The 57671-nt window shown below is 54.6% G+C and carries 44 protein-coding genes, 1 tRNA gene and 4 pseudogenes (2 of these 49 cut by a window edge); 17 read left to right on the forward strand and 32 right to left on the reverse strand.

The window, feature by feature from the left end; translation table 11 throughout:
* The 8 genes from aroB to DW821_RS00590 all read left to right on the forward strand — a co-directional run.
* On the forward strand, positions 1 to 451 hold the 3' end of the coding sequence (gene aroB, locus DW821_RS00555; protein WP_118064978.1) for a 3-dehydroquinate synthase. 656 nt of this gene lie to the left of the window's left edge; 451 of the gene's 1107 nt are visible here — the last part of the coding sequence; the start codon falls outside the window, past its left edge; it ends in the stop codon at positions 449 to 451.
* Positions 445 to 1764, forward strand: coding sequence for a 3-phosphoshikimate 1-carboxyvinyltransferase (aroA, locus tag DW821_RS00560; protein ID WP_118064980.1), 1320 nt, complete (start codon positions 445 to 447; stop codon positions 1762 to 1764). Before aroB ends, aroA begins: the two co-directional genes overlap by 7 nt.
* Position 1765: 1 nt before the next feature.
* Positions 1766 to 2863 carry a chorismate synthase gene (aroC, locus tag DW821_RS00565; protein ID WP_118064982.1) on the forward strand — a complete coding sequence of 366 codons (1098 nt, stop codon included), beginning with the start codon at positions 1766 to 1768 and terminating at the stop codon, positions 2861 to 2863.
* Positions 2864 to 2906: 43 nt separating this feature from the next.
* On the forward strand, positions 2907 to 4052 hold the full coding sequence (gene pheA, locus DW821_RS00570) for a prephenate dehydratase (protein WP_118064984.1): 1146 nt from the start codon (positions 2907 to 2909) through the stop codon (positions 4050 to 4052).
* Positions 4053 to 5303, forward strand: a complete 1251-nt coding sequence (locus tag DW821_RS00575; protein ID WP_118064986.1) for a shikimate kinase — start codon at positions 4053 to 4055, stop codon at positions 5301 to 5303.
* 85 nt (positions 5304 to 5388) lie between these two features.
* The gene (gene aroQ / locus DW821_RS00580; protein WP_118064988.1) at positions 5389 to 5826 is read left to right on the forward strand and encodes a type II 3-dehydroquinate dehydratase; all 438 of its coding nucleotides are present in this window, start codon (positions 5389 to 5391) and stop codon (positions 5824 to 5826) included.
* Positions 5827 to 5957: 131 nt separating this feature from the next.
* Positions 5958 to 6407 carry a DUF4869 domain-containing protein gene (locus DW821_RS00585; protein ID WP_117766687.1) on the forward strand — a complete coding sequence of 150 codons (450 nt, stop codon included), beginning with the start codon at positions 5958 to 5960 and terminating at the stop codon, positions 6405 to 6407.
* A complete protein-coding gene (locus tag DW821_RS00590; RefSeq protein WP_117766689.1) occupies positions 6407 to 7405 on the forward strand; it encodes a translation initiation factor 2 in 999 nt (332 codons plus the stop codon). Before DW821_RS00585 ends, DW821_RS00590 begins: the two co-directional genes overlap by 1 nt.
* Before the next feature lie 357 nt (positions 7406 to 7762).
* Here DW821_RS00590 and DW821_RS00595 read toward each other — a convergent pair.
* The 3 genes from DW821_RS00595 to DW821_RS00605 form a co-directional block, all read right to left on the reverse strand.
* Positions 7763 to 7839: transfer RNA gene (locus DW821_RS00595), tRNA-Arg, on the reverse strand.
* 54 nt (positions 7840 to 7893) lie between these two features.
* On the reverse strand, positions 7894 to 8661 hold the full coding sequence (locus DW821_RS00600; RefSeq protein ID WP_117766691.1) for an ABC transporter ATP-binding protein: 768 nt from the start codon (positions 8659 to 8661) through the stop codon (positions 7894 to 7896).
* Between the two features lie 11 nt (positions 8662 to 8672).
* The gene (locus DW821_RS00605) at positions 8673 to 9518 is read right to left on the reverse strand and encodes an ABC transporter permease (RefSeq protein WP_233502550.1); all 846 of its coding nucleotides are present in this window, start codon (positions 9516 to 9518) and stop codon (positions 8673 to 8675) included.
* A 160-nt stretch (positions 9519 to 9678) separates the two neighbouring features.
* On the opposite strand from DW821_RS00605, the gene DW821_RS00610 reads away from it, so the two are divergent.
* Genes DW821_RS00610 through DW821_RS00620 form a run of 3 tightly spaced genes read left to right on the forward strand, consistent with a single transcriptional unit; the run spans position 9679 to position 14020 of the window.
* Positions 9679 to 10650 (forward strand): glycosyltransferase family 2 protein, encoded by a 972-nt coding sequence (locus DW821_RS00610; RefSeq protein ID WP_117766693.1) that lies wholly within the window; start codon positions 9679 to 9681, stop codon positions 10648 to 10650.
* 6 nt (positions 10651 to 10656) lie between these two features.
* Positions 10657 to 11625, forward strand: a complete 969-nt coding sequence (locus tag DW821_RS00615) for a glycosyltransferase family 2 protein (RefSeq protein ID WP_117766695.1) — start codon at positions 10657 to 10659, stop codon at positions 11623 to 11625.
* Positions 11609 to 14020, forward strand: a complete 2412-nt coding sequence (locus tag DW821_RS00620; RefSeq protein WP_118064990.1) for a YfhO family protein — start codon at positions 11609 to 11611, stop codon at positions 14018 to 14020. Before DW821_RS00615 ends, DW821_RS00620 begins: the two co-directional genes overlap by 17 nt.
* Before the next feature lie 37 nt (positions 14021 to 14057).
* On the opposite strand, the gene DW821_RS00625 is transcribed toward DW821_RS00620, so the two are convergent.
* The 5 genes from DW821_RS00625 to rfbA form a co-directional block, all read right to left on the reverse strand.
* Positions 14058 to 15512 carry a sugar nucleotide-binding protein gene (locus DW821_RS00625; RefSeq protein WP_118064992.1) on the reverse strand — a complete coding sequence of 485 codons (1455 nt, stop codon included), beginning with the start codon at positions 15510 to 15512 and terminating at the stop codon, positions 14058 to 14060.
* A gap of 112 nt (positions 15513 to 15624) precedes the next feature.
* A complete protein-coding gene (gene rfbB, locus DW821_RS00630; protein ID WP_118064994.1) occupies positions 15625 to 16644 on the reverse strand; it encodes a dTDP-glucose 4,6-dehydratase in 1020 nt (339 codons plus the stop codon).
* A gap of 185 nt (positions 16645 to 16829) precedes the next feature.
* Complete coding sequence (locus DW821_RS00635) at positions 16830 to 17327, reverse strand: Fis family transcriptional regulator (RefSeq protein ID WP_187362399.1); 498 nt, start codon at positions 17325 to 17327, stop codon at positions 16830 to 16832.
* A gap of 9 nt (positions 17328 to 17336) precedes the next feature.
* A complete protein-coding gene (locus DW821_RS00640; protein WP_117767274.1) occupies positions 17337 to 17774 on the reverse strand; it encodes a DUF4869 domain-containing protein in 438 nt (145 codons plus the stop codon).
* A gap of 95 nt (positions 17775 to 17869) precedes the next feature.
* Positions 17870 to 18769 (reverse strand): glucose-1-phosphate thymidylyltransferase RfbA, encoded by a 900-nt coding sequence (gene rfbA, locus DW821_RS00645; protein ID WP_118064996.1) that lies wholly within the window; start codon positions 18767 to 18769, stop codon positions 17870 to 17872.
* Positions 18770 to 18873: 104 nt separating this feature from the next.
* On the opposite strand from rfbA, the gene DW821_RS00650 reads away from it, so the two are divergent.
* Entirely contained in the window at positions 18874 to 19902 is a 1029-nt protein-coding gene (locus DW821_RS00650; RefSeq protein WP_118064998.1) for an acyltransferase, read from the forward strand.
* Between the two features lie 25 nt (positions 19903 to 19927).
* Here DW821_RS00650 and DW821_RS00655 read toward each other — a convergent pair whose 3' ends face one another.
* The 7 genes from DW821_RS00655 to DW821_RS00690 all read right to left on the reverse strand — a co-directional run bounded on the left by DW821_RS00655 (position 19928) and on the right by DW821_RS00690 (position 29913).
* Positions 19928 to 20959 (reverse strand): polysaccharide pyruvyl transferase family protein, encoded by a 1032-nt coding sequence (locus DW821_RS00655; RefSeq protein ID WP_117758307.1) that lies wholly within the window; start codon positions 20957 to 20959, stop codon positions 19928 to 19930.
* The gene (locus tag DW821_RS00660) at positions 20959 to 22524 is read right to left on the reverse strand and encodes a hypothetical protein (protein ID WP_147487013.1); all 1566 of its coding nucleotides are present in this window, start codon (positions 22522 to 22524) and stop codon (positions 20959 to 20961) included. Before DW821_RS00660 ends, DW821_RS00655 begins: the two co-directional genes overlap by 1 nt.
* Before the next feature lie 9 nt (positions 22525 to 22533).
* Positions 22534 to 24915, reverse strand: a complete 2382-nt coding sequence (locus DW821_RS00665; protein ID WP_118065002.1) for a glycosyltransferase — start codon at positions 24913 to 24915, stop codon at positions 22534 to 22536.
* Between the two features lies 1 nt (position 24916).
* A complete protein-coding gene (locus tag DW821_RS00670; protein WP_118065004.1) occupies positions 24917 to 26917 on the reverse strand; it encodes a DUF2142 domain-containing protein in 2001 nt (666 codons plus the stop codon).
* 202 nt (positions 26918 to 27119) lie between these two features.
* Positions 27120 to 27455, reverse strand: coding sequence for a DUF2304 domain-containing protein (locus tag DW821_RS00675; RefSeq protein WP_117758311.1), 336 nt, complete (start codon positions 27453 to 27455; stop codon positions 27120 to 27122).
* 5 nt (positions 27456 to 27460) lie between these two features.
* On the reverse strand, positions 27461 to 28147 hold the full coding sequence (locus DW821_RS00680) for a glycosyltransferase family 2 protein (protein ID WP_117758312.1): 687 nt from the start codon (positions 28145 to 28147) through the stop codon (positions 27461 to 27463).
* Positions 28148 to 28968: 821 nt separating this feature from the next.
* On the reverse strand, positions 28969 to 29913 hold the full coding sequence (locus DW821_RS00690) for a glycosyltransferase (protein ID WP_117758313.1): 945 nt from the start codon (positions 29911 to 29913) through the stop codon (positions 28969 to 28971).
* Between the two features lie 36 nt (positions 29914 to 29949).
* On the opposite strand from DW821_RS00690, the gene DW821_RS00695 reads away from it, so the two are divergent.
* Positions 29950 to 31047, forward strand: coding sequence for a glycosyltransferase (locus DW821_RS00695; RefSeq protein WP_117767286.1), 1098 nt, complete (start codon positions 29950 to 29952; stop codon positions 31045 to 31047).
* A 33-nt stretch (positions 31048 to 31080) separates the two neighbouring features.
* Positions 31081 to 32097 (forward strand): glycosyltransferase family 2 protein, encoded by a 1017-nt coding sequence (locus DW821_RS00700; protein ID WP_118065006.1) that lies wholly within the window; start codon positions 31081 to 31083, stop codon positions 32095 to 32097.
* A 146-nt stretch (positions 32098 to 32243) separates the two neighbouring features.
* Here the strand turns inward: DW821_RS00700 and DW821_RS00705 are convergent, their stop codons facing one another.
* From DW821_RS00705 to DW821_RS00735, 7 genes and pseudogenes are all read right to left on the reverse strand, one after another.
* A complete protein-coding gene (locus tag DW821_RS00705) occupies positions 32244 to 33794 on the reverse strand; it encodes an oligosaccharide flippase family protein (RefSeq protein ID WP_117758316.1) in 1551 nt (516 codons plus the stop codon).
* A 15-nt stretch (positions 33795 to 33809) separates the two neighbouring features.
* A complete protein-coding gene (locus tag DW821_RS00710) occupies positions 33810 to 36239 on the reverse strand; it encodes an NlpC/P60 family protein (RefSeq protein ID WP_117758317.1) in 2430 nt (809 codons plus the stop codon).
* Positions 36240 to 36366: 127 nt separating this feature from the next.
* The gene (locus DW821_RS00715) at positions 36367 to 39573 is read right to left on the reverse strand and encodes an N-acetylmuramoyl-L-alanine amidase (protein ID WP_118065008.1); all 3207 of its coding nucleotides are present in this window, start codon (positions 39571 to 39573) and stop codon (positions 36367 to 36369) included.
* A gap of 726 nt (positions 39574 to 40299) precedes the next feature.
* Positions 40300 to 40560: an IS3 family transposase gene (locus DW821_RS00720; protein ID WP_233508905.1), complete on the reverse strand. Its 261-nt coding sequence runs from the start codon at positions 40558 to 40560 to the stop codon at positions 40300 to 40302.
* Positions 40560 to 41576, reverse strand: coding sequence for an IS3 family transposase (locus DW821_RS00725; protein ID WP_233552973.1), 1017 nt, complete (start codon positions 41574 to 41576; stop codon positions 40560 to 40562). Before DW821_RS00725 ends, DW821_RS00720 begins: the two co-directional genes overlap by 1 nt.
* Positions 41477 to 41704, reverse strand: a pseudogene (locus DW821_RS10275) (transposase); the annotation flags it as partial. The pseudogene DW821_RS10275 and the gene DW821_RS00725, both read right to left, overlap by 100 nt.
* A 670-nt stretch (positions 41705 to 42374) precedes the next feature.
* Positions 42375 to 43376 (reverse strand): Abi family protein, encoded by a 1002-nt coding sequence (locus tag DW821_RS00735; protein ID WP_118065010.1) that lies wholly within the window; start codon positions 43374 to 43376, stop codon positions 42375 to 42377.
* A gap of 286 nt (positions 43377 to 43662) precedes the next feature.
* Here DW821_RS00735 and DW821_RS10400 point away from each other — a divergent pair.
* Positions 43663 to 43851 (forward strand): annotated as a pseudogene (locus DW821_RS10400) (ATP-binding protein); the annotation flags it as partial.
* Positions 43852 to 43949: 98 nt separating this feature from the next.
* Here DW821_RS10400 and DW821_RS10405 read toward each other — a convergent pair.
* From DW821_RS10405 to DW821_RS00775, 8 genes and pseudogenes are all read right to left on the reverse strand, one after another.
* Positions 43950 to 44006: pseudogene (locus DW821_RS10405) on the reverse strand (hypothetical protein); the annotation flags it as partial.
* A gap of 71 nt (positions 44007 to 44077) precedes the next feature.
* Positions 44078 to 44212 (reverse strand): annotated as a pseudogene (locus tag DW821_RS10385) (ATP-binding protein); the annotation flags it as partial.
* 181 nt (positions 44213 to 44393) lie between these two features.
* Positions 44394 to 44714 carry a hypothetical protein gene (locus DW821_RS00750; protein WP_187361856.1) on the reverse strand — a complete coding sequence of 107 codons (321 nt, stop codon included), beginning with the start codon at positions 44712 to 44714 and terminating at the stop codon, positions 44394 to 44396.
* A 120-nt stretch (positions 44715 to 44834) separates the two neighbouring features.
* The gene (locus DW821_RS00755) at positions 44835 to 47321 is read right to left on the reverse strand and encodes a glycosyltransferase (protein WP_118065012.1); all 2487 of its coding nucleotides are present in this window, start codon (positions 47319 to 47321) and stop codon (positions 44835 to 44837) included.
* Positions 47322 to 48389: a glycosyltransferase family 2 protein gene (locus tag DW821_RS00760; protein WP_118065014.1), complete on the reverse strand. Its 1068-nt coding sequence runs from the start codon at positions 48387 to 48389 to the stop codon at positions 47322 to 47324.
* A gap of 12 nt (positions 48390 to 48401) precedes the next feature.
* Positions 48402 to 49520 (reverse strand): glycosyltransferase, encoded by a 1119-nt coding sequence (locus tag DW821_RS00765; protein WP_158567519.1) that lies wholly within the window; start codon positions 49518 to 49520, stop codon positions 48402 to 48404.
* 74 nt (positions 49521 to 49594) lie between these two features.
* On the reverse strand, positions 49595 to 50635 hold the full coding sequence (locus tag DW821_RS00770) for a glycosyltransferase family 2 protein (RefSeq protein ID WP_118065018.1): 1041 nt from the start codon (positions 50633 to 50635) through the stop codon (positions 49595 to 49597).
* Positions 50636 to 50641: 6 nt separating this feature from the next.
* Entirely contained in the window at positions 50642 to 51745 is a 1104-nt protein-coding gene (locus DW821_RS00775) for a glycosyltransferase (protein ID WP_118065020.1), read from the reverse strand.
* Between the two features lie 112 nt (positions 51746 to 51857).
* Here DW821_RS00775 and DW821_RS00780 point away from each other — a divergent pair, with 112 nt between their 5' ends.
* Entirely contained in the window at positions 51858 to 52823 is a 966-nt protein-coding gene (locus DW821_RS00780; protein ID WP_118065022.1) for an acyltransferase, read from the forward strand.
* 335 nt (positions 52824 to 53158) lie between these two features.
* Entirely contained in the window at positions 53159 to 54178 is a 1020-nt protein-coding gene (locus DW821_RS00785) for a glycosyltransferase (RefSeq protein WP_118065024.1), read from the forward strand.
* A 20-nt stretch (positions 54179 to 54198) separates the two neighbouring features.
* Here DW821_RS00785 and DW821_RS00790 read toward each other — a convergent pair whose 3' ends face one another.
* Positions 54199 to 56076, reverse strand: coding sequence for an AAA family ATPase (locus DW821_RS00790; RefSeq protein ID WP_255415091.1), 1878 nt, complete (start codon positions 56074 to 56076; stop codon positions 54199 to 54201).
* Positions 56077 to 56198: 122 nt separating this feature from the next.
* On the reverse strand, positions 56199 to 57671 hold the 3' portion of the coding sequence (locus tag DW821_RS00795; RefSeq protein WP_118065027.1) for a hypothetical protein. 342 nt of this gene lie beyond the right edge of the window; the window shows 1473 of its 1815 coding nt (coding positions 343-1815); its start codon lies off the right edge, out of view; it ends in the stop codon at positions 56199 to 56201.

Consider the following 57671-nt stretch of genomic DNA (forward strand, 5'->3'; position numbering starts at 1 on the left):
GCTCATCATCGCCCGCAATATCGACATTAAGCGCGCCGTGGTCGTTGCCGACGAGCGCGAAACCAATCAGCGCAAGCTCCTCAACTTTGGCCACAGCGCCGGGCACGCCGTCGAAGCCTGCGAGCACTTTGAGCTCGGCCACGGCAACTGCGTGTCGATCGGCATGGGCATCATCACGCGTGCCGCAGCCCTGCATGGCATCTGCGATGCCGAGCTGCCCGATCGTATTGAGGAGCTCTGCGCCCGCCACGGTCTCAAGACCCGCTGCGACCTAGATGCCGATGCCGTCTTTGCCGAGGCGCTCCACGACAAAAAGCGCGCAGGCGACACCATCGACCTGGTAATTCCGCACGACATTGGCCGTTGCAGCATCGACCGCACGCCGCTTTCCACCTTCCACGATTTGATTGCCGAGGGCCTCGGCCAGAAGGGAGACGCATCCGCATGCTAGCCCGCATCACCCCGTCCCCGCTCAAGGGCACCGTTCCCGCCATCGCGTCCAAGTCGATGGCGCATCGCCTCATCATCTGCGCCGCGCTTGCCAACGGCGAGACGCACGTTACCTGCAACACGACCTGCGCCGATATCGAGGCCACGGTGCGCTGCCTCACGGCGCTCGGCGCCCGCATCGAGACCGTCGAGGACGGCTTCCAGGTCCACCCCACCATGAAGAGCATTGAATTTGGCCTGCTCAAGGCTCTTGCCGGCGGCACGCTCGACTGCGATGAGAGTGGCTCCACGCTGCGCTTCATGCTGCCTGTCGCCTGTGCGCTGGGCGCGGAGGCCACCTTCGTGGGCCAGGGCCGCCTGGGCACCCGCCCGCTCTCACCGCTCTCGGACGAGATCATCGCCGCCGGTTGCGACCTGCAGGGCCTGGGCGGTTTTCCGCTCAAGACGAGCGGCCGCATGCGCCCGGGTACCTTTGTGCTTCCGGGCAACGTGAGCTCGCAGTATATCTCCGGCCTGTTGCTGGCGGCCCCGCTTTTGGCCCAGCCCTCCTGCGTGCAGGTAACCGGCCTCATTGAGAGCCGTCCCTACATCAACCTGACGATACAGGCCATGAAGGCCTTTGGCGTCGAGGTCAACGTCGAGCGTATTCCGGCCAAGGACGGCCAGCCCGAGGTCACGAACTTCCGCGTGAGCAGCGGCTCGTACCGCACGCCCGGCAGCGTAGCCGTCGAGGGCGACTGGTCCAACGCCGCCTTTTGGCTGTGCGCCGGCGCTATCGGCGCCGACCCCATCACCGTGGAGGGCGTATCCCTGAGCTCCGCGCAGGGCGACCGAAACGTGCTCGCCGCGCTTTCGCGCTTTGGCGCCCGCATCGTGCGCTCCACCAACGCCGCCACCGTGCAGTCCGACAAGCTCGCCGGCTTTGAGATGAGCGCCCACGACATTCCCGACCTGGTACCCGTCATCTCGGCCGTAGCCTCGCTGGCGCAGGGCCGCACCTTTATCCGCGATTGCGCCCGTCTGCGCATCAAGGAATCCGACCGCCTGGTCACGACCACCCGCGAGCTCACCGCGCTGGGCGCGCAGGTGCGCATTGCCGGCGATGACCTCATCATCAAGGGTGTCGATGCCTTCACCGGCGGCGAGGTCGATTCGCACAACGACCATCGCATCGCCATGATGGTCGCTATCGCCGCGAGCCGCGCCACCGGCGAGGTCGTGATCCACGGCGCCGAGGCCGTCAACAAGTCCTATCCCGATTTCTTCGACCACTACCGCCTGCTGGGCGGCAAGGTCACACTCGAGGAGGAATAGCATGTCCTCGACCTTTGGCAACGTCTTGCACCTAAGCATCTTCGGCCAGTCGCACTCCCCCGCCATCGGCTGCTCGCTCGATGGCGTCCCCGCCGGCATCGCCGTTGACCAAGAAGCGCTGCAGGCCTTTTTGAACCGTCGCGCCCCCGGTCGCGACGAGACCGCGACCAAGCGCCGCGAGGCCGACGCCGTGCACATCATCGCCGGTGTGGTCGATGGGCACACCACCGGCGCGCCCATTGCCGCGATTATCGAGAACACCAACACGCGCTCCAAGGATTACTCCGAGCTGCGCCGCAAGCCCCGTCCGGGACATGCGGACTTCCCTGCGCGCATGAAGTATCACAACATGCACGATGTCGCCGGCGGCGGGCACTTTTCCGGCCGCCTAACAGCACCCTTATGCATCGCGGGCGGCATCGCGCTGCAGGCACTCGAGGCCCGCGGCATTAAAGTGATGGCGCATGTGGCGCAGATCGGCGGCATCTCCGATCTGCCGATGGACGACATAGTCTATCGCGAGGCCGACCGCAAGGCGATCCTTACGAACGATCTGCCGTGCATTGACGCCGCCGCAGCCGGCCGCATGCGCGAGGAAATCCTAGCCGCGCGTGACGAACTCGACAGCATCGGCGGCATCGTGGAGTGCGGCATTTACGGGCTTCCCGCAGGCATCGGCGACCCCATGTTCGACGGCATCGAGAACCGCATCGCGCAGATCGCGTTTGGCATTCCCGCCGTAAAGGGCGTGGAGTTTGGCATGGGCTTTGCCGTGGCCGCCATGCGCGGCAGCGAGAACAATGATCCGTATCGCATCGATGCCGAGACCGGCGAGATCGAGGTCGAGTCCAACAACGCCGGCGGCATCCTGGGCGGTATTTCGACCGGCGCGCCCGTCATGTGGCGCATGGCCGTAAAGCCGACGCCCTCCATTGGCCGCGAGCAGCAGACGGTGGACATGGACGCTATGGAAAATGCCGAGCTCTCGGTCCACGGCCGCCACGATCCCTGCATCGTCCCCCGAGCTGTCCCCGTAGCCGAGGCAGCCGCCGCCCTTGCCATCTGGGACGCCCTCCTCGAAGACGCCGCCCAGCGCTAACTACCCGCCCCTCAACATCCCCCGACACGTGAAAGGGGTCTCCATGGACCTTGCTGACATCCGCCAGGCCATCGATGGCATCGACACCACGCTCCTCAACAGGTTTGTCGAGCGCATGGACATTGCCACCGAGGTCGCCAAGTCAAAAATCGAGATGGGCAAGGCCGTCTTCGACCCCGCCCGTGAGCGCTCCAAGCTCAACAACCTCGCCAGCCGCGCGCCCGAGCGCTACGAGGCGCAGACCATCACCCTGTTCCGTCTCCTCATGAGCATGAGCAAGGCCGAGCAGCAGCGCTACATCAACGAACTCAAGGGCATTACCGTCTCGCAAAAGGCCCACGCCACTGCCGAGGCCTTCGACACGCCCTTTCCCCAGACTGCCAGCGTCGCCTGCCAGGGCGTCGAAGGCGCCTACAGCCAGATCGCCGCATGCAAGCTCTTTGACGTGCCCGACATCGCGTTCTTCGAGACCTTCGAGGGCGTCATGCGCGCCGTGCGCGACGGCTTCTGCGAGTTTGGCGTGCTGCCCATCGAGAACTCCACCGCCGGCTCGGTTAACGCCGTCTACGACCTGCTCGCCCAGTTCGATTTCCATATCGTGCGCTCGCTGCGTCTCAAGATCGACCACAATCTGCTCGTCAAACCCGGCACCAAGCTCGCCGACGTGCACGAGGTCTATAGCCACGGCCAGGCTATCGCCCAGTGCGCCGGCTTTATCGAAGCCCACGACCTGCACGCCACCAAATACCCCAACACGGCCATGTCGGCCGAGATGGTCGCCAGCTCCGAGCGCACCGATGTTGCCGCCATCGCATCGCGCAGCTGCGCGGCACTCTACGGCCTGGAGGTGCTGGAGCCCAACATCCAGGACTCGGACAACAACTACACGCGCTTTGTCGTCATCAGCCGCGAGCCACGCGTCTACCCCGGCGCCAACCGCACCTCGCTCATGATTACCACGGCCAACGAGCCGGGCGCACTCTATCGCGTACTCGAGCGCTTCTACGCGCTCAATATCAACCTCATCAAGCTCGAGAGCCGCCCCATCCCCGGGCACGACTTTGAGTTTATGTTCTACTTTGACCTGGACTGCCCCTTTGGCAGCAAGGCCCTCGATGACCTGCTCGATTCCATCGACGACGTGTGCGAGAGCTTCACCTACTTTGGCAGTTACACGGAGGTGCTCTAGATGACCGATGTCGCCGCAACCCGCCCCTACGGCGTGCTGGGCCGCGTGCTGGGCCACAGCTACACCCCGACCATCTACAAGGAGCTCGCGGGGCTCGAGTACGTACGATTTGAGCGCGAGCCCGAGGACCTCCAGGCTTTTATGACGGGTGACGAATGGGAGGGCACCAACGTGACCATCCCCTACAAGCGCGCCGTCATGGAATACCTGGACGAGCTGAGTCCACTCGCCGAGCGTATGGGAAACGTCAACACCATCACGCGCCTGCCCGACGGCCGCCTGCGCGGCGACAACACCGACTACTTCGGCTTTCAGTGCCTAGTCGAGGAGCTGGGCGTTGAGGTCGCCGGCAAGAAGGCCCTCGTGCTCGGTGCCACCGGTGGCGCCGGCACCACTGCCAGCATGGTGCTCGGCGACCTGGGCGCCATCGTCGTGCCGGTCGGCCGCACGAGCGAAGTCAACTACGACAACATCGCGCAGCAGTCCGACGCCGCACTGCTCGTCAACTGCACGCCCGCCGGCATGTTCCCCCACTGTCCCGACGCCCCCTGCACACTCGAGGGGCTCAATGCGCTCGAGGGCGTTATCGACATTGTCTACAACCCCGCTCGCACGGGACTCATGCTCGAGGCCGAGCGCCGCGACATCCCCTGCATCGGCGGTCTGCTCATGCTCGTGGCCCAGGCGGCGCAAGCCGTCGAGCGCTATACCGGCCAGGTCACCCCGCGCGGGCGCATCCTGGACGTGACGGAGCGCCTGTCTCACCGCGAGCAGAACATCGCCCTGATCGGCATGCCGGGCTCGGGCAAAACCCGCGTGGGTGAGCAGATCGCCCTGCTCACCGGCCGCGAGCACATCGACCTGGACCGCGCCCTCGAGGAGCGCCTGGGCATGCCCTGCGCCGACTTTATCGTCGAGCGCGGCGAGGCGGCGTTCCGCGAACAGGAGACGGCGGCGCTGGCCGACATCTCCAAGCGCAGCGGCCTGGTGCTTTCCACCGGCGGCGGCGTGGTCACGCGCGACGAGAACTACCCGCTACTGCACCAGAACAGCCAGATCGTGATGCTCAACCGTAAGCTCGACGAACTCGCCCACAAGGGTCGCCCCATCACCGCCCGCGATGGCATCGACAAGCTGGCCGAGCAGCGCATGCCGCGCTACCGCGCCTGGGCCGACTACATCATCGACTCGCGCGATTGCGCCGCCAACACCGCCCAAGCCCTCCTCGACGCCCTCCCACCCGCTCTCTAACCAAAACCACCACAAAGGGGACAGGAACCTATGTGGTGGTTTTTCATTCCGCCGCACCGCCCGCCCAACCGCAAAGGAAGCAACCATGAAAGCACTCGTCATCAACGGCCCCAATCTCAACATGCTCGGCATTCGCGAGCCGGGCATCTATGGCAGCGACAACTACGACCGCTTAGTGCAGATTTGCCAGGAAGCGGGCGCTGCACAGGGCTTCGACGACGTCGAGGTCTTCCAGTCCAACCACGAGGGCAGCATCGTCGACAAGATCCAGGAGGCCTACGGCAAGGTCGACGGCATCGTCATCAACCCGGCGGCATACACGCATACGAGCGTGGCAATCCTCGACGCCCTCAAGGCCGTCGCCATCCCTGCCGTCGAGGTCCACATCAGTGCCGTCGAGACCCGCGAGGACTTCCGCCAGGTGAGCTATGCACGCCTGGCCTGCTTCGCCACCATCACCGGTGAGGGCCTCCAGGGGTATGCGCACGCTCTGGAGCTGCTGAGGGAGTATCTCGAAAAGTAGCCTCGCGGATCAATTCATTAACACCGATTCACACGAACAAAACTCCGGCGCCGGCAGCAGCGACCTCGCTGCTGCCGGCATTTTATTACTGGCATATAATCGTTGCAGTCACACAACGTCTGGAGACGCGCATGTTAAGCATCCATCTGGGAGATTATCCCGGTTCCATCTACGATACCGAAACCTATTTTAGGAACTCATACTTGGACTCATGGTTCGAAGACCCTATGGCCGCACAAATCATTAAAAGCGTGGACGGATCAGAGCTCATCGGTCCCCACAACATCGTAAGCAAACAACTAGGCTCAATCACTCCACTCGAACTGTCCGGCGGCGTCAAGACGCTGCTGTTAGTACGCAATCTCCCAAATATGGTGTTCAACGCATCTACCTGCGGAGACAACTGTGCCCGCTGGCTACTCAAAATCGGCAAAGAGCAGGATGTGCTGGTGACCCTTTACCACATCATGAAGTTCCCCTGGAAGAACTTTGAAATCCGCATTGAAAACGATGACCGCATCGTCAGAAACATGCAGGAGTTTGTCGGCGCCACGAATGACTTTTTGGATGTTGATGAGTAATGAAGGGAACGCATACCGTTGTCGTAGAGCGTGCAAAGGTCAAATACACACTCACCTTTAAACGCAACATTTCCTTCATTCGCGGTAACAGCGGCACGGGCAAAACGACGCTCATCTCGATGATTCGCGACTACAACGACCGAGGACCGGAAAGCGGCGTTACACTCAGCTGCGACGCGCCATGCGAAACGCTTTCCGGCAGACGCTGGGAGCGCGAGCTGTCGATCATCGAAGATTCGATCGTCTTTCTAGATGAGGGCAACGAGTTTATCTACTCAAAGGACTTCGCCAAAGCCATCAACGGATCGTCCAACTATTTTGTTCTGATATCTCGTCGCGACGCCAACGAACTCCCCTACAGCGTCGACGAGATCCTAAAGCTAGTCAACACCACAAGCAAGACAATTAATGGCCGCAAGAGCGACAGACGCTTCTACTCGGTGACTAAACCGCTATATGACCACACGGCAAGCATGCTGTATCAGGACCTTAACGTAGGGTTCGACAATCCTGACGCCGTAATTGTCGAGGATAGCAAGTCTGGCTATCAATTCTATAGCACCCTTTGCAACCGACTGGGAATCCCCTGCTATACCGCCACCGGCGTAGCGAACCTAAAACGAACGATTCACGAATGTCCCGAGCAAAACATCCTTGCCATAGGAGACGGCGCAGCGTTTGGTCCCTACATCGAAAAGGTGCTCGGACAGCGCGTTTACAAGAACGTTCGCTTGTTCCTCCCTGAATCATTTGAGTGGACGCTTTTGCGATCTGGCCTCATCCCCAACAACGACATTCCAAAAATCCTCAAGGACCCTTCGAGCTATATCGAAAGCCGCGACTACCTGAGCTGGGAGCGGTTCTTCACCGACGTATTGATCAAGTACTCTGCAGACACTCGCTACGTCTACAGAAAGGCACGGCTCAACGAGCAGTACCTAAAGCCGCAGGCGATGGATGCAGTTGCGAGCGTCTTGCCCGAGTGTCTGAAGGCATAATGGCAGTGGGGAGGACCAACTTGGTCCTCCCCACTGCCATGGAAACCCAGCACACGCAATAGCTGCCGGCAAGAGCGGCAACTGTCGCAACCACAAACCCATCCACGCGGCGGCTCGAAAGCTCAAGCCCACTCAGCGCGGCAAGGACAAGCCAAGTGACACCGGCTCCAATAAACAGCAGGGGCTTGCTCACGCTCGGCTCGAGCCCCCCTTGGCGCGCCGTATAGCCAATCCACATCAGCAGCACAACAGCAGCTCGCGCCACGGCTTCGGCCTAAACGTATACCCGGCAAGAATAAAGAACACCTGCATGTGAAAAAAGCCCAGACCACCAAGCGGCCCGGGCTTAATAAACGATGGTGCTCCATGGCGGATTCGAACCGTCGACCTTGGGATTAGAAGTCCCCTGCTCTATCCAACTGAGCTAATGGAGCAAATTACAGCACGCCCAAGCAAGCGCAAGCCTGTCAGGCGCAAGTAATTATAACCTAGTTGAACTGCTCACGGTACGCCTTGCAGACCTTATCGACCGGGCCGTCCATGCGAAGGTCACCCTTCTCAATCCAAACGGCACGCTGGCAGATGCGCTCAACCTGCTCCATGGAGTGCGAAACAAACAGAACCGTCACGTCGCCGCTCTGGATAAAGTGCTGGATACGGGCCTCGCACTTCTGCTGGAAGAACACATCACCGACGGAAAGTGTCTCGTCAACGATCAGGATGTCAGGCTCAGTGATCGTTGCGATTGCAAAGGCAATGCGCGCAACCATGCCCGAGGAGAAATTCTTAAGCGGCATGTCGACAAAGTTCTGAAGCTCAGCGAACTCAATAATGCCGTCAAAGTTGGCATCGATGAACTCCTTGGTATAGCCGAGCAGGGCACCGTTCAGATAGATGTTCTCGCGGGCGGTCAACTCGGGGTCAAAGCCGGCACCAAGCTCAATCAGCGGCGCGATGTTACCGTGCACCTTAACGCTGCCTTCGCTAGGCTCAAGCACGCCAGCGATAATCTTGAGCATCGTGGACTTGCCGGAGCCATTGGTGCCGACCAGGCCCACGACCTCGCCACGATGAATATCGAACGAGATATGCTTGAGCGCCCTAAACTCCTCAAAGAACAGCTCGTGCTTGGCAAGCTTGATGAAGTACTCCTTGAGGTTGGTCAGCGACTCGGACGCCATGTTAAAGATCATGGTGACGTCGTCGACCTCGACAGCCAGAGGCTGCTCGCTGTAATCAACAACAGATTCAGTCATCACAGCACTCCTTAGATGTAGAGGATAAACTTGCGCTCGGACTTATGGAACACGGTGTAGCCAATGACAAGCGCAAGGACCGCCCAAGCGACGCACATACCAAACGTCAAAAGCGAGGGCGTGGTCTGGAACAAGAAGATATCGCGCATAAACTGCAGGTAGTTATACATGGGGTTCGCATACATCAAGATACGCACGAGATGCGGCATTTGCGCAATATAGTCAGTCGTCCAGAAGATGGGCGTAATATAAGTCCACGCCGTAATGACGACGCTCCACAGATGCATAACGTCGCGGAAAAAGACCGTAAGGGCAGAGAGCATCATGCCCAGGCCCATGCAGAAGCACATAAGCAGCAGCAGGCAAACCGGCAGCAGAATCAAATGCCAAGAAGGCATAACGCGGAACCACAGCATAACGATGGCGACGGCGACCAGCGAGAAGGTAAAGTTGACCAGCGAGAAGAGCACCTTCTGCACCGGGAAGACCCAGCGGTGCACCTTAACCTTCTTGAGCAGAGGGGCAGCACCCACGATCGACGTCAGGGCCTGGTTCGTAGACTCGGACATGACGGCAAAGGTAACGTTACCCACGATCAAGTACAGCGGGTACATCTCGGGCGTCATTGAGCCATTGCGGCCCTGGCCAAAAATCGTCGAGAACACGATGGCCATGACGATCATCATCAGCAGCGGGTTGAGCACCGACCATGCGACGCCCAGAACGCTACGGCGATACTTGATCTTAAAATCCTTGGTAACCAGCTGACGAAGGATAAACGCGTCCTTCTCAAATTCGTTCTTAGCAAACGTCGCAGGCAGACTGCGAGCTTCTTGTTGCTTTGTCTGATCCGACACGGATGCAACTCCTTTACTCGTAATCGTTGACAAACGAACAGTATAGACCCGACGGCCATGCAAACGATTCGCGCAACAAAACTGGAGAACTAACCCACATCTTAGGATGCCAAGCCCAAACGGCTATACTTTCAAGGATTGAATGTATAAGGAGCATTGAGTGAATTCTGAATCCATCGCCGTCATCATCCCCTGCTACAACGAAGCCCTCACGATCGGCAAAGTCATCGACGACTTTCACCGCGAGCTTCCGCAAGCGACGGTCTATGTCTATGACAACAACTCGTCGGACGACACCTCACGCATCGCCACCGAGCACGGCGCCACGGTCCGCTTTGAACCCCGTCAGGGAAAGGGCAACGTGTGCCGTCAGATGTTTCGCGACATCGACGCCGATTGCTACCTGATGGTCGACGGAGACGACACCTACCCCGCCGAGGCGGCCAAAGCCCTCTGCGAGCCCATCCTTAACGGCACAGCCGACATGACCGTAGGCGACCGCCTTTCCAACGGCACCTACGCCGAGGAAAACAAGCGTGCTTTCCACGGCTTTGGCAACAATCTGGTCCGCGCCATGATCAAGTGGATCTATGGCTACAGCTTCGATGATGTCATGACCGGCTACCGCGCCATGAGCCGCCCGTTCGTCAAAACCTTCCCCGTGCTTTCCGAGGGCTTCCAGATCGAAACCGAGCTCTCGATCCACGCCGTCGACCACCGCTGGCGCATCAAAGATGTACCCATCGAGTACCGCGACCGTCCGGAAGGCTCCGAGTCCAAGCTTAATACCGTCAGCGACGGCATTAAGGTCGTTGCGATGATCGGCACGCTGTTCAAGGACTACCGCCCTCTGAAGTTCTTCAGCCTGGTTGCGCTTCTGTTTGCGGTGATCGGCCTCGCCCTGGGCATGCCCATCGTTGTCGAGTATTTCCAGACCGGCCTCGTTCCGCGCTTCCCCACCGCCATGCTCGCCGCGTCGTTTATGTTCCTGTGCGGTCTGAGCCTTGCAACCGGATTCATCCTGGATTCCGTGGCAAAGGTCGAAAAAAAGCAGTGGGAGGTCAACGTATACAGCAAATACACCTACGACGACCAGCCCGACCACCCTACTTCCAAGCCAAGCAAGAGGTAAACCACCATGCCGCTCATCTCCATCGTCGTGCCGTGCTACAACGAGCAGGAATCACTTCCGATCTTTCTCAAAGAGCTCGATGGCGTCGTTCGCATCATGACCCAGCAAGATCCCGGCATTTCCTTTGAAGCCGTCCTCATCGACGATGGTTCGGCAGACAAAACGCTCGCCGTCATGAAGGCAGAAGCCGCGGCGGCGCATCCATACGCCATCCGTTGGCACTCTTTCTCGCGCAACTTTGGCAAGGAGGCGGCACTACTCGCCGGACTCCAGCACGCAAAGGGCGGCTATGTCGCCACCATGGATGCCGACATGCAGGACCCGCCCTCGCTCCTGCCGCAGATGTACGAGATCTTGCAGACCGAAGACTACGACAACGTCGCAACGCGCAGGACCACCCGCGAAGGCGAGCCTCCCATCAGGTCGTTCTGTGCCCGTATGTTCTACAAGATCATCAACCGCATTTCCAAGGCCGACATCGTCGACGGAGCACGCGATTTTAGGCTCATGAAGCGGCCTATGGTCAACGCCATCATCTCCATGGGCGAATACAACCGATTCTCCAAAGGCATTTACGGCTGGGTGGGCTTCAAAACCAAATGGCTCCCCTACGTAAACGTCAACCGCGTGGCCGGCGAGACCAAATGGAGCTTTTGGTCGCTGCTCCTCTATTCCATCGACGGCATCGTCGCGTTTTCCACGGCGCCGCTCTCCCTCGCCGCCCTCACAGGTATCGTCTTCTGCCTCATCGCTATTCTGGGATTCGTCGTCATCCTAGTAAAGACGCTTGTCTGGGGCGACCCCGTCGGCGGATGGCCGTCGCTCGCCTGCCTCATAACGCTGTTTGGCGGCATGCAGCTTCTGTGCCTGGGAATCATAGGTGAATACTTGGCAAAAGCCTACTTGGAAACCAAGCGACGTCCCATCTATATCATTCGAGAATCCAACGAGGAATCTGATGACACGGCCCAATAACAGCACGCTCAAGAATGTGGCGTTCTACGCCGCCTGCTTCGCATTTTCCGTCGCACTCTTTGTCGCACTTGCAGCGGCGGGACATGTCTATCCCTTTGGCGACAACTCGTTTCTCACCAACGATCTCAAATACCAATACATCGACTTCTTCGCGTGGTTTCGCCGCGTCCTTTTAGGCGAGGCAAACCTTCGCTATTCCTTCTCACAGGGACTCGGCATGAACACATGGGGGCTCTATAGCTACTACCTCGGCAGCCCCTTCAACCTGCTCTGCGTGCTGTTTCCCGCAGACAAGCTGACGCTCTTCGTGCTTGTTATCTCCGCGCTCAAACTGGGCTGCATCCACATCAGCGGCGCTTGGTATGTGCAAAAGCGCTTTGACCTACCCAAGCCCGCAGCATTCCTGCTTTCCCTCTCGTTCACGTTTTGTAGCTGGACCATCAGCAACCTGCGCAACCCGCTCTGGATCGATTGCCTCATCATGCTGCCCATCTGCGCCTACGGATGCCACGAGCTCATCCGCAAGCAGCGCATGATCCGCCTCGTCATCGCAACGGCGCTCAATGTCATGTTCTGCTGGTATACGGCCTACATTAGCATCCTGTTCCTCTGCATCTTCGTACTGGTTGAATTTGTCGATTATGTTGCAGAAGAAGGATTTAGCTGGAAGCTCATGCTCGATCGGGCCCTGCGATTCGCCGGGGCTATCGCGCTCGGACTGCTTCTGTCCGCTTGGACCTTTTTGCCGACCATCCTTGCCATGTCCAAGGGCGGTCCCGTTCTAGCACTCGGCCCCCTACTTAAAACCAACCTCAAGTCGCTCATCAGGGGCTTTCTTCCCTGCATGTGGGTAAGCAACGAAAGCACACCTCAGTTCTATTGCGGCATCATCATGATGCTGCTTGCGGTGAGCCTGCTGGTTAACCGCACGGTTTCAATCAAGACGCGCATCGCAACACACGTCGTCACGATAATCCTGGTTGCAAGCTCCGTTTTGAGCCCGCTCGAGTACATCTGGTGCGGCATGCGCGTTCCCAACGGCTTCTACTCGCGCACGGCTTTTTTGCTGAGCTTCTTTGCGCTGTGGGCTGCGGGCTATACCCTGCAGATCCTCAAGGATCAACCTAAATTGCGCCAAGCCTATCGCCCCGCCGTCATCTTGCCACTCCTGGCGCTCACCGCTATTGAACTGTTTGCCAACGCTCATGTAGTATGGAACCAGCTCTACGCGGGCTATTCCGAAAATACCAACAGGGCCTATGTAGCCACCGCAACCAACACGATCGCTACCACTACAGAACGGGATTCAGCTCCGTTCTACCGCATCGATCGTACAACCACACGAGCCGATAGTGCCGCTCTAAACGAAGGCCTGGCACTAGGGTATAACCAGCTATCTTCTTATTCGTCCGCCAATAACCCGCAGGCAATTGCATTGCTCAACTCCCTTGGTTACAGCAGCGTCGGCGAATTCTCGACCCGTTATGCCGAGCCCATTCTTGCCGTCGATGCCCTACTGGGAGTCAAGTATGCCATTCCCGAGAACGCGCCTGCGGGATACGTTTCGACCAAGACGAATCAGGTCGACTCCACAAGCGCGGTGTACGAGAACCCCTATGCGCTCAGCATTGGCGTTGCAGCCTCAAGCGATATCCAAAACAGCACGTTGAAAAACGAGAACCCCTTCGAAAAGCAGAACGACCTCTACAGCAAAATCCTAGGCCGCGAGGTCAAGCTCTATACCAAGATCGAGGCCACGAGCACGGAGAATAGCGATAGCTTAAAGCAATGGAGCGTTACTGTACCGGCAAGCTCCATCGGGTATCTCTACATCAACAAAGATACGACTGCCGGCAGTTATTGGCCCGTCACCCTTACCATCGACCAGCGAACGATCGAAAACGAGGCCTGGAGATTCGACAATAATATCCGCCAGATTGCGGATGCATCGGACGCCCCGAGCCAGCATACGGTGTCAATCGGAGTCGCGGAGGGCTATACAGACATGCCCCAAGACAATGAGCCGGTCTTTTACGCCCTCGATCTGGACGTTTTCGAGCAGATTATTAACGAGCTTAAGACGAGCGAATTTGTTCCGACAGTTTTTGAGGACGGAAGAATCGAAGGCGAGTATACCGCCAAGGAAGACGGCAACCTGCTGCTGAGCGTTCCGTACGATGAGGGCTGGAACGTAACGGTAAACGGAACCGCCGCAGAACTAACGCCCGCCGCCGATAAGGGCCTGTCGTCCCTGAACGTGCAGAAAGGCGCGAATAGGATCGTGATGACCTACAAGACTCCGGGTGCCCTTGCGGGGCTTGCAGTGAGTCTGGCGACCACCTTCGCCCTTGTTGCAGCGGGGCTATACGCCAGGCATAAGAAAAGCCGCCGTTAACAAGCGGCGGCTTTTACTCTCGAAAAGTTAATAGCGGCTAGAGCATCTTGAGGTACTCCCCCAGCTCTTCCTCCCAGTCGGGCATGTGGAACCCGACCGACTCGAGCCCGGACAGGTCGAGTGCGGAGTGGACCGGGCGCGGTGCGACGGGGCCCTCGGCGCTCGCGTAGTAGTCGGCGGTCGATACCGGCACGACCTTCTCGCCGTTGCCGTTGGCGGCCTCGAAGACGGCGCGTGCGATGTCCGCCCAGGACTTCACCGCGCCGGATCCGGTGCAGTCGTAGGTGCCGTAGGGGGCGTGCGTCCCCAGCACGTGGAAGATGGCCTCGGCCATGTCGCGCGTGAAGGTCAGGCGGCCCAGCTGGTCGTCGACCACGGTGACCTGCTCGAGCTTGTCGTCCGGGTCGGCGACGCGGTCTGAGAGTGCCTTCATGGTCTTCACGAAGTTGTGCCCCTCGCCGATGACCCAGCTGGAGCGCATGATGTAGTGGTGCGGGCACCCGGCCACGGCGATGTCGCCGGCGGCCTTGGTCTGGCCGTAGACGGACAGCGGGGAGAACGGCTCGTCCTCCGTGTGGACCTCGGCGGTGCCGTCGAAGACGTAGTCGGAGGATACGTGGACGAGCGTGATCCCGTGCCCGGCGCAGGTGCGTGCGAGAAGGGCGGGCCCCGTCGCGTTGGCCTTCCAGGCGGTCACGCGGCCCTCGGGGGTCTCGGCCCTGTCCACGGCCGTGTAGGCGCCGCAGTTGATCACGGTGCCGTAGAGCGACCAGTCGTACTGCGAATAGGCGTCCGGGTCGGACATGTCGAAGGTGTCGATGTCGCAGAAGTCGAAGTCCTTCGCCACGCCGCGCTCCTCGGCGAGCGCGCGCACCGCATGGCCCAGCTGGCCGTTGCAGCCGGTGACGAGGGTGCGCTTCGGCGCCATCGGGACGACGTCCTTGAGCATCGGGTGGTTGAGGTCGGCCTCGGAGACGGTGGCCTCCTCCAGCGGGATCGGCCACTCGATGGCGAGCTCGGGGTCGGCGAGGTTCACGAACGTGTAGGTCCTCTTGAGCTCGAGCGACCAGTGGGCGTCCACCAGGTAGGTGTAGGCGGTGCCGTCCTCGAGCGCCTGGAAGCTGTTGCCCACGCCGCGCGGGACGTAGATGGCCCTGGACGGGTCGAGCGTGCAGGTGAACACCTTCCCGTAGGTGGCGCTGCCCTCGCGCAGGTCGACCCATGCGCCGAAGACCGAGCCGCGGGCCACGGAGATGAACTTGTCCCAGGGCTCCGCGTGGATGCCGCGGGTGACGCCGCGGCTGTCGTTGTAGGAGATGTTGTTCTGGACGACCTTGAGATCGGGGATGCCGAGCGCGCACATCTTGGCGCGCTGCCAGTTCTCCTTGAACCAGCCGCGCGAGTCGCCGTGGACGGCCAGGTCGACGACCTTGAGGCCCTCGATGCCGGTCTCCGCGACCTTCAGGTCCTTCTCGAATTCGATGTCAGCCATGTGGTTAATTCCAATCGTGTTGCGGGCGCCCCTCGCGGTGCCGCAGGATCATCCCCATGCCCTGCGGCACCGCGAGGGGCGCTCGAAAAGGTAAACGTCCGGGAATCCGGGCCTACTGCCCCTGCGCCCTGTAACGGGCCTCGGTGGCCTCCTTGGCCGGTCGCCACCAGGACTCGTTCTCCACGTACCAGCCGATGGTCTGCTTCAGGCCCTCGGCGAAGTCGGTGTGGGCCGGCCTCCAGCCCAGCTCGCGCTGGAGCTTCGTGCTGTCGATGGCGTAGCGGCGGTCGTGGCCGGGGCGGTCGGCGACCCAGTCGAAGTCCTCGGGGTCGCGCCCCATGGCCTCCAGGATCATGCGCAGGACCGTGATGTTGTCCCTCTCGCCGTCCGCTCCGATGAGGTAGGTCTCCCCCGTGCGGCCCTTGGTCAGGATGTCCCAGACGGCCGAGGAGTGGTCCTCGGTGTGGATCCAGTCGCGGACGTTCTCGCCGCGGCCGTAGAGCTTGGGGCGGACGCCGTCGATGATGTTCGTGATCTGCCTGGGGATGAACTTCTCCACGTGCTGGTAGGGGCCGTAGTTGTTGGAGCAGTTGGAGATCGTTGTCCGTAGGCCGTAGGTGCGGGGCCATGCGCGCACGAGCATGTCGGAGCTGGCCTTGGTGCTCGAGTACGGGCTGCTCGGGTGGTACGGCGTCTCCTCGGTGAACTTGGCCGGGTCGTCGAGTGCCAGGTCGCCGTAGACCTCGTCGGTGGAGACGTGGTGGTAGCGGACGCCGTGCTTGCGGACGGCCTCCAGCAGGCGGAAGGTGCCCTCGACGTTGGTGCGGAGGAACGGCTCGGGGTCGGCGATGGAGTTGTCGTTGTGGCTCTCGGCGGCGTAGTGCACGATGGCGTCGTGGCCCGGGACGACCCTATCGAGCAGAGCGGCGTCGCAGATGTCGCCCACGACGAGCTCCACGCGGTCGGAGGGCAGACCGGCGATGTTCTCGGGGTTGCCGGCGTAGGTCAGCTTGTCCAGGACGGTCACGTGCACGTCGGGGTGGTTGTTGACCACGTAGTGCACGAAGTTGCTGCCGATGAAGCCGCAGCCGCCCGTGACGATGATGTTGTGGGGTTCAAAAATCTCAGACATGAAAATCCAATCTGAAGCATGTATAGCTTCTTTAGTATGCCGCAGGAAGTGACGCCGCGACACTATTCAACAAAACTATCGGACATTTCGGCATGCGATAAGAGCCATAACCTTCGCAGAATTACCTCCTGTACAAAACGCCTCCGGAATGCAGTCTTTGTCGTAGTGAAAAACCGAATCCCCAGTTATTTCACGTAAGTAATGTCCTGTTTTGGCGCCGACCGGGAAATAGCATAACGATGATTCCCGCGATCTTGATAAACAGGGACGAAAGAATGGTATTTTCCGCTCGTCTTAATCTTGTAAATCTCATCCACGCTATACGGAAGATTGGGGAAATCAGCCCTTGAGATCAGCACGAAATAATTCGAGGAATACAGCACATGATGGGCAAACTCATCAGAATGGATCTCTTTTAAGCCCTCATCGACAAATACAATCGAGTCATGAACGGACGAAAGCTGGTTTCGCCAATCATAATCGGTCAGGGCGACACAGGGACAATCGCATTGCAAGGAAACGCCCGACTGCTCGCCCGTTCGCATGTAGTCTGCGACCATGTCAAACAGTGTCGTCTTACCCGTGCCGCTATCGCCACGCACAATAGTGATGTTCCGCTTGATGGTAAATGTGTACTTGGTTCCCCTGCGGCGGGAAATCTTAACGAGATGCGAACCGTTCATAAGCAGTACCTACAGATACGGAATCGACTCGTGAATCAATTCGGCCATGTTGTGAACGATTCGGCCGCTATTCACGACTTTAATTTTAAAATCCTCGCGACCAAAGTCCATCACATGATAGAGATTCACAACAAGTTTGCGGTCTTTCGCCATGTCGAGAATCCACTTGGCACAGTTGTCACCACAGGTAGAAGCGTTAAAAATTTGCTTACGATCAAATCTCATAAGCAGCAGCGTTTTCACGCCACCAGAAAGCTGGAGTGGGGAGATGGATCCAAGCACAGGGCTTTCGATGACGTTTTCGGAAACAACATCCGATCGATCAACATCTTTAATTATCGAGACTGCATAGGGATCCGTAATCCAAGAAGACCGGTAAGAGTTTTTGAAATATGTCGCTGTGTTGTAAATCGCTTCTGGCATATCGCCAAAGTAGACGCTTAACACATCCACTCCCAATCATATTGTCTTTATGGTCAACGTAATCATAACGAAAGGGGCCACCAGATAAACGGTGACCCCTAAAAGAAAACAAGCTTGCGCTAGTACTCGCGCGGGCTGTTGACGATCTCGCCGGCGGCGACCTTCTTCAGGTGCTGCCCGTAGACCGACTTGCCGTAGGCCTTGGCCGCCTCCTCCAGCTCGGCGGTCGTGATCCAGCCGTTCTCCCAGGCGATCTCCTCGGGGACCGAGACCGGCAGGTCCTGGGAGTGCTCCACGGCGCGGACGAACTCCGCGGCCTCGTGCAGGCTCTCCATGGTGCCGGTGTCGAGCCACGCGTAGCCGCGGCCGAGGGTGACCACGGACAGCGTCCCCTCCTCCAGGTACATCTGGTTGAGCGTCGTGATCTCCAGCTCGCCACGGGCGGAGGGCTCGACCTCGTGCGCCTTGGCGGCCACGTCGCCCGGGTAGAAGTACAGGCCGGTGACGGCGTAGGAGCTCTTGGGGCACTCGGGCTTCTCCTCGATGGAGACGGCCCTCCCCTGCGCATCGAACTCCACGACCCCGAAGCGCTCGGGGTCGTCCACGTGGTAGCCGAAGACCGTGGCCCTCCCCGACTCGGCGTTCTGTACGGCGCGCGTCAGGTGGCGCGACAGGCCGTTGCCGTAGAAGATGTTGTCGCCGAGCACCAGGGCGCACGGCTCGCCGGCGATGAGCTCCTCGCCGATGGTGAACGCCTGCGCCAGGCCGTCCGGCGAGGGCTGCTCGGCGTAGGACAGGTTCACGCCGTAGCGCGAGCCGTCCCCGAGCAGGCGCTCGAAGTTGGGGAGGTCCGTCGGCGTGGAGATGACCAGGATGTCCCGGATGCCCGCCAGCATGAGGGTGGACAGCGGGTAGTAGATCATGGGCTTGTCGTAGACCGGCAGCAGCTGCTTTGAGGTCACGAGCGTGAGCGGGTACAGGCGGGTGCCGGACCCGCCGGCGAGGATGATGCCTTTCATATAATCCGTCCTCTGTAATCGAAAATAGTTATAAATCAAGCGGTTAGTAAGAGTTTGATATTCTTTAAGTTAAACCTTCTCAATATTAACGAAAGAAGCAATTGATGAACAACCGCAAGGACACAACCCGTAGAGACGACATAACGAACGTGAGGGCCCTTGCAATATTCCTTGTAGTCCTAGGCCACAGCATTGTTCTGTATTCAAGTGCGTGGGGATATTATCCAACTGAACAAAAATCAATTCTGTTGGATAATCTCAAATTCTTAATTAACGGAATCCAGATGCCCTTGTTCTTTTCGTTATCTGGCTTTTGTTTTTTATGGAGCTGGAATCGATCAAGCGATTTTATAAATCAGGTCATTAAAAAAGCTCAACGCTTAATTATCCCCTATATCATGATTGGAATATGTTGGCTCTTCCCCATCAGGATGCTCGTTAAGTATCCCTATTACAATGGCCTAACTGTACCGCACATCATCTTTAAATCAATTCTGTTGGGCGAAGACAACGGTCACCTTTGGTTTCTCCCGACTCTTTTTTTCATTACAGCAGCCACGTCGTGCATCTTTCAAATACTCGAAAAGAGCCCTCTAACAAGTTTTAAGGTTCCGATAGTTTTCGGCGCTTCAATTTATCTTTACCATTTTGGAATACCATCAGCGAACAGATATATCAATTTGGCAGAAGCAAATGCAATATGGTTTGCGCTTGGCCTAACAATCCACTACTTGGAAGCAAACAAATGGTTCGAGAGCTATAAAAGGCGTAAAAGCATATCAATAGTCCTAATACTATTATTCCTTGTAAACTTACTAAAACAAGTGGTGCCCCCCATTGCTTCCACCGCCCTTACTTGCATGGCGCTTGCATCAATTTATTGTGTCATCCCCCAAAAGGCAAACCTACTAACCGAAAAGATTAGCAAAAACAGTATGGGAATATATCTTTTTCATTCTCCACTGGTTTACATTTCTTTTACCTACTGGCCCAACATAGCCCCAATGGCGATGGCAGCAATTAACCTGATTGGATTTGGATCAGTCGCCTATATGTTGACGAATCTAATTCGAGCCACAAATATGGGTTGGATAATCGGAGAAACGCCAAAGGCACCACACGATAAGAAATAGGGAAAGCAATAGCCAAGGAATACAGCTAATTAAACTGTTTCTTCCATTTATCGATGCTCGTCCAGGGAAGATTAATCTCAGTTTTAACGGGATGGTTTACCCAATCAGCTAATTTATGGAGATAGCCGTCCTCGCGTTCAAGAACGGGAAGTCCCGTGTCTTCACCGATTTGGCGGGCTCGATTATCAATTGCAATAATTAGAGAGCGATGTCCTCCATTTAAACAGCGGATGCCCGCATGGAGACGCGTCCCCACATAATCAAACTCCTCGGTTTCAATTACACGATTAAGCTCTTCGGTATTGGGGCCTATGACATTAAATTGCTTCAGATCGACTATTTGATCAAGACACCAATCAACATCATGGCTTCCTTGAATCCAAATCGTTACCTTTTCGTATTCCGACGACAGCAATTCCAGCATCTTACGGTCACGTTCCGCATCGAAACAATAATCGGTAATTGACGTAACAACGTTTTTAGAACGCTTAGAGGATATCTCGAGTTGCCTAGATGGGGTTAACGACCACATGGTCGGACATGCGGTATTAAGAACATTCTCTATGCCAATAGAGTTAAGCCTCTTCTTAGTCATTTCATCTCGAACACTATGAAGATATTCATCGGATAGCAAGGTTTTATAGAACTTCTTTGTATAGGCGTCGATAGCATCGTCCACCCCAATATCAGACATGCCCACGCCGAACAAAACAACATTTCTATTATTGCCCAACCGCTTGGCAAGCGCCCATTGCTGCTGATCAGCCATATGCGTATACAGAATATTGGTGCCGCACAACAGCTTTACGTATTCAGGATACATTTCAAGCTCTTTGGAATAATAGTGCGTTGCCACATGGGGCAACGCACCGCCAAAGATTTGATCCGCGATACAGCCACAGGCATCCATGATCACATGGTCACCAGAGTTCTCGCTTCCCATAGCCGTATCCAAAAGGAGATAGCGTTCTTGCTTAACACCATCGGATTTTTCATCGTGCCTGCACGATGTCGCAGAGGCTTTAAGTAGCTGAGTCCATTGGTTAAAGCGCGCCATTAGTTTCTCCGAAATAAACGTTTGAGTAGAGCAACGTGACCGCCTTCGACGCCCGTCGAAGCAGAAGGCTGAAACGGTTCACAATAATCATCAGATAGGTTAAAAACGGCAGACACGCTGCATGCGCCACTTTCAACCGAACGAACAACAGGATGAGCGTTGCGAGAAGGCGAAAGACAGACTAGTTGGCTTAGCTCGGCGACACAAAGCGGATTCTTGCCGTCTTCCGCAAAAGAGTATATATGAATGCGAAGATAGGCCTCTTCATCATCATTTAAAAACAGCGGAACATGCCCCGCAAAAAGACCGTCCCTAGATTCAAGACTAATCCAGCGAATATCAGACTGATCAAGGGCACACCAAACTGCCGCGCGAACATCCACAGGCATCAAAGACGACTCAAAACGCACAGTCAAATCAACAGAAGAAGCTTGAATGAGCGTTTGAGACATGGCAGACGATCGCAATCGAGCATCAGCGAGATGATCGCTGAGCAAGAAGACCTTACTTAGTTCTTCGGTTTTTAGCACATTCCCGAAGGCGGACTTCCCGCTAACCAAGGATGGCTCTTCATTCAGATAACGTGTAAAGGCCTCGAAGAACATTTCATTTTCACGCTCAATCGACGTGCAGCTAAATCGATTAGGCGAATCGCATTTTGAGCCTGAAAGAGCCTCAAGAATAGAAGAAGCAATGCCGCAAGCAGAGGGCTCAGCGAGGTGGATGGTGCCCTCCGGAAAGTCGAGTAGATTATTCTCACGGTTTATTTCAATTACCGAAAGCTTCGATGCAAGCATTTCGAAAGGCAGGCGAGAGGGATTAGTCACGCTCAACGATACGCCGGCAACACACTTGGCATAAAGCGAGGCGCATTCATCAGCGGTCAAGATGCCGAGGCTGCGTACACGTGGATCACGAATGGGAGGCATTGCGTCTTCGCCGTATAAATATACGACAACTGCATCGTCGAGCTTGAGAAGCAATTTAATTGCATCAAGCAACATGCCAGACAAACGCCGATCCTTATTGGATTGATAAATAGCACAGATGGCATACTCTCTGCTTAGATTTTGTTCCTGCGCAGTATATATATCGCTAACGCCAAAATCACAATATGGGACTTCATGCGAATAATAGGGTTCAACTTTTTTAGAAAGCCATCTGCCTATTGTTATGGGGTTTAGTTCATAACGATAACTTGCTTCGGCATTTAGATACATCTCCCCCATCGGATAGAACCAAGGTTCAAAATCCTGAATGAAGTAGAACTTATGGGTGCACTTCTGCATAGATGCAAAGTGCGCCGTATTCCAAGCGGTGGCGATTACTGCAAAAAAATCCTCGGACACACTCGGAGCCACACGAACTTCTTTAGGCGAATAACCAAACCAATCCTTTATTTCGGTCTGAACTCTATGAGCACTTTTGTATGCTTCACAGCCCGGCATAATGTAAAAGTAGTTCTCATATCCGCGAGAATCTAGAAAGGAAGCCTTGCTGCAGATGGTTCGAAAGCCGCCAGAGCCCTTTGCCGGCGGAGATATTATCCAGGCAATTTGTTTCATTTAAAGCACTCAAATCGCTTCGTAGTCAAAAGGATCGAACTTATATAACGCTGCGCGCTTGGGATCTCGAGAAAAGTTAACGGAGAACCATGGATCTCCCTCAGAGAAACGCTCGGACCAGTTATGCAACAATCGTGCCTTATCCTCAAAATGCTTATGAGAGCGAGATTTACTATCAAGGGATTTGTCAACACATGCCATATGGTAGAGACATGCCTCTGGTGTATAGATCACTTTTAACCCAGCTTGAGAAGACTTGAAGCAAATATCAACATCCGAATAGTCAAGAAGATACGACTCATCAAAACCACCCAGACGATTAAAATGTTCGCGTGAAATAGCTAAACAGACACCACTCACCGCCGATACATCCCTTACGGTCAATGGCATAAAGATATAGCCAGGAGAAGAGCGATGAATGCCTTGCGACAGGTTGACGATTGATTCTCCAACATAAGACAGGCCTGCCTGCTGCACAATGCCGTCAAGATCGCACGTCATTGTTCCAACGACGCCAACATCCTCTCGTTGAGAAAAACCGACGAGAGTCTTTAGCCACGAGGAGTCTAGTGCCTGAATATCGTCATGAATAAAGACGAGTTGCTCGCCACGCGCGGCGAAAGCACCGGCATTTCTCCACACAGATATATTAAAGGGGTCATCAAGCGCGTGAACGATATAGCGGCAACGAAGTCCAGAGCTCGATTGCTTAACAGCAGCTTCCGCTTCCTGCGAGCACACGAAAACGACTTCAAGATCATCAAAATCGGTGTCATTGATTGAAGATACAAGAGTCGAAAGAACCGAAGAATTGCCGCGGGTGGTAACGATTAATGAACAGGACTCAGATGAAGGAACATCATAAATGGGGCTATAACGAAAAGCACGATTATGAGAATTGACCACAGTCGCCTTGATACCGCATCTATCAAGGTGCTCCTGAACAGCTTTTATTCCAGCGAGGGTTGCATAGGGTTTACTATCGGAATTACCCGCAGTCGAATTCTCGCTTATTCTCCAGTGATACAAGATTTTAGGAACGTGATGGATCGTCCCATCAAGTTCGGCAATCTTCAGCACCATGGCATGGTCCTGGGCGCCATCCAACTCGCTGTTAGAAAGGTCAATTCTGTCTAAACATGCCCTCTTAATAGTAAGAAGGTGGCAAATATAATTATTGTCTCGAGCCATATCAAGACTAAAATCCGGCTTAAAAGTAGGATGAGCCAAGGACCCATCAGGCAATAGCTTATCTTCATCACAGTAGAGAAGATTAATATCCGAATTTTGATTTAGAGCGTGTGCATACTCAAACAAGATATTCGGTTCGAGAACATCATCATGATCGAAAAAGCAAAGGTAGTCTCCCTTGGCCATCTTGATTCCGACATTGGTGTTCTCAGTGATACCTAGATTGCCCTCAAGATCAGTCACTTTAATTCTAGAGTCTGCAGTCACGTACTCGGAAACCAAGTCGCTAAGTCCATCGTAATCTGGCGTAGAGTTAACCAGGATGAGTTCCCAATTCGAATACGTCTGAGCAATCACAGAATCAGCCATATCCCTGAAGAAATTCAAGGGAGTCTTATATAGAGGAACGATGATTGAAAACAAGGGCTGGTATGCAAGTCTTATTTGTGCTTGTGCCCGCGAATCGGATCCAGTCAATCTGCGCCCAGAAAACCAGGACAAATAACGGGGTTGATCGAATGCACACGCATGATTCCGATCAGCCTCATCCAAAAGCTCTTTAAGCATATCTTTCTTTAGATTGATAAACGTATCTAGATGACCAGAAGCCCTGTGTATGCAAATGCACAGGCTATCCCCGACCTCAGGAATATGAAGAGAGAAATTTATTAGACCAGGATTCGCATCGGCTATTAATTTATTAAATAACAAAGATTCCCCAACAACGCAGGCTTCTTCATTAAAAGCGACAATACGATCACCCTCAAGGTAATCAGTACCCGAAAGAACACCTCTAACGATTACGCCATCAACGCAGGGAATAAAGCTCTCAATTTGGATAGAAGCGAGCGCATGCACGCCAGAACGGTCAATATTGCGAAATTGTCCACAATGCTCCGCGCGCAGCAAGCCGTTAACTTTCGACTCAATCGAAAACTTGCCAGGATTGATGCGGCGCTGGTAAATTACATTATCTCCGCTAAAGAAAGACAGCGATTGGTCGACACCAAAATCGGCAAGAACAGCAACAAATTCAGTCTCTGAAATAGGAATGATTCTTGCGGGCAGAATTTGCCCATTAGGTGATTGCGACTCAACAGCATCAGGAAAAACGGATGCGGCTTCATACAGTAGATATAGCTTGCCGTCGCCACGGCAATTTAGCTTATTGTTAAATTCGGTATTAAAAACTATGCCCATATCAGCAACACTTTCCAACAACTAAAACAAACTCGCAAATCGTAGCCAAAGTAAACGGGAATACGAGGCATATCAATATGAATCGTTTGCTGTCCCCAAAGACCAAGCGACTTTGGTTAAGGATAAACGATAGGCACGGAACCAGAAGTGGCAAAAGGTAACGACTCTGGCAACCATTAACTGTCCCCAATCCAACGGGAGTAAAAGACACATAAAGTGCAGTTGCCACCAAAGTCACCGTAAACAAAAACACAAATGAGGCCCATAGAAATTGTGCGAGACCAATATGATTAACGCTAATCGAATCGGCCGAAAAAAGCCCAAACAACAATAGGCAAACAGCTGGAAGCACCTGAACCAACCCACGGATTGCATTTACAGAAATCTGAGCAGCAAGCGATCCAAGGTATGCAAAGTTCAATGCATATCCAGAAGAGGTTATCGGATTTAAATAATAAGTTGAAAAATAATTGGCGAGTATTTCCGCGTAGCGCAATGGATCGGCGAGAATGAAAGCGATTTGCTGACCAGAGTTAACATCGGAGCCGCCTCGCATATCGCCAACGTTAGATCCGCCGGCCGTTGAAAACAAGAACGGAAGCGCAAATGAGGCAAAAGCAATCAAGCCCAAAACAAACACGGCGGCATAGTAATGAACTCGTTGCTTCGAGCCCGCAAAACGATTACGCGGAACCATAAAGAAAAGACCGATTATCGGAAAATACACAGCTTTGACTGCGAGTCCTAAAAAGGTAAATAAAAATGCGAGTGCTATATTGCGAATTGTAAATTCATTTAAATCACCCCATGCATACCTCAAAAAATAAGCAAAACCGAGAATGATAAACGAAATGAGCCATGCATCATATGAGAAACATGACGCAAGAAAGATCGAAGTTGGCAGCATTCCCACAAAAGCAAATAGTCCCTTTTTTGAGGGCGTAACCTTGATTGCAATGGCAATTGCAAGACAGTAACTAAATAAATTGCAAATCCGAGCGAATTGAATCATAGAAGAAAAATCGAAATGCAGAAGGCGAGCGAGCCAAAGGCCAATTGCCGATGGAATATACCCAATGCTGCTAAGCGTATAAACGAATTCTTCATGCTTGTTAACTTGCACATGACCAGAAGCGATATCAGATCTATAGGAGCCATTCAACTGCCTAGCATGCTCAAGAATTTCCGCTCGATCAAAATGGGAAAGAGAGGGCTCTTCATAGCCCTGTGCACGACGGACCGCTTCGTCAGTAAAGTTAATATCCGAATCAGTTTTTTGAGTTTCAAATAAATAAGATGTCGAAAGGGCATTGGAATAGTGAATTTGATCATCCCATGAAATACCCGTCGTTATCGGAGTGCTCACCACAAGGAAAACACCAATTGAGAATGCAGCGATAAAGAAAGCAACAGGAAGGGCAGAATTTCTCTTTCGAATGCCCGAGCAAGCCGTGAAAACCGAAGTTATGATTACCAGCAGGAAATAAACAACAGCATTAATGAACCCATTCACGAATGCAATCGTAGAGCAGCCAAAAACAATAAAGAATGCGATAATCAGCAGGGAAACGTAATCGGTAGCCTTGACCCTCGCCGAAGCAGAATGGAACAACGCTTTCAGAGAAAAGCCGCTTTGGAATAAATAGAGTATTGCGCAATAGGAAATCAGAAAAAAGAATATGAGCCGCTTTTTATTCCAGTCAGCAATATTCGAGAAATGAGAAGCCGGCGAGCCAAGAACGGTGCAGCCCTCCCAGATGACCGCCACAGCAAATGCCGTAAGCAACAGGACTAATAATTGAGCGCAGCGACCAGAACAGTTGCCACGCTTTTTTTCATCATCTGAGGAAAGGAAGATATAATATGATTGCCAAATGGCAACATCTACAACGACGCAATAGAGCGCTAAAACGAACAGCTGTGAGACAGAGTGGTTCACATAAAAGTGCTTCATGCACAGAAGCTCGACAATAAAGAGAAGAGCAACGAAGACGGCTTTCATTATTTGCTTTTGGTTTACGCATCGAGACAACACGGGGCTAATTCACCTTTATCCAAATCAAGCTGCAAGGGCCCTCGAAGAATCGTTCCCAGTCATCTGGATGACAAGTATGGGCACCAAGCACTGTTCACAACTGTTGAAAGAAATATAAGTAGAGACATTCCCATCCGGATGATTTATACGCCAAAGCGAAACGCATAGCCTACTTTTCCTTCTCCCTACTTAACGCAACAGCCTGAACAAGCGAGTTCAAACGCTCTTCCTGTCGAGAGAGGCGAAGAGAATTGCAGAAATCACGGACCACAAGAACGGCAATAACGTAAAGGAACACGAAGTTAGAAGCCGACAGGAAACCAAATAGACTTGAAAGCCACATTGCAACTTGTGGAAAAACGCCCAAAATTACAAAACTGACGCTGAATAGCAGCCAAAACAGAGAATCCAAAACTTGCATTTGGGATTTTTTTAATTTGCGCAATACGAACACGAATACCAAAACAGCGCAAACGAGAAGCAAAATACGAAGAGAGACCGGCAAATGGATCACCTAAACCACTGAACGACAAGGAGCGTAACGAAAACACGAACCATATACTGCATAGACCTAACAGGGTTAAGATAGCTCTCGCCACCTTGACGCTCGCGCATCTTAACCTGTACCTCTGAAATAGAATACCCTTGCTTCAAAAAGAGAGCGAGAGATTCTGGTTCCGGATTTAAGGTATTGTCGTAATAGTATTTCGTAAGAATATCCCGCCCAAATAGCCTAAATCCAGACGTGGGGTCACTGATCCTCTTGCCTGTCAGAATCTTTATTAGCACCGTAATCATACGCGAGCCGATCATGCGAAGCGTCTTGTCTTTGCGCACGCTTACAAACCTAGAGCCAATGACAATATCTGATCCATCAGATTGAGCCCTATCAACAAGGACCTTTATATATTCCGGACAATGCTGGCCGTCAGCATCAAACTGAACCATATAGTCATATCCATGATCAACCGCATAACGCGCAGCCGTCTGAAACCCAACGGTCAAACCACAGTTAATGGGCATATCAATGATGTCACAACCAAGATCCTTGCAGATAGCTAGCGTTCGATCTCGAGACCCATCATTGATAACAACAAAATCAAACTCAGGTGCAATTTGCCTGAGCTCGCATATCGTCTTTTCTATGCATTCCTCCTCATTATAAGCAGGAATAGCGATAAGAGTTTTAGGTGTCATATACACATAAACCGATCTCTAGTTTTTCTCATTATTATAGCGAGAGATATACAAATGGTTAAATAGACACAACGAATGGTGCACCCTTGATTATCAACCCTTGATTATCAACTTCATCCGAACACCTCCCACATTCATCCGCACATGTGCGGATGAATGTGGGAACCCGATACCCTGAGGGCCGAACCGGTTGGCCCCGGGGACTCGAAGGACGGCATGTCCGGAAAGAAGAAAAAGGGTTCCGAGAAGGCGACCCCGAGTATCTACGGCAGGCGCTCACCAGACACGAAAGGGACACGGTCCAGAAGATGCTGGAGCTGGACGCCCGCGCGCCTCCAGGGCGATGCTCGGCGGCGATGCGGAGGCGCTGCTAGACGCCTACAGCCTGGAGGACGTGCCCATCGGAAGACTCGACCTGACGCCGAGCCTCATCGAGAGGGCACGCGCAGAGAGGCGCGACGCCCCGCTGGCCTAGCCCAAAGGCAAAACGGAAGAGGCGGACCGACCGTCCGGCTGAGTCTGGAAAGAGGTGCCAGACTGAGGGCGGAGAATGGCCCCCGGACCTATCGAACACATATCCACCGTTCCTTCAACTGGGGAAACGGCGCCCCCGGGGTCCATGGGGGCCGCGGGGGCGTTCGGCTAGCCGCGGGTACGGACTGTCTGCGCAGTGTGTTCGGCTGAGATCGGAAATCAACCACGAATGGTGCACACGGCATCGAGAACCCCGCAACAAACCTAGCCCTAGATTTCAAAGCTAGCAATCTTCCGAGTGTCAAACGGCATGGTTACGCCATGTCTCTCTAAGCGTAGGTGCACAACTACGAGGTTTTCTCAAATGTTTTAATTGTAACCACACGCGCCATATTAATGACATTCATTAAATACGACTTAGAGCAAAATGGGATTTGAAGCAATTGGGAAATACCTTTTGCTCGATTACCAGAATGAATATTTCTCAACCCATTATTAAATAATGCATTTGCCTTTAGATAGTTCTCAGCTCGTCGCCGATCGAACCGCTCGGCGACGATTGTATCAATCTTATCGACATCCAGTGATCGGCCCTCTTTGAAAGCTGAACGTAAACACTGAGAAACAACGAACTGTTTATACAAATTGCTACGCGAAATGCTATTAACAGTCATTCTGTATCGAATGAGCGGCTCTGGAACATTTCCAATAGTGAACCCTTCCAGCTCGGCACGCAACAGTAAGTCATAATCTTCTGCTAGCGGAACAGACCGATACCCCATTTCAAATACAGACCTTCTTCCAAACCAACTCGGATGAGGTACGCAATTTCTAATCATAAGAGAACGCCTAACGCCTTCACTCGAACTTGGAATTGAATCAACGAGATATAATTGACTACCGTCTTCGTCAATGGCGTTCAAATAAGAACCCACTAGGTCAAGCTCATGTTCTTCAAGATACGACAACTGCCGTTCAATGCGCTGCGCCTCAGAAATGTCATCTGAGTCCATTCGGCAGATATACTGACCGCGTGAGACCTTGAACGCCCTTTCCAAAGATGCAGCAAGACCAAGATTGCGTTCATTTCTCACGAGGCAAATCCTACTGTCATGAGAGCTATAGTTTTGAGCAATATCGTAAAGTGTGTTGTCATCTGGATTATCAAAAACAACAACCACCTCGATTCGATGATAGGTCTGCTTTAAAATAGACGCTAGTGCCTCAGTAAAATCTTTGGCGCTCTCCCTATAACAAGGCATGAGCACTGAAACCAACTGTGAATCTGTCAACTAAAACCTCCAACACCGCTGCGGGAGCAAACGCTAATGAAAACTACCGATAGTTTAATAGTCCTTCATGTGGCATATATTACAAGTGATTTCGCTTCTGGCGTGTCTACAGTGGTGCCTCAATACCTAAATGAGCAGTCAGAAATAAAGGACATGAATATAGCTCTATTAAATCTTACAAACTACAGACCTAAAGATGCGAAATATCCCGTCTTCTATCAGTCATGCATAGAAAAACTTCCTGAACCGTTTTGCAATCCGTCACTCGTAATATTTCATGAGATATATAGGCCAGATCACATTAAACTAAGCCATTGGCTCAGAAGACGTGCGATCCCATACATCATCACACCACATGGGTCTCTAACATATGTGGCGCAAGAACAGCATCATTTAGCTAAACAATTGCTTAATGTTTTCTTCTATAACGGCTTTATTCGCAATGCTGATTGTATCCATTTTCTATCGGAAAAAGAGGCGATGAGTTCAAACGGCTTTAAACATAGGAAAGCAAGCATTATTCCAAATGGTGTTAGCATCCCAAAAGCCAAAGCCTCAAACTTAGACAGCCGCATCGCGCTTTTTATTGGCCGCCTAGATATAGAGGTCAAAGGTCTTGATCTACTGATCAAAAGTCTGCCACTAATTGCTGATGAGCTAAGAGGGCTCGGAGCAAAAATCTACATCTACGGTCCAGACGAAGATGGGTCTATGGCCAAACTGGAACTACTTATTGCCGACAATCAAGTATCCGATATTGTTTTATTAAATGGTCCAGTTAATGGTCAATCTAAAGCGGACGCTTTTCTCCAATCGCAGTTTTATATCCAACTTTCACGCACTGAAGGTTTCCCGACGTCTGTTTTGGAAGCACTAGCATATGGCCTCCCAATTATTGTTACCGAGGGAACCACATGGAAAGAAACAGCGAACAATAAAGGAATTGGAATCGGTGTAGAATCTGATCTCGAAGCCATTTCTAAAGCAATTCTCACGCTGTTCAATGACGATGAACTTCGTTGTAAACTTGCAACTGCAGCTAGAAAGTATGCAATTGAACACTTTCAATGGAAGGCCATTGCCAAGCGTCAATTTATTTTATACAGGGACATTGTAAACGGGCTTTCTAACTAACCATCTTGTTCTTCCAATACGGAAAGGGACTAAATGCTGTTTTCAATTATTATCCCTGCATATAATGCGGCATCCAGTTTGCCGGAAACGCTATCATCCATCTACCAACAAACATATGACGGCTATGAAATTATCCTCATTAATGATGGATCAGCAGACGCTACTGAAAGTGTCTGCAAAGTGTTTTGTGAATCTCACAACAATACTCATTACGTTAGACAAAATAATATGGGCGTATATGAGGCCAGGCGAAAAGGCGCGGAGATAAGCGCCGGAGATTACCTGGTCTTTGTTGATGCGGATGATTCTTTGCGCTTCGATACCCTATCTATTCTTGCTCGCGAAATCGATAAGTGCAATCCAGACATAATCTGTTTCAGCTATACAAGAAACCCAGACTATTCAAACGATCCGTTTATCAATCCCGCCCTTCCGTCTGGCATCTATGAAGGTGACGATCTCGACGAAGTCAAAAAATGTTTGGCGCGAGGGAAACTCAATTCAATTTGGGGAAAGGCAATCAAAAGAAACTGTCTGATTGACGATTTAAGCAATACCGATACAAAGAGAATCGATTTTGCAGAAGATTTTCTGCAAATGATACCCATAGTCGATTCAGCCAGATCGGTTTTACAAATAAGTGATGCGCTGTATTATTACAATTGTCAAAACGGACAAAGTGCAACACACAGCTATAAGGAAAAACAGCTTTCAGATTTAACCTTCGTCACCTCAAGCCTAGTGAAAATCGCCGCTCGTTGGGGAGAAGAAACAGAAAGGCTGGCATGGAAAACAAGAACGGAACAGTATCTTTATCTCCTATCGATCAACGAGCTCAGTGACAATATTGAGACCAAAAAACGTAACTTTGTTTCAATTTCAGAGGCCTTATTTAATCCCTCAATTAAAGCTGATGTCCCTTGCAGCACCTACAGACCTGACAGCTATTTACTGTTCCTTGCGGCAAAGAATAAGCACTATTTGTTATCTCGAGTAGTAATACGCTGTTGTGAACAGCTAAAACTATTGATACTGAAAATCTTGAGCTAATCGCCCTGTTGTCATCGCTCATTTTTCCTGGCACCGAGTAGTTAAACCAACCGACTTAGCCTTCGATAATCAAATGTCAGGCAAGCCGGTTGGTCATAAAAGTAATGAAAGAACATTAGGCTATTCTGCTTAACAAGCGTCACAGATTATCGCTTGATAAATGCAGATATGCTCGTCTTTTCGGATTCGTTTAGCCCAAACATCAAAACCAAGAAGAAATAGATAAAGAAATAAATTATTGCTGACACCAAAACCACCACAAGGCCAGATAAAAGGCTTTTAATTAGGTTATAGAGCAGCAGCAAAGCCCCCGTACCGGCAATAACCAAGACGGAAAGTTTGGCAATTTCAAGCCAAAATTTCTTTATGTTCAACCCAAGCTTTTCAGAATAATACCAATTCATACAGAAACCGTTACCTATAACCATAGCGATGGCTGTTGAAACTGCTGCGCCCACTATGCCCATAAGCTTGAGCAATATAATCGTCACGACCACGTTGACAAGCGCAATCGCAAGATACATATACCCCCTATACAGGTAAACATTCGCAACCTGCATTATGGTAAGTCCCAGGTTCTGAATTAAGTCAATGGTAAATGGAACCATTACGATCAAGGCGATATAGAAAGCGTCTATATAGTCCTTACCAGCCCAAATAATGATGAAATCTTTCCCCAGAACAATAAATAAACTAAGAACAAATCCGCAGACGATAAAGGAAATGCGACCGACTTTAATGAAGAGATCCGAAATTTCAGACATATCCTTATTCTGGCAATACAGTTCTGAAACTCGAGGAAGAAAAACTGATGAGGCTGCCGTACCGATTGTCATATAAATCGTGTAGATTTGAGATCCGACAGAATATACCGCAACGGCGGCAGCACCAAAATAATAGCCGACAATTAATTGATCGGTTTTCCAGAAAATCTGGTCAGCAATCGTCACCAATACAATCGCGCCGCTAAAAAATAGCAATCCTTTAGCCAGTTTCATGTCCCAGCCATGATATCTGAAACTAATGTGCAGATTATATTTAGCAAACAAACGCTGACTCACCGCGCACAACACATTTGTAACAAGCACAACTAAACATACGGCTAATGCATTCTTAAAAATTGTCGTAAGTCCATACACTATGAAAGGCTGAGCTATTAGGGCGGCCAATTGCGAGCCCTTCAAAAAAACGAACCTTTCATTAGCAGTTATCGCCGCAACGCTAATAGTGTTGTTCATGATAACAATTGTGTTGATCCCTAATACAACAAGCATTGCGGAACACTCATCAAGCTGTGAGTTTGTAAAACTGGCTGAATATACAAACCGAACAACCACGGCGAGAACGCAACTTATTAGCATCACGAACACAGATAGGACCCAGTACAGACGCCTAGCTATTGCGAGAGTATTCTCCATTAAGTCATTTTTGCCCTCTGCCATATACTTGCAATAAAAACGCCCAACACCGGCAGACAAAATCCCATTAATGGAAACTATATAAGACATGATAGAGCCTATCAATTGATAGAGTCCATATTCGTCTTGTCCAATGTTTTGCAACAACATCGGAACATATACAAAGCCGACTAAAGCCTGAGCCAGTATATAACCATATGTAATTATTATGCCAGTAAGTCTTCTGCTTGCGCTACTTATCAGAATCACCGTTTCACAATTAGTTGCTTCAAATACCATTCAGAAATTAAAGCACTATTTAATCAGAACAACCGATTGCCGAACCTCTCCTTTGTTCGCATTGTTAAAACAGGGTCCGATTAAATTCCCAGGCAGAATTTGATGCCACATTTTATTGTCATGCGGATTATCTCCCCAGAAGAACCCAATATGACAGTCGATTGATCCGTCAGTCTTAAAGAAGATAATATCTCCCTTTTGAGCATAACCACTATTTAGCATATCTTGGACAGTACGGAACTCATACATTTTGCATCCCAAATCTCGAGCATAGCCATACCATCTCCAAGCGTTAATATAGCCGCCACCGCCTGGCCCCCCAGCCCAAGGAGAGTGATTATTATTCTGCGCAATACGATTGACATCGCCACCAACCGCAGCATAAGCATGGGCCACGAAGCCAGTGCAATTCATGCCAGTATAGCCATCCCATCTCGGGGCACCTTTTGGGTAAAGGCAACTATCATAGGAGAAGCCACCGGAATATCTCGTTCCTAAATAATAGCCATCAAATTGATGCGTCGTAAGCCAAGTGACGAGTCCAATACGACTAACCCCCAAAACCGTTGAGCTGCCAAATGGGCTGTAGTAAATCTGAGTCGACTTCGACTGGAGAGTGCCATCAGGAAGCAAGACATCGCAGTAAAGATCGTAATAACCATCTTGCAATCCAAGTGCAGAGGGATTGAAATAAGCGTCATTCACACTGGAAAATTCTTTTAGAACACCCCATTTACTCCAGTCGGACTTGGCCCAAACAAATTTAAACTGAAATTGTCCAGATTTTTCAGCTGCAAGCGTTCCCAAATCAGCTCGAACTCCCCAAGAATTATTGCCATCAGTCGAAATTGCAGTAATCCTCGAGAAATCCCAACAGCTAATGATTGTTCTTTTTGTTTGGACAACTCCATCTGACCCCGAAACGTCACAGATCAATTCATAGTCTCCGGCGTCTTTTGGAGCCCATTGCAAGTGTGAACTTGTGCCCTGTTGAGCAACGCCCCAGTCAGCCCAATTATTCTTATTCCAGACGAACTTATACTGCAAGTAATTAGTATCACCCGAGCATCTAGCATCGATCTCAGTGCTTTCATTAGGCCTGACAAGCGTTGCAGAAGAACTCAGGGACTCGTAATTCCACTTCTCGGAGCCAATCGAGCATTCAGTCTTCGAGGTCATCGTCTGATCGTTGGCCTCATCAATAACATCAACAAAAACGGTGACAGCGCCAGATTTATCGACTCTCCAGTCAATTGAGGATTTACCTCTGCCGGAGTCAATCACACCCCATTCAGCCCAGTTGTTCCGCATCCAAACATATTTGTATGAAATCTGATTATTCTTTCGGATGGTAATCCGAGGTGTAATTGAAAGCGTATCCCCTACGCACAAATTGGATGAATCAGATTTCAAATCTATTGAAGTGAAGTTAGATAGATTTCTCTCCACCCTGACGGGGAACCTCCAGGTCCTCACGTTGCCGGCCGAATCGACGGCGTCGACCAAGATGTTGACGTCGCCGGCGACCTCCGGCACCCAATCGCAGGAGGCCTCGGGCCCGAGCTGGCGGATGGTGCCCCACCTGGACCAGCCGCCCTGCTCCCAGACGAACTTATAGCGGACCGAGCCCGAGTTGCCGGACGCGGTCAGGCCGAGCGAGCAGCGGTCGCCCAGGAGAGGAGACCCGCCATCGGACGCCTTGGCCGAGAGGCCGTCGACAGAGTAGTCCTCTGAGATGCGAACGGGGAGTCTTGACGTCGACGTGAGCCCGCCGACCGTGACGTCGGCATAGAGAGTATAGGAGCCGGAAGACGGGGGCGTCCAGGTACAGGCGGCGGACTCAGATGCTGCCTGGATGACGCCCCACTTGGACCATGAGCCCCGTTCCCAAAGGAATTTAATCTTTGCGCCGGGAGCCGCGGCGGCGGAGATATCGACCTTCATTCCGCCGCTCCACTCGAGCGTATCCCCGCCGCTCACGGAAAGGCGACAGGCATCCACCCTGACGGGGAACCTCCAGGTCCTCACGTTGCCGGCCGAATCGACGGCGTCGACCAAGATGTTGACGTCGCCGGCGACCTCCGGCACCCAATCGCAGGAGGCCTCGGGCCCGAGCTGGCGGATGGTGCCCCACCTGGACCAGCCGCCCTGCTCCCAGACGAACTTATAGCGGACCGAGCCCGAGTTGCCGGACGCGGTCAGGCCGAGCGAGCAGCGGTCGCCCAGGAGAGGAGACCCGCCATCGGACGCCTTGGCCGAGAGGCCGTCGACGGAGTAGTCCTCTGAAACCGGCGAAGTTGCACTTAAATCATCGGCCCGTGTTGAATCTTCAATCTGTGATGGAGACAGGCCCGCTTCACTCAAACCAAAGCAAGGAGTTACGGCCAAACAGAAATAAAAGAAGAAAAAAGCGACACGGACAGCCTTACTTCTAAAGAAATGCATATAGAACCTCCCCGATAGTTCACTCCAACATTATATTGCTAGCAAGTAACAATTTAAGGCCAAGATTTACCATACAAGTAAGGTCGACTACAACCAGCGCAGTCGACCTAGAGAATTCATATTGATATTAGCCAATTAAAGAAATAATGCGCGCAATATTCTGACCATATGTGTCACCCGGAACAGCCCAGCGGCCGTTTAAATCTTCCAAATATGGCGCAACTCCGAGAAAACCCTTAGACTGAAGGACTTCATATCGAGGATCCACACAAGTGTTATTCAACGCCGCACCAGTAGCATATCCTTTAAGATGCTGGACTTGGGCAAGCAAGCCCTGATATACATCGTCAAATCTAGCGCCTCCCGATTGTTGATTGACGGCGCCCAGTCCGGCGAAATTGCACTGATTCGGCTTTACGGAACCTCCAAATTGCAACCATCCAGTCTCAAGCATAGCCTGAGCAAAAACAACTTCCGGACGAACCCCTTCAGAAACAGCGGCTTCAACAATTAATGAACAAAAATCACGAATAGTAGGTGCTCCCTTTGAAACAAATTCGTCTGAGGGATATGTATGTCCTGTTGATTCATATAAGTTCACCATAGCATCAACTGAAGTCTGCAGACTTCCCATAATTGGAGTACCCTCCACCGTGACCTTGCGGGTCAGGTGCCTCTCGGCGGAGCCGTCGATCACGTCGAGGTAGACGGTGTACTCGCCCGGCTCGGTCGGGGTCCACTCGCAGGAGGAGGAAGCGGAGGGCTGCTGGGCGACGCCCCACTTGGCCCAGCCGCCCTTCTCCCAGACGAACTTGTACTTGAGGCCGGAGGCGTCGCCGGACACCTTGGCCTGCAGCTTGACCGGCTTGCCGCAGAGGGCGGAGCCCGAGACTTCGAGCGACTCGACGGAGCAGCGCTCGCCGACCGTGACCTTGCGGGTCAGGTGCCTCTCGGCGGAGCCGTCGATCACGTCGAGGTAGACGGTGTACTCGCCCGGCTCGGTCGGGGTCCACTCGCAGGAGGAGGAAGCGGAGGGCTGCTGGGCGACGCCCCACTTGGCCCAGCCGCCCTTCTCCCAGACGAACTTGTACTTGAGGCCGGAGGCGTCGCCGGACACCTTGGCCTGCAGCTTGACCGGCTTGCCGCAGAGGGCGGAGCCCGAGACTTCGAGCGACTCGACGGAGCAGCGCTCGCCGACCGTGACCTTGCGGGTCAGGTGCCTCTCGGCGGAGCCGTCGATCACGTCGAGGTAGACGGTGTACTCGCCCGGCTCGGTCGGGGTCCACTCGCAGGAGGAGGAAGCGGAGGGCTGCTGGGCGACGCCCCACTTGGCCCAGCCGCCCTTCTCCCAGACGAACTTGTACTTGAGGCCGGAGGCGTCGCCGGACACCTTGGCCTGCAGCTTGACCGGCTTGCCGCAGAGGGCGGAGCCCGAGACTTCGAGCGACTCGACGGAGCAGCGCTCGCCGACCGTGACCTTGCGGGTCAGGTGCCTCTCGGCGGAGCCGTCGATCACGTCGAGGTAGACGGTGTACTCGCCCGGCTCGGTCGGGGTCCACTCGCAGGAGGAGGAAGCGGAGGGCTGCTGGGCGACGCCCCACTTGGCCCAGCCGCCCTTCTCCCAGACGAACTTGTACTTGAGGCCGGAGGCGTCGCCGGACACCTTGGCCTGCAGCTTGACCGGCTTGCCGCAGCGGGCGTCGCCCGAGACTTCGAGCGACTCAAGAGACCAATTAACAACTTTGTATTTAGAAGTGCTAGTCACATATCCATTGGAGTCAATGACATCAGCATAGATCTCATATTCACCAGCCTGGGGCAGGGTCCAAGAAATCGACGGCGAAGTTAAGTCTTGACCGATTACACCCCAATTGGAATCACTCCAATCAGACCCAGCCCTATGCCAAACAAACTTATATCTAAGGCCATCAGTCTTGCCGCTAACATTTACACCGATTTTTACCGTTGACCCCGCATGTCCCAGTTCTTCCGAGAAGGAAATTCCATTGACGGAGTAGGGATGCGGGAACTGCGCGATGATTGCGGCAGCGTCAGCCTCGCCAAGACGGCGGCAACCATCGTCCGAGAAATAGTTGGCCACATCACCGTAATTCGAGATAAAGCCATGTTCGATAAGAATACCTGGAATTCCCTGCTCGCGAGCGCAGCGGATAACGGCGAACTCGTCGCCTACCTCCATTTGAAATACGCCGCGGTATGTTAGTCCCATAGCAGCAAGGTTGTTCATGACCTTGTTGGCAAGCTCAACAGAGACCTGCGTGTAGTCGGTGCCATTTGCGGTAGGAGCATAAACTTCTGCGCCGTGAGCCCCAGAAGACCCAGAGTTGATGTGAAAGCTAACAAAGGCCTGCGCGCCCTGATCAATGCAGCGCTGTACGCGGTAAAGATAATCATTGCTGGGATAGTAGCCAGACTGCTCGCGCGCAAGAACGATCTTAAAGCCGTAAGCTTCAAGTTTATTTTTGCAGGCTGTCATGATCTTCCAGGTAAGGTCGGCTTCACTCTTGCCATTACCCTGAGCGCCAGAATCCACCCCGCCATGTCCCGCGTCAAGTGCAATAACCCCCACATTACGCGCGGAGCGCTCAGCATAGGTGGAAATGCCATCGGGTGAATCGGCGCATTCCAATGCCTGCTGAATCGACTGGGCTTCAACGGCATTGCCATCGCCGTCCGCATAGTAAACAGAAGTGCCCTCGGAGCTCACGGAGCCATTAATGACCGTAAACGAATAATCCCTGTCAGAAAGATCCACCTCATGCTCAGAGCCATCGCCCTGCAAAGCATAGGTTATCGATGTGAGGAAATATGTATTAGATTCCAACTGCGAACCAAAAATAAAAGCAGCAGAATTATCAGCCGTTGCAGATGCTTCAATAGTCCCCTGAACCCCATTGGCACTTACATAGTTGAGAGTTGCGGAGGCAAGGCTATCGCCGTCATCGGGAGTAGCAAAGGCAACGACCTGATCAGTCCCGCTGGAAAGGCTCGGGTAGGCAAGATATACATACTGGAAAGAAGAATCGACCGGTTCAGCCTGCTGATGGTTCTCAGATACATCAACGCCAAAATCCTCATCAGCCGATTCGTCAACGTTCGTTGCCGGCGATGAATCATCAGCAGCGTCGACATCAACAGAACCCGCATCACGCGAGGCCTCGCCATCATCGTCTGCAGTAGCAGCGTCCACGGCAGCGTCCGCAGACGGGACGTTGCTCGCAGCGTAGGCAGCAGCCACAGGACCCATCAAGGATGAAATGGTCAAAAGACCAGCAAGAGAAAAAGCTGTTGAGGCACGCAATGCCTTTTTCATATTGAATCCCCCGTCACAAATAATGTTACTAAGAGAAGATTATCTTACAATCTCCTCTGCATCGGAAGTCCAGTTATTCGAAGCGCGGGAATTGTTATAAAGGCAGGCAGAAACCTGCTCTTATAAAAAGCAGGTTACGTTCTCAGCAAACTTTTGTTTTTTCGTCCTTCCATGGACACAGTGCTAGCTCTAGTTTTTGAAGCAATTAGCGGCGCCCCAAACAGCGCAAGTGCCAGTAACACGAAAATCCACTGAAGCACGCAATTCGTTTAAGCACGTGACGGACGACGAAAGCGTGTACGCAGCCGCGAAATACAGCAAAAAGCCCCATGTTTCGCTTGTATCAGAGGCGTCTGGGGCTTCATCGAAAGAGTAGCCTGGCTAACGCATTCAAGAAAAATAGAGCGTGGTCTTCATGAATCAAACGCCAGTATGCAACGCTCGCGCGCGTCTTTGAATCTTCTAATGAGCAAGAAGAGGGGGGGTCTAGGAAAGACCTAATAGTTCTTGGAATCTGGGAATCGTCGAACTCACCATCTTTAAACAAGAGAATCATATAGCTTCTTATCGTTCTGTCTCGAAAAGATATGAGTGACCAGATGCACATCATGGGCCTTTGAAATACAATCTTCGTCCCTTAAAGATTCAGCAACATAACAACCGCCCCAATCAAAAAACTGAGATAGCCCCGGCTGATAATCAAAGAGGCGGTTGGATTGGCAACACCTATTTGGACGATTCCGGGAGGGACAGCCCCGCCTCCCTGAACTCGACCGGCGACATGTAGCCCAGCGTCGAGTGGATCCTGAAATTGTTGCACCAGTGCACGTAGTCCGAGAGTTTGACCCGGAGCTCGCGCGTCGTGCCGAACGTCTCGCGGTGGACGAGCTCGGCCTTCAGTATCCTGTTGGTCGACTCGTCGACGGCGTTGTCGTAGGGGCAGCCCATGGCCGACAGCGACCTCTCTATGCCGAAGGCCTCGAGCATCAGGTCGATCTCGGCGTTGTCGAACTCGCTGCCGCGGTCCGTGTGGAAGACCTCGATGTCCGAGATCGGGAAGGAGAGCGTCGCGAACGCCGACCTGACCAGCCGGGCGTCCTTTGTGTTCTGGTGGCGAAGCTCCTGCGGTGGTACATTTCATTTTTCAGCGTCGCAAAGAACGACTCTGCGACGGCGTTGTCGTGGCAGTTGCCGGTACGGCTGCAAGAGAGGCGCACATGGTAGCCCCTGGCCCACTCAGCGAGCTTGCGGCTGGTGTACTGCGCCCCCTTGTCCGAGCGGAATATGGCGTTCTCTGCCACGTACCCGCGCGCACGCGCGCTCTCGAGGGCGCTGACGACGATATCGGCGGTCATGCGCTCGGACAGCGACCAGCCCACGAACATGCGGGTGTTCAGGTCGATCACCGTCGACAGGTAGAGCCAGCCCTGGCCGGTGCGCAGGTAGGTGATGTCGCCGACGAGCTTGTAGGTGGGCACCGGGCTCGTGAAGTCCCGCCTGATCAGGTCGGGCCTTGGCTTGGCGTCCCTGTCGGGGACCGCCGTCCTCTTCGACTTGTACGGCGTGCAGCCGCGGATCCCCAGCTCGCGCATGCACTTGCGCACACGGTACAGCGTGATGCCGCGCAGGCCGTCGGGCAGGAAGCACTTCACGAACCGCGCGCCGAAGCGCCTGTCGGACTCGAGCCACACGCGCCGCACGGCGTCGCGCGCCTCGGACCAGTCGTCGACGGGGCAGCCGTTGGAAACCCAGCTGCAGTGGCCCGACCGGCTCACCCCCAGCACCTTGGCCATCATCGCCACCGTGAAGTTGCCCTTCTCCGCCTCCATGAGCCTGTACCTGGCTAGAGTGCCTGCTCTTTGGCGAAGAAGGCCGCGGCTTTTTTTAGGAACGCGTTCTCCGCCTCGAGCTCGCGTATGCGCTTCCTCGCCTCGCGAAGCTCGCGCTCCTCGGCCCTCGGGTCGGGCTCGCCCCCCAACTCGCGCTTGCGCTTGAGCACCCAGTCGTTCACCGTCTTGGGGTTGAGCCCGAGCTCCCCGCAGACCTGGGTTATGGGGCGCCCCGTGGAGATGACGTAGTCGGCTGTCTCCCGCCTGAACTCGTCGGTGTACTTCTTCTGATTGGCGACCATGAGGCAATCCTTCCGTCCATCGGCTTGAATGCAGTCTAGGGCATCGCGGCCACACGATCCCTCCAGCCCGCGTGTCCGAAAAAACGATACAGGTCAGAGGTCGCCCCGCGACGCGGCGCCACGCGACGAAGTGCAACCGCAGGCTGATCGACCGCAGGGAGGCCATGGCCGCCGCCGGCAAGAGGCCGTGCATGGCCAACTGCGCCACGGCGCGCGAGATGGCGTGCTGGGTGTGGGCCATAGCCGGGATGGCGGCGGCGTAGCGCGCCGCCGCCCCCGGACACGGGTTCCGACCCCGGCGCGCGCCGCGCTCGAGGCCGTTGGGAGGCCATCCGAGTCCCTTTTCTGGGCGGCGGGAGACCGCCATGCCCGCATAAAGACTCCGATTTCGCCGCGAGGCCCCCAGCCGTAGCAACGAAATGCGCAGCCGAGAAGGCCACGCGCGGATATTAGAATGCCGAACGTGCGTCGAGCAGACACGCCCTCCAGCGGCGCGGTCGCAGGGTGAAGATAGGTAGGCCCGGCCGTGCGCGGTAGCTCCGCGGGCGGCCGGGCCGGTTTTGCCTCTTGGCAATGTTCAACTCATATTAAAAGGGAGGAGTCGACTGATCGGCCCCTCCCACGGCGTTTCGCCGTTTCTCTCTGCACATATTAGCACACGGAAGGAACGTCACCGCTTGCGCCCGTAGCCATCGATGAACCCCTCAATAAATCCGTATTTCTGCCGGTCACCGCTTCCGACGATCATCATGTACGTATCAACCCCGACAGCGCTCTCGAGCTTCACGAGCTCCCGCAGGCATTTCCGAAGAAAATCTCTGGAACGCTTCTTCTGATGCGTTAGCAAGGTCAATAGGTAGGCCAGGAGAACGATGTAGTCGATTATGGAATTGAAATTCAACCTGTACCCGATAGAAAGATCCTCATCGAGAAGCTCGCCAACCGCGGCCAGGTTTCTGTCGGTCTTGGGATACTTAACCGATTGGCTGAACCTCGAATCAAATACCGCCCCGTTATGGGCGACCGCGTTCCTTAAGGGACGAATCGTCTCGACGATGTTGATGACGATGCCGGGGTTCGCATGTAAGAGACCTAGGTCGCTTGCGATATCGGCGAGGATTTCATCGGGAAGGCTTCTGCATACGCTTGTGAGATCGCCGAGGGTCATCACCTCGAAAATGCTCCAAACGGGCGCGTCATCGTCGCGATCGACATAATGCTTCACGAGATCGTTTTTGTAACTCCGTCTCACGATGTTCTGAAGCTGGCTCTTGAGCTTGAGCTTTTCCCCCATCTGCCCGTTCACGACCCTTCCGTTGACATCCCTGCATGTCCGGAGGCCGCGCTTTAAGAAGGTCGCCAGCCCGGGGTCCTCTATGTTCTCAAGTATTCTGGCCAAGACTATGTTTTTAACCGCCGTTTCGATGAACATTATCTCCGGGTAGATTGCAGCCTTGATGGCGGAATCGAACCCGTATATGTCCATGAGTGCATCGAACGAAGGGAGGGGGAGCGCATTTTTGGGCTTTCGGACAAACCGGAAGCCTTTATAGCCATGGAAATAGCCCATGTTTCTCAGCAGTATCTTTCTGTCGCTCCCCCGCAAATCCTCCATACCGTGATTCGTCCTCATGTGCTTCATGAGGGAATTGATGCTCATGCCCTTCTTCATCGAACCTCCCTTGGCCTCCTTCTAGGAAATTATATCCCAGCCCGCCTCGACGGGGCGAGCCTGTCGTTGGCGCCGGCCTATTTGTGTTTGTTAACGTCGTGATTGCGGGTTTGATCACATCCGATTTTCAGAATTGAGCACGATAGTTTTTCGGTTTTGAGCACGGCCACGCCGACCAGACCGCATGCCTTAACGTTGTCGGTGCGTCGTATCGGCAACGAGCAAAGGCAGGAGGGAATGATCGACGTGGACAAGATAGAGGACGCAGGTGGCGGGCTGCAGGGCCATGCTCGAGGCCGAGCTCGCGCACAGGGACGCGACCAAGAGGGCACGGCTGCTCAGGCAGGCGAGGCTCCCCGTGCACAAGTCGGCCGAGGGGTTCGACTGGTCGCACGTGCGGTTCTCCGAGGGCTGGGGCCGCGACGACATGCTTTCGCTGGGCTTCGTCGGCCCCCGCGAGGACCTCGTGTTCTTCGGCAAGACCGGCAGGGGCAAGACCCACATGGCCGTAGCCCTGGCGATGCGCACGGCCGCCGCCATCTGGTCGTCGCCGAACACCGCGCCCCACCGGCTGAACTCCAGGTTCGTGGTGATGACCACCGACTGCCGCTCGTAGGCGTCGGCGAACACCTAGAAGAGCGCGCGCCGTCGAGATCCAGCGGCAGGAAGCCGAGCTCGTCGATGACGAGCAGCCTAGCGCAGCCGATGAGCGCGGCCTCACGGTCAAGGCGCCCCTCGTCGCGGGCGCGCCGCAGCCGCATGACGAGCGATGACGCGGTGAAGAAGCGGGCCTCCATCCTCCGCTCGCACGCCAGCATGCACAGCGCCGAGGCCATGTGCGTCTTGCCGGTGCTGACGTCCCCCACCAGCACGAGGTCCTCGCAGAAACCAGTTTCATGGAGCGTTTCATTGAAAATCCCCCTAATCTAGCAACGGTTTAAAGTCTACTAGATTGGGGGGGGGGGACGCGAGCCAAGTCGACAAAGGCAGTTAACCGGCGGCTATTCATGCCTCGATTTAGAACCGCTCGAGAATCTCCGCAGCATTCTCTCGCAGATAGATATCTAGGTCCGGCACGGCAAACTGCACGTAGCCCCTCTGTGGTGCCTGAATAACCTCTCTTTGTAGCAATTTGGCCCTAATAGAGCTGATCTCATTGGTCTTTTTACCCATGCGCTTAGCAATCTCGGCTGATTTGGACTGTTGTTTATCCTCGCACATCGCCAAAAGGTATTTGATATCGTTAAGTCCCAGTCCAGAAATCGCGGGCTCGTGAACAACATCGTGAAAACGAGCCTCTGCCAGCGCAATGCCTTCGGTGACATCGTGTTCGCTCACAATGGCACTTTTGGCACGATGCAAGTTGGCGCGCTGCCAAATGGAGTAACCGACCATTTGCACCAGATAGGCATAGCCCTTAGTGGTCTTAGCGGTTCTCGACAGCAGTTAAACCATTGTCTAAAGCGAGAAATACTCACTCTCGGCAGATAAGTTAGGCCCCAACCACGGATCACCCGTCAAGAAGAACTCCGGCCAGCGCTGCATAAACAGCGCTTGCTCGCGCTTCCAGCGGCGCAGCTTTTCCTCGTTGGCCTCTTCCCTGCCGCGCGAGGTGAACTCGTAGTGATACAGCTCGGCATAAGGCGTATAGATGGTGTGGTAGCCCGCCTCCCATACGCGCAGGCAAAAGTCTGCGTCGTTAAAGCCAACGGCGAATTCCTCGTTGTAGCCGCCGACGCGCTCAAATACGTCGCGTCGCACCATCTGGCAGGCGCCCGTTACGGCGCTAAAGTTGCCCGGGCGCACAGCGCGGGCAAGATAGCCCTTGCGCTTTGCTGAGAAGTCCTGGTTGGCATGGGCAAGTGCGCCACGCACGCCAACCAAAATGCCGGCATGTTGCACCAGATGATCGGCAAAGTAGAGCTTGGCACCCACCACGCCCGCATCGGGACGCTGCAGATACCCCATCATCTCTTCGATAAAATCGGGGCTTATGACCTCGGTATCGTTGTTAAGCAGCAGCAGGTAGTCGCCCTTGGCGTGCTCCACACCAAAGTTAATGATTTTGGAGTAATTGAACTCACCCGGCCAGCACACAACGCGCGCGATGCCCTTGCCTTCGGATACTGCAGCCACGCGCTCTGGCAGGGTTTCGTAATACGCAAACGTCTCCGGGACTTCGCTGTTGTTCTCCACCAAAACGATCTCGTAATTGGCATACGTTGCCTTCTGGGCGATCGACATCACACAGGCGTCGAGCGTCTCAACGTGGTCCTTGGTGGGAATCACAATGCTCACCAGCGGCGCAGGCTCCGGCAGCGCATAGCGCATGCGGTAAACAAACGGCGTCTCGGTCTCCTCGACTGTTCCGCGAACGCCCAGCGCGTTAAAGTGGCGTTGAAGCGCAAGGCGCCCGGCTTCAATAGCATACGGCTTGCTATCGGCAGAGCCATCGGCGGTCGATCCCGGATGTACGCGCCAGTGATACAGCACGTGCGCAACATGCTCAAACCGCGCGCCCGCCGCAAGACAGCGAAGCGTAAGGTCGTAATCCTGGGCGCCCGCGACATCTTCAGGCGACATGCCAATACGATCGATGAGCGCCTTCTCCACCATCAAGAAATGCGTCACGCAGTTATGGCTATAGAGCAGGTCGACGTTGAGCTGCGTCTTAAAGACCGGCTGACCCCACTCCCCCGTTTTCTGGAACATGTCCTCGTCGCAGAACAGGACCTGGGGACGCTCGTCCTCGGCAGCCTTGTTCAGCGCGGCAACATAGTGGAATAACGCGTCCGGTTCCAGGATGTCATCGTGGTCCAAGAACGCGATGTAGTCGCCCGTCGCTTGCTCAATACCAGCGTTGGTGTTGACCACAATGCCGCCGTTGCCGGGAAGCTCGATGCGGCGAACGCGCTCGTCATTGGCGTCCGCCGCAAGGTCGGCCACCGCATCCCATTCGGGTGAGGCGTCCATCAGCAGCAATTCCCAGTTGCCATAGCTCTGGGCTAGCACCGAATCCAGCAGCTCGCGCAGGTAGACCCGATCAGTCTTGTAGCACGGCACCACAATGCTCACGAGCGGCCTATAGGCAAAGGCCGCCGAAGCGACACGCTGGCACGCCAAATCGCCCGGCTTTGCGCGATGCTGCTCAAACCAACGTCGATAAGCTGCGTCGTCTGCGCGCGCGTCCTTCATGCGGTTCCAGCTGTCGTCGACCATGCCGTTGTACAGGCGACCATCCATGGCGCAAAACCCGCTCTGGATCCGCTCTGTGGGATCGCTCACGATCGCGACAAAATCTCGTATATCCTGAGGCATCTCTACGCTCAGATACGTTTTATTGACGCGGCAACCGTTGCGCTGGGGAACATCGACCTGCGATTCAAACACATGCACGGTGACATCGATGGCATTCATATGCGTATCGAAGATCTGGAGCTCAGGTGCGCACTGGGGATCTCCCGCCCAGGTGACCTCATAGCGCCACACCGCGCCGGCGTCTGCCGGCAAATAGCGAATGGCATCGATCTCGTAGCGGCCGCAGTGTTCGCCACGCTGCGCATCGCGGATAAGCGCACACAGCGCAGGCTTTGCTTTGTAGTTAATCTTGGATTCCAGCTTGGCCACGCGGCTATCGAGGCGAATGGAGCCCAACCTTTGGCCACCGGATGCAAAAACGACACCCATCGACGAACCATCCAAAAACGGAAGCACCAAGACAGCGAGCTCGCGCTCGTAATCGGAAACGGAAGGGCAAAGCGCCAGCACACGGCCATGATCGACCGGGAGCACCAGCGACGGCACACAAGAACCGCTCGTCGTCGCATGGGCAAACGCTTGAGAACCCTCCTGCTCAATAAGCGCGGCGACATCCTGACCGACATAGCGAAGCAGCACAAACAGACGGCCCTGACTGCGGCAAAGTGCCAAACGCTTGATACTCATCTACACTTCTCGCTTTCCCAGGGCGTTCGCTGCCATGCGTTTGCAGGCACCCAGGCGCCCAAACCTCAAGACGTCGTAATAGAACATGAGCTTTTTGCACTCACGGGCATTGGGGGCCTTGCCGGTAAGCGCCGCACGCACCATAGCAGCAACAGAAGGAGCGCAGTGTGCGAGCGCAGCATCGCTGCCCACGGCAGAACCGGCAAGCGCCGTGGCAACGGCAGCAAACACCTTGCCGCAGTCCGTACCCAACAGCCTGAGCGCATCGTACAGCACCAGATCGCAGAGGAAGTACGCGAGGTCATCGGCATGCTGGACATCGAGACCGTCGCGCTGCCAGTCAGCCAGCACCGCGGAGTAAATCTTCACGTGCTCCAACAGTCGCGTCTCGTCGTCATAGCGCATGGTGTCCATAAGCGAGCCCTTGCGCGCCACGCGGTAGTCATACAGCTTGTTCGAGATAAGCGAGGTCTTGCGCGAGCGACCGTACACGGCAAAATCGAAGACCTGGTCCTCGCCATACTTAACGGTTTCGTCGAACACGATCCCGTTGCCCAGCAAAAACTCACGCCCGCAGGCGGTGCGCCATGCAAAGGGACGAGATGCTTCCTTAAACAGCAGGTCAGAGCTATAGCCTTCAAACGACACATCGCGTGGGCTCAGCACATAGTTAAGCCACGGATACCCCGCCTCGAGCGGGTACGGATTCGCGCCAAAGGTCAAAACGTCGCAGTCCTCGCGCTCAAAGGCGTCGACGATCACGCGGCACGCATCGGACGTAAAACGGTCGTCCGAATCCAAAAAGGCGACGATAGGAGCCGTGGACGCGGCGATGCCTGCATTACGTGCACTCGACAGACCGCCGTTCTCCTTATCGACCAGCGTAAAGCGCGCGTCCTTTTCGCAATAAGCAGCCGCAATATCGCGCGAACCGTCCGGCGAGCCATCGTTGACCAGCACGCCTTCCCAATCGGGCATGTCCTGCGCAAGCAGGGAGTCCAGGCACCAGGCCAGGCACTCCTCCACTTTGTAGATGGGAACGACAACGGAAATCTTGGGGTTAGCCATAGTCACTCGCTCCTACTGTGCGGCCGGAACGTCATCAGGGTGTGGGTTGTCGCCGTAGGTGCGCTGATACGTCAGCACGCGCCAAACCAGCGGCAGGCCGCCAATCTTAAAGTAATGCTTAAACGTATTGAGCTTGCCCGGCTTCTTAAAGTCAAAGCGCGAATCGATATAGGCGCGGGGCGACTTGACCATCAGGCGCAAGTCGGTCTCGCCACGCGGATCGAACAGCGACAGGTCAAAGCGACCGGCGTCCCAGTCGGCCTTGAGCTCGGGAGAGGCCTTCTCCCAAAACTGCTCGCGCAGTTCATCGACCAGGCGCTCATCATTCCAACGGTACGTATCGACCTTCATGCGCATTAAAATGCCCTGGAGCTGAGCCTTGAGCTCGGGGCGTTCATCCAAAAAACGTTGCATCTCGGCATATTCGTCGCACACGCAAAACACCTTGTTGGGCGAATTAACGGAGCTCTTCTCGTTATCCTGGCGATAGCACAAAATGGGGTCCGCAATAAACGCGGCACGCTCGGCGCAAGCCCAAACCTTAAAGTTAAAGCCTGCGTCCTGATACGAGGCACCCGGCGTGGGAAGGAACCGAATCTGATTGTCGTTGAGGAACGCGCGCCGATAGATAGCCGACCAAATGGAAGGTTTGCGGTAGAAGATGCCCGGGCGATCGACGGGGCGATACGCGGCGCCCGTCATATGCTCGTCGATGATCCCAAACAGCTCACGGCGCTCGCTGGGCGTGGACCAATACAGGTAAAAGTCGCCCTTAACGACATCGGCATGCTCGGCGTCGCCCTTGGCAACCAGCTTTTGAAGCGAATCCACGAACATAAAGTCATCGGACTCCAAAATGCCCACGTACTTGCCACGCGCCATCTCCAGGCCGCGGTTCATCGAGTCGCCGTAGCCGCTGTTGGCTTTGTCGATCATCTTTACACGGGGGTCGCGCTCCATGTACTCGCGGATGATATCTGGCGAGCTATCGGTGGAGCCGTCGTTGATGCAGATGATCTCGATGTCCTCGAGCGTCTGCGCCACGGCAGAATCGAGGCACTCGCGCAGGTAGCGTTCAACATTGCAAATGGGGACGAGCAGCGAAACTTTAGGGGTATCAGAGTTCTGCAAGAGAACCTCCTGTTGAATAGCGTGTAACAGGGTTATTTTAGCAGCCGGGTTGCGGCGGGAGGCAGCGCTTGGAATTAGATAAAGCGCTCTAGGCAGGCTTTGAGACCGCGAGTCGAAAGATAGAACAGCGTGGCGTCTGCCATCGAAACGCCCGAGGTCGCTGCAACGAGCTTGTGGGCAACACGGCGAACGGCGCCCTTAGCAGGCATATCCGCCCACTCCGTTCCCAAAAACGTCGTGAAAGCCCTGTTGACGCGGCCGGCAACACGGTGGAAGCCGTCCGCATCCAGACGCGCCAAGTCGAACACAATGAGGTCCAAGAACCAGGTGATCAGCTCACCGGGGCACAGGTCCAAAAGACCGTAGGCCGCCCAGTCCTCCAAGACCTCCTCGAGCATCCTCATGTGGGCGTCAAGCTTTTTGGCGCGAGCCTCGGCACTGTTGAACCCGTGCGTCGCCGAATCGCTCTCCATCACGTAGTGGTAGAACTTGTCCGGCATGACGACGGTCTTGCGGGCAAGCGCATAAGCCGCAAATTGGAAGACGACGTCCTCGCCCAAGGCCAAGCCGGGGGCAAAGCGAATGCCTTCGCGATTGAGCAGCTCGCGCGAAAAAGCCGCACGGCAGGCATAGGGCTGCGCATTCGAATGAAACAGCAGTTGGGGATCACGGTCGTCGAAGGTACCAGCTTTGGGGCTCATGAGTTGCTGGACGCGTTTGGGGGCAGCATCGGCAGGTTCACAGACGCCGCCAAAGACGGCGACCTCGGCATCTGCAGACTCCATGGCATGCAGCACGCGCTTGACCGTCTGGGCATCGATGTAATCGTCGGCGTCCACAAAAAAGACGGTCTCGCCCTCGGCGGCATCGATACCGGCATTGCGAGCACACGAGACGCCCGCGTTTTCCTGGTCAATCACCAGTACGCGATCATCGGCCTGCGCGATCTGGCGCAACACGTTCAACGAATCATCAGTCGAACCGTCGTTGACGCAGATAACCTGAATCGAGCGCTCAGACTGGGCCAACAGCGAATTGAGGCATCGCTGAATGGAGTGCGCAGAGTTGTAAACGGGGACGACAATCGTAGCTTTAGAACACGAGGCCTCTCCCATGCCGACCTACCCCCTCAGCGATTCGATGAGGAAGGCGGCGACCACGCCCGGGCCTCCAACCGAGGCGTAATACTTAGCACGCCCCAAGGCACCATCCGTCGCAAAACTCGGATGCTCGTCAACCCAGCCCTCAGGATCTTTGAGGATGGCAGCGAGGTTCGCGCGCTTCCACGGCTTGAGGTCGTCAAGCGAAAAGTCCCCGGCATCCAAGGCCGCCTGAAATTCCTTGGCCATCTGAGCCAGGAACTCCTTATAGAACTTAGGCGCCAGACGCACGTAGTTCCACATATACGAATCGTACTTAATGAGCTGATTGAACTTGAGCATGCGCGCGACATCGCCGCTTGCGTGGTCGCGGGCATAATCCTCTCGAATCCAACGCTCAATCTCGGCATACTCGGTATTGACGCAAAAGACCTTAGCCGAAGAATTGACCGAGGAATTCTCGTTGTCCTGACGATACGACAACACGGCATCGTGCAGGTAAACAGCTTTATCGGCACACGCGATCACCTTAAAGGCGAATGACGTGTCCTGAAAGGATGCCCCCGGAGTCGGCAGAAACGTAATGCCGTTGCGCTCAAGAAAATCGCGACGGTACACGGCCGACCAAATCGACGGCTTTTGCTTAAAGAACTGTGTCGTATCGCTCGGGTGCACCGGATTGCCGCAGTCCTTGGCCTTAAACATCTCGTGCAGCGAACGGCGTTCCTCGGGCTTAGACCAGTAGAAATCAAAGTTCGCCTTAGCAAAGTCGGCATTATTGCTATCGGCGGCCGAGACAAGCTTTTCGAGTGCGTCGGGCGCCATAAAGTCATCGGACTCCAAGATGCCAACGTACTTGCCCCGCGCCATCTCCAGACCATGGTTCATCGAGTCGCCGTAGCCGCTGTTGGCCTTGTCGATCATCTTGACGCGCCCATCGCGCTCCATATACTCGCGGATAATCGCCGGTGAGTTGTCGGTCGACCCGTCGTTAATGCAGATGATCTCAATATCCTTGAGCGTCTGCGCCAGGGCGGAATCGAGACACTCGCGCAGGTAGCGCTGAACATTGTAAATGGGAATAAGCAGCGACAGAACAGGGCTGCCAGAGGCGTTAGTAGACAAATGTGCTCCTTAGGAAATACCTGTCGTTTCATGGTATCAAAGGGTCAGCGCGCCAGCGGGCGTTTATATAATCTATGGAGCTCGCAGAGGCAAACCGATACGAAAGGACGTCATGCAGCCCAAAGCCGCACGCAACATATCCATCGAGGCCTTGCGCCTGGTCGCAGTCGCCGGTATCGCGGTGTTCCACACCTTTCAGTGGACCTTCCAGGCAACCTGTGTCGGCTTGCCGGAATACGCGCCGCTTGCCGCCTTCCCCTATTCCGGCGTGCTCGGTTTTATTAACCTGCTGGGCTGCTGGGCCAACGAGGTCTTCTTTATCATCTCGGGCTATTTTCTCATCGCTTCTGCCGCGCGTGCTTGGGACGGTGGAGCAACGTGGAAGTCGCAAATGCAACGGACGACGCAGCGCCTGGGCAAGGTCGTTATGCCCACTACGTTTTATTGCCTCGCGGCGCTCGCGTGGTCCACGGTCGTCTCCCCCATTCCCGATGTTACCCTCAACACGCACTACTGGTACACGCTAGGCCTTGAGTTTATCTGGGTCTATGCCGCCACGGTCTTCATGGCGCCATGGTTTGGACTGGCTAAGAGTCGACTCTCCCAGAAGAGCTACACGACGACGGTCATCGCCGTTGGCATCCTCGCATTTGTTGTTAACGGGTATATAGCCGCCATGAGTACGACAAGCGCCGGCGAGTTTTCTTGGCTCCAGAAGCTCATGAGCGCTGCCACGTACGTAATCGCGTTTTTGATCGGCGGTCTGCTCCGCGACGTTACCGATGTCATGGATTCGGACAGGGCGGGCGCCTTGGGCATGCGGTCGCTCGCTGCGATTTTGGCGCTCGCCACCATCCTGGAAGGAGCACTCTCCTTCACCGGCAACCTCACGGCGATGGCAGTCCTCTCCTACAAGTCGACCTCGCTGATCTCGTTTGCCCTCGCTGCCGCCTCCTTGCTCTTTTCGGCAACCCGACGCAGTGCCTCAGGCAATCCGCGGACTGCGGGTGTCATCGTCACCTTATCGACCGCCACGCTCGGTTTCTATGTGATGCAGTCGCTCACCAGTAGCCTGTGACGTCCCGTCTTCAATACGTTGCTCGCAAACATGCTGGTCAGCCAAAACAGCCCGGCAGCTATATGTATCATCACGGGTACCGTCATTAGCATCGTCTTTGCTCTGGCGCTCCTCATCATCGATGCAGCTAGAAGCCTTATCGTTCGCAAGCTCAAGCGGCAATAGACACGCTGCCGTCAGACGTCAAAGCCGCTACACCCATGACAGGTTCCTGCGTTTTATTCAAAGCTTGCCGTCAAGGTGCGCCGAGCCTTTACAATAGGACAGTCCCAAGGACGTATTCGATAGCTTCCGCGCAGCGCTCGCCCGCCGCGCGTGAAAGGATATATTGCCCCATGCCTTCAACCCTTCCCGCTCCCATCGATAAGCTCGCCATCGTTGTCGTTACGTACAAGCGCCAGGAACTCCTGGCCAACCTGTTCGACTCCATGACCGAGCTCACGGCAACGCCCTGGCGCATCGTGATTGTCGATAACGAGAATTCGCGCGAGACCGAGGCCATGTGCACCGCATTCAACGAGCGCCTGGCCAGCCTGTGGGGCATCGACACCGAGCAGCCCGACGCGCAGGGCGGCACCGACCGTGTCATCTACGCCCCGCAGCTCGAAAACGGCGGCGGTGCGGGCGGCTTCTCCGCTGGCACTAAATGCGCCTACGATCTGGGGGCCCAGTGGTTCTGGGTGATGGACGACGACGTGCTCGTCATCCCCGAAGGCATCGAGCGTCTTGCCAAGTGGACCGACCGCTACGATGTCATCCAGGGTTCGCGCCTGGACTTTGACGGCGGCGCTTTCTTTTGGCAGTACCAGCTCATCCTTTCGCTCGGCATCCCTAACCCCATCGCCAAGTGGGACTTGGGGCCCGAGGGCCACCGCACCATGAACCAACTGTGCTTTGAGGGCGGCATGTTCTCGCGCCGCGTGGTCGACAAGATTGGCCTGCCCGACGCGCGCTTCTTTATCTACGGCGACGATGCCTGCTACGGCTACGTGGCCAGCCAGCACTTCCCCGCCGCCGTGGTTGCCGACGTGGTGCTCAAGCGCGCCCGCGCCGTCTCCAACTGGGATATCGCCGGCAAACGACAGCTCAACTCCACGAGCGACACCAACCGCTACTACATCATGCGCAACCGAGGCTTCCTCGCTCGCTATATGCAGATCTACGGTGACTACCACCCCATGCTGTTCCGTCTGGGCAATGCCGCGACCTTCTGCAAGGAGTTCATTCGTCTGGCAGCAGTCGACAAATGCTTTAAGACCGGCATTCCGGCGCTGCGCCGCGGCATGAAGGACGCCCGCAAGATCGTTAAGGATCCCAACTGGAAGCCCATGCCGCCCCTGAAGGACGCCGAGTAGTAAAGGGCTTTCGCCCGCCGCTACAGTCGTTGACACACCACGGACACACGCTGACCGTCAAAGCCAAAGCCCCAACGCATGCGCCCGACGGCGGGGCGCGGCACGCGGATATCATCGATGCCGTCGCGCTCTATGTCGAGTAGCGCCTGAACCGCCAACAGTTCCAGGCCCAGGGCATCGACGCCAGGGTCGTACAACATGTTGACCGTAATGAGCGGTCGCTCATCAAGCATGCCGAGCGTGTCGGCCACGTCAAACACCCGACCGGTGGGAATCACCTGGATATCCCAGCGATCCGAGACGCCACTTCGCTTGGAGCTGGGATTGCAATAGCCGGGCAGTCCAAAGCAGAGCCCCTGAAGCGCCAGATGATAGGCTGTCGGCATATCTGATTGGCCCACATCGATGCCCAGATCGCCGATAGCACAGCTCAAAGCTTGCTTTACAGTGTCCTCGTCTCCTCGACACAGCCCGTCATGGAACGAGTCGATAACTCCAACGTCCTCAACGGCGCACTCAAACCATTCCAGAATTACAAGACGGAGCGCCTGACGCACTTCGTTATTAGGCAGACGCAGGGAACGAAGGCACGCGCCGTCCTCCGAATGCCCCGTCATATCCGTCGTAAGGAATCCAGACAGATACAGCGCAGTCCAGATATCTTCGGGCTTGGCGGCATCGACCTCCTCGGCATGCATATGCACTGGCGCCTCAATAAACCCATGCGGCTCAACCAAATCGAACAATGTGGACAGGCGAATGAGATTCCAGTCGCCGACGCATGCGCCCAGACGGTCGGCGTAACAATACAGATCCGCCCGAACGGGCGCGACGCAATCGCGATGTGCGTAGTCCACCACGCGCTCCGGGCTCGAGCAATAAAAACCACCAAACAGATAGCCCTCGAGCCACTCACGCGCGTCATCCAGACAGCCGTTGCGACCGATGCAATCCAACAGCACTTGGACTTCGTCGTCCGAAAAACCGAACCATCGATCACACCAACTCGACAACGCTGTCGCCGACCGATAGGAAACCCCACGTTGGGACAACGCAAACTCGGCATGACCGGGGCGTTCGCACATCAGACACGTCAATCGCAACGAGTCGCCGGCATCGGCAATGGTGTCGAACAACATTCGGCTGAGCGACTCTAGGGAATCCACGCTACCGTCGTCCTTAGCGTCCAAACGCTTTGGACATACCGCGTCGTAGTCGTCTATCAGAAGAACAACCTGCTCATCGAAAGCTGCCTGGAGCAGCTTGATAAGCACGCCAAGCGCCGCATCGATCTCCTTATCGCTGGCCACCCCACGCGCCGCCCTCTCGATAAGACGGACCTCACGTCTTGACAGATCAGGTGCGGCAAGCAGCGGCAGCAATCGGGCGCACTCGTTCGCGACAGCGCTGCGAATAGCCGCCGCAGCATCGGCGTCGCGCCTCGCAGCGGCAGTTGTAAAGTCGAGCATGATGACCGGATAACTCGCGTACTCATCACGATAGCGACCGCCGCCCGCCTGCCAAATCTGGGTACCAGCGAACAGGCTTCGATCCAGCAGCCGGTGATCAGGTCGTTCCAAATAGCACTTGAGCATCGATAAATTCATGCTCTTGCCAAAACCCTTGGGCCGACAGCAAAACGCAACAGGTGCTTCACTGTCCAATATATCGGCAATAAACATAGTCTTATCGACGAGTAAACACCGATTGATTGCATCGGAAAAGTCGTGTGCATCAACCGGTAGAGCTGCGCTATCCGCATGATTGAGCAACCGTGCACCAAACGCATGAGTAAAACCACAATTCACCTGTTCAGACACCGTAAACTCTCCTTCTAACGCAGCACGATGCCCATTGTAGCGAGCGGGTAGAGCGCAATAATATCGACATGCAAACATTTCGGGCAACGGTAGCAACAGACCCCCGAGGGGGCATAACAAATCGTTGCACAACAAAAAAGGGGCCCGATGCCGCCGCACCGGACCCCGTCCCAAACTCTTATAGAAAACGATCTGGAAGATTACTCCTCCGAGCCGTCCTCCCCAGAAGCCTTCTTCTGCTGATCGAGCTTATGCTTACCACTTACGATAGACGTAGCGCCCAGTGTGGCCAAGCTTGCACTGGCAAGGCTCGCCATCACAATCAGATCGCCCGTCTTGGGCATGTTGCCGCCCGAAGACTTGGTAGTTGTAGTCGTCGTGGTCGTAGTGGTCACCGTTTTGGAGTCATTTTGCTCCTGGACCTGGTCATCGGTGTTGCCCTTACCGCTGTCCTCGCTCTGCTGCTTTCCGTCCTCAGTCTTGCCCTTGCTCTTGTCCTTCTCCTCAGATTCAGACTTCTTATCCTCGTCCTTCTTCTGTTCGGACTTGTCGCTCTTCTCCTCAGAGCTAGAACCCTTATCGGATTCGGTCTTCTCGGAAGCCTTGTCCTTGGAGTCGCCCTTTGCGGCTTCGATCTTTTCCGTGGAAACCTGATCAGAGTTGCCCTTGTTCTGGGTCGAGCCGTTATTGACGCCAGCCATCAGCGAAGAGCCCAGCGTAGAGCCAAGCTGCTCGGAGAAAGAAGGCTTCTTGTCCGGCGAAGCAACGGGAACGTCCGGCGCCTTATTCGAGTCATCCTTGGAAGCATCGGAACCAGGGGTTGCGTCAGAGCCGGAGCCGTTGTTAGAGCCGGTGCCAACGGACGAATCGCTCGAGCCGGTGGATGAGTTAGAGGTGCCAGCGCCGGTCGAACCAGAAGCGTCGCTGTCCGTATTGCCGGCAGAGCTTGAAGACGAATCGCCCGCAGCAGAGCCGTTCGAAACGGAGCCGTTCGAGGTAGAGCCGTTGTTGGTAGTGCCACCAGCAGAGCCATCACCGTCAGCACCGGTCGAGGGCGCATCCATCCTGTCATCGTTGGCATCGTCGCTCGAGTCGTCATTCGAATCAGGCGTCGGCGAGGGCGCCGGCGTAGGTTCGGGCTGCACGGGCGTCGCAGCGGCCTCGTCCTCGGCGATATAAACCAAGCAGTCCTTCAGCTCATTGCGGTAGCGGTTCTTCCAGCCCTCATGATACTGGGGCTGGCTCGAATACTTGGTCGCCACGTTATTGACCACACTGTTGGAAAGCGCCGTCACAAACTCGCGGTCGGACATATCGTTGGAGAGATTCGCCCAACGGAAGAAGTCCCTGCAGCCACCGGTGCCGCACATGTTGGTGATGCTCCACACCATGCCCTTAACGCAATCGGCACGGCCCGAAATATCAATGCCCAGGCCACTCTTGAGCCACGCCTCGGTCACCGCATAGTACGAGTTGTACGCATAGGCATCTTGAAGAGCTGAGAACTCAACAGGATCGATGTTATAAGCGCCCTGGAAGGCCTCCTGCGCAATACGGCCCAACTCGGTGAGCTGGCCGTTCTCGTACATGGCATTGCTCATGTTGGAAATCTCGCTGCCGCGATCAATCGCATCCTTGAGCATGCTGTATTTTTCGGGGTTGTAGTTGTAGGC

The organism is Collinsella sp. AM33-4BH, assembly GCF_003469205.1.
Classification (GTDB): domain Bacteria; phylum Actinomycetota; class Coriobacteriia; order Coriobacteriales; family Coriobacteriaceae; genus Collinsella.

What these genes read in the sequence shown, in the direction of transcription:
- DW821_RS00705 (WP_117758316.1), bottom strand. Translation starts at nt 33,794, where the DNA reads ATGGTATTTGAAGCAACTAATTGTGAAACGGTGATTCTGATAAGTAGC.
- DW821_RS00710 (WP_117758317.1), bottom strand. Translation starts at nt 36,239, where the DNA reads ATGCATTTCTTTAGAAGTAAGGCTGTCCGTGTCGCTTTTTTCTTCTTT.
- DW821_RS00695 (WP_117767286.1), top strand. Translation starts at nt 29,950, where the DNA reads ATGAAAACTACCGATAGTTTAATAGTCCTTCATGTGGCATATATTACA.
- DW821_RS00715 (WP_118065008.1), bottom strand. Translation starts at nt 39,573, where the DNA reads ATGAAAAAGGCATTGCGTGCCTCAACAGCTTTTTCTCTTGCTGGTCTT.
- DW821_RS00635 (WP_187362399.1), bottom strand. Translation starts at nt 17,327, where the DNA reads ATGAACGGTTCGCATCTCGTTAAGATTTCCCGCCGCAGGGGAACCAAG.
- DW821_RS00680 (WP_117758312.1), bottom strand. Translation starts at nt 28,147, where the DNA reads ATGACACCTAAAACTCTTATCGCTATTCCTGCTTATAATGAGGAGGAA.
- DW821_RS00615 (WP_117766695.1), top strand. Translation starts at nt 10,657, where the DNA reads ATGCCGCTCATCTCCATCGTCGTGCCGTGCTACAACGAGCAGGAATCA.
- rfbA (WP_118064996.1), bottom strand. Translation starts at nt 18,769, where the DNA reads ATGAAAGGCATCATCCTCGCCGGCGGGTCCGGCACCCGCCTGTACCCG.
- DW821_RS00660 (WP_147487013.1), bottom strand. Translation starts at nt 22,524, where the DNA reads ATGAAACAAATTGCCTGGATAATATCTCCGCCGGCAAAGGGCTCTGGC.
- DW821_RS00760 (WP_118065014.1), bottom strand. Translation starts at nt 48,389, where the DNA reads ATGGCTAACCCCAAGATTTCCGTTGTCGTTCCCATCTACAAAGTGGAG.
- DW821_RS00700 (WP_118065006.1), top strand. Translation starts at nt 31,081, where the DNA reads ATGCTGTTTTCAATTATTATCCCTGCATATAATGCGGCATCCAGTTTG.
- DW821_RS00790 (WP_255415091.1), bottom strand. Translation starts at nt 56,076, where the DNA reads ATGTTTGCATGTCGATATTATTGCGCTCTACCCGCTCGCTACAATGGG.
- DW821_RS00665 (WP_118065002.1), bottom strand. Translation starts at nt 24,915, where the DNA reads ATGGGCATAGTTTTTAATACCGAATTTAACAATAAGCTAAATTGCCGT.
- aroA (WP_118064980.1), top strand. Translation starts at nt 445, where the DNA reads ATGCTAGCCCGCATCACCCCGTCCCCGCTCAAGGGCACCGTTCCCGCC.
- DW821_RS00620 (WP_118064990.1), top strand. Translation starts at nt 11,609, where the DNA reads ATGACACGGCCCAATAACAGCACGCTCAAGAATGTGGCGTTCTACGCC.
- DW821_RS00625 (WP_118064992.1), bottom strand. Translation starts at nt 15,512, where the DNA reads ATGGCTGACATCGAATTCGAGAAGGACCTGAAGGTCGCGGAGACCGGC.
- aroQ (WP_118064988.1), top strand. Translation starts at nt 5,389, where the DNA reads ATGAAAGCACTCGTCATCAACGGCCCCAATCTCAACATGCTCGGCATT.
- DW821_RS00590 (WP_117766689.1), top strand. Translation starts at nt 6,407, where the DNA reads ATGAAGGGAACGCATACCGTTGTCGTAGAGCGTGCAAAGGTCAAATAC.
- DW821_RS00770 (WP_118065018.1), bottom strand. Translation starts at nt 50,635, where the DNA reads ATGGGAGAGGCCTCGTGTTCTAAAGCTACGATTGTCGTCCCCGTTTAC.
- aroC (WP_118064982.1), top strand. Translation starts at nt 1,766, where the DNA reads ATGTCCTCGACCTTTGGCAACGTCTTGCACCTAAGCATCTTCGGCCAG.
- DW821_RS00585 (WP_117766687.1), top strand. Translation starts at nt 5,958, where the DNA reads ATGTTAAGCATCCATCTGGGAGATTATCCCGGTTCCATCTACGATACC.
- DW821_RS00655 (WP_117758307.1), bottom strand. Translation starts at nt 20,959, where the DNA reads ATGGCGCGCTTTAACCAATGGACTCAGCTACTTAAAGCCTCTGCGACA.
- DW821_RS00755 (WP_118065012.1), bottom strand. Translation starts at nt 47,321, where the DNA reads ATGAGTATCAAGCGTTTGGCACTTTGCCGCAGTCAGGGCCGTCTGTTT.
- pheA (WP_118064984.1), top strand. Translation starts at nt 2,907, where the DNA reads ATGGACCTTGCTGACATCCGCCAGGCCATCGATGGCATCGACACCACG.
- DW821_RS00735 (WP_118065010.1), bottom strand. Translation starts at nt 43,376, where the DNA reads ATGAAGAAGGGCATGAGCATCAATTCCCTCATGAAGCACATGAGGACG.
- DW821_RS00720 (WP_233508905.1), bottom strand. Translation starts at nt 40,560, where the DNA reads ATGCTCGAGGCCTTCGGCATAGAGAGGTCGCTGTCGGCCATGGGCTGC.
- rfbB (WP_118064994.1), bottom strand. Translation starts at nt 16,644, where the DNA reads ATGTCTGAGATTTTTGAACCCCACAACATCATCGTCACGGGCGGCTGC.
- DW821_RS00670 (WP_118065004.1), bottom strand. Translation starts at nt 26,917, where the DNA reads ATGAAAGCCGTCTTCGTTGCTCTTCTCTTTATTGTCGAGCTTCTGTGC.
- DW821_RS00575 (WP_118064986.1), top strand. Translation starts at nt 4,053, where the DNA reads ATGACCGATGTCGCCGCAACCCGCCCCTACGGCGTGCTGGGCCGCGTG.
- DW821_RS00650 (WP_118064998.1), top strand. Translation starts at nt 18,874, where the DNA reads ATGAACAACCGCAAGGACACAACCCGTAGAGACGACATAACGAACGTG.
- DW821_RS00600 (WP_117766691.1), bottom strand. Translation starts at nt 8,661, where the DNA reads ATGACTGAATCTGTTGTTGATTACAGCGAGCAGCCTCTGGCTGTCGAG.
- DW821_RS00785 (WP_118065024.1), top strand. Translation starts at nt 53,159, where the DNA reads ATGCCTTCAACCCTTCCCGCTCCCATCGATAAGCTCGCCATCGTTGTC.
- DW821_RS00780 (WP_118065022.1), top strand. Translation starts at nt 51,858, where the DNA reads ATGCAGCCCAAAGCCGCACGCAACATATCCATCGAGGCCTTGCGCCTG.